Source organism: Chitinophaga sp. RAB17 (assembly GCF_052114225.1).
Taxonomy (GTDB): Bacteria; Bacteroidota; Bacteroidia; order Chitinophagales; family Chitinophagaceae; genus Chitinophaga.
Map to the genome: position 1 here is coordinate 230686 of NZ_JBFREI010000010.1, position 57671 is coordinate 288356.

Annotated in this window: 40 protein-coding genes (1 of these 40 running past the window's edge); 23 read left to right on the forward strand and 17 right to left on the reverse strand. The window is 45.2% G+C overall.

The features are described 5' to 3' along the window. The 3 genes in view from asnB to AB4Z08_RS27680 are tightly spaced (at most 21 nt apart) and all read left to right on the forward strand, a layout consistent with a single transcriptional unit that may run on beyond the window. On the forward strand, positions 1–940 hold the 3' portion of the coding sequence (gene asnB, locus AB4Z08_RS27670) for an asparagine synthase (glutamine-hydrolyzing) (protein ID WP_441577029.1). It extends 962 nt beyond the left edge of the window; only the last 940 of its 1902 coding nucleotides appear in the window; its start codon lies off the left edge, out of view; it ends in the stop codon at positions 938–940. 1 nt (position 941) lies between these two features. Further along, positions 942–2069: a glycosyltransferase family 4 protein gene (locus AB4Z08_RS27675; protein WP_441577030.1), complete on the forward strand. Its 1128-nt coding sequence runs from the start codon at positions 942–944 to the stop codon at positions 2067–2069. Between the two features lie 21 nt (positions 2070–2090). Further along, on the forward strand, positions 2091–2861 hold the full coding sequence (locus AB4Z08_RS27680) for a class I SAM-dependent methyltransferase (RefSeq protein ID WP_441577031.1): 771 nt from the start codon (positions 2091–2093) through the stop codon (positions 2859–2861). 41 nt (positions 2862–2902) lie between these two features. Here the strand turns inward: AB4Z08_RS27680 and AB4Z08_RS27685 are convergent, their stop codons facing one another. Further along, positions 2903–3763 (reverse strand): beta-1,6-N-acetylglucosaminyltransferase, encoded by an 861-nt coding sequence (locus AB4Z08_RS27685; protein WP_441577032.1) that lies wholly within the window; start codon positions 3761–3763, stop codon positions 2903–2905. A gap of 10 nt (positions 3764–3773) precedes the next feature. After that, on the reverse strand, positions 3774–5114 hold the full coding sequence (locus AB4Z08_RS27690; RefSeq protein ID WP_441577033.1) for a lipopolysaccharide biosynthesis protein: 1341 nt from the start codon (positions 5112–5114) through the stop codon (positions 3774–3776). A 475-nt stretch (positions 5115–5589) separates the two neighbouring features. Here AB4Z08_RS27690 and AB4Z08_RS27695 point away from each other — a divergent pair, with 475 nt between their 5' ends. Continuing rightward, the gene (locus AB4Z08_RS27695; protein ID WP_441577034.1) at positions 5590–9945 is read left to right on the forward strand and encodes a PKD domain-containing protein; all 4356 of its coding nucleotides are present in this window, start codon (positions 5590–5592) and stop codon (positions 9943–9945) included. Here the strand turns inward: AB4Z08_RS27695 and AB4Z08_RS27700 are convergent. Continuing rightward, positions 9942–10556 (reverse strand): acyltransferase, encoded by a 615-nt coding sequence (locus AB4Z08_RS27700; RefSeq protein ID WP_441577035.1) that lies wholly within the window; start codon positions 10554–10556, stop codon positions 9942–9944. The genes AB4Z08_RS27695 and AB4Z08_RS27700 overlap by 4 nt on opposite strands. A gap of 2 nt (positions 10557–10558) precedes the next feature. After that, positions 10559–11761 (reverse strand): glycosyltransferase, encoded by a 1203-nt coding sequence (locus AB4Z08_RS27705; protein WP_441577036.1) that lies wholly within the window; start codon positions 11759–11761, stop codon positions 10559–10561. A 177-nt stretch (positions 11762–11938) separates the two neighbouring features. On the opposite strand from AB4Z08_RS27705, the gene AB4Z08_RS27710 reads away from it, so the two are divergent. The 7 genes from AB4Z08_RS27710 (at position 11939) to AB4Z08_RS27740 (ending at position 21467) form a co-directional block, all read left to right on the forward strand. After that, a complete protein-coding gene (locus tag AB4Z08_RS27710; RefSeq protein WP_441577037.1) occupies positions 11939–13459 on the forward strand; it encodes a GNAT family N-acetyltransferase in 1521 nt (506 codons plus the stop codon). A 138-nt stretch (positions 13460–13597) separates the two neighbouring features. After that, complete coding sequence (locus tag AB4Z08_RS27715; protein ID WP_441577038.1) at positions 13598–14395, forward strand: FkbM family methyltransferase; 798 nt, start codon at positions 13598–13600, stop codon at positions 14393–14395. A gap of 352 nt (positions 14396–14747) precedes the next feature. Then, complete coding sequence (locus tag AB4Z08_RS27720) at positions 14748–15047, forward strand: thiamine-binding protein (RefSeq protein ID WP_441577039.1); 300 nt, start codon at positions 14748–14750, stop codon at positions 15045–15047. A 44-nt stretch (positions 15048–15091) separates the two neighbouring features. Beyond that, positions 15092–15592: a PH domain-containing protein gene (locus AB4Z08_RS27725; protein ID WP_441577040.1), complete on the forward strand. Its 501-nt coding sequence runs from the start codon at positions 15092–15094 to the stop codon at positions 15590–15592. A 177-nt stretch (positions 15593–15769) separates the two neighbouring features. Further along, on the forward strand, positions 15770–16513 hold the full coding sequence (locus AB4Z08_RS27730; RefSeq protein ID WP_441577041.1) for a hypothetical protein: 744 nt from the start codon (positions 15770–15772) through the stop codon (positions 16511–16513). Positions 16514–16911: 398 nt separating this feature from the next. Beyond that, complete coding sequence (locus AB4Z08_RS27735) at positions 16912–20049, forward strand: SusC/RagA family TonB-linked outer membrane protein (RefSeq protein WP_441577042.1); 3138 nt, start codon at positions 16912–16914, stop codon at positions 20047–20049. Positions 20050–20060: 11 nt separating this feature from the next. After that, positions 20061–21467: a SusD/RagB family nutrient-binding outer membrane lipoprotein gene (locus AB4Z08_RS27740; protein WP_441577043.1), complete on the forward strand. Its 1407-nt coding sequence runs from the start codon at positions 20061–20063 to the stop codon at positions 21465–21467. Positions 21468–21582: 115 nt separating this feature from the next. Here AB4Z08_RS27740 and AB4Z08_RS27745 read toward each other — a convergent pair whose 3' ends face one another. Then, positions 21583–22815: a nucleoside recognition domain-containing protein gene (locus tag AB4Z08_RS27745; protein ID WP_441577044.1), complete on the reverse strand. Its 1233-nt coding sequence runs from the start codon at positions 22813–22815 to the stop codon at positions 21583–21585. Between the two features lie 67 nt (positions 22816–22882). On the opposite strand from AB4Z08_RS27745, the gene ychF reads away from it, so the two are divergent. From ychF to AB4Z08_RS27765, 4 genes are all read left to right on the forward strand, one after another. Next, the gene (ychF, locus tag AB4Z08_RS27750; RefSeq protein ID WP_441577045.1) at positions 22883–23986 is read left to right on the forward strand and encodes a redox-regulated ATPase YchF; all 1104 of its coding nucleotides are present in this window, start codon (positions 22883–22885) and stop codon (positions 23984–23986) included. A 179-nt stretch (positions 23987–24165) separates the two neighbouring features. Further along, positions 24166–27486 (forward strand): HEAT repeat domain-containing protein, encoded by a 3321-nt coding sequence (locus AB4Z08_RS27755; RefSeq protein WP_441577046.1) that lies wholly within the window; start codon positions 24166–24168, stop codon positions 27484–27486. A gap of 15 nt (positions 27487–27501) precedes the next feature. After that, on the forward strand, positions 27502–29154 hold the full coding sequence (locus tag AB4Z08_RS27760; RefSeq protein WP_441577047.1) for an SWIM zinc finger family protein: 1653 nt from the start codon (positions 27502–27504) through the stop codon (positions 29152–29154). A gap of 476 nt (positions 29155–29630) precedes the next feature. Next, complete coding sequence (locus AB4Z08_RS27765; protein ID WP_441577048.1) at positions 29631–31247, forward strand: reverse transcriptase family protein; 1617 nt, start codon at positions 29631–29633, stop codon at positions 31245–31247. Between the two features lie 222 nt (positions 31248–31469). Here AB4Z08_RS27765 and AB4Z08_RS27770 read toward each other — a convergent pair whose 3' ends face one another. Both AB4Z08_RS27770 and metX read right to left on the reverse strand, forming a co-directional pair. Further along, on the reverse strand, positions 31470–34352 hold the full coding sequence (locus AB4Z08_RS27770) for a TonB-dependent receptor (RefSeq protein ID WP_441577049.1): 2883 nt from the start codon (positions 34350–34352) through the stop codon (positions 31470–31472). Positions 34353–34509: 157 nt separating this feature from the next. After that, positions 34510–35547, reverse strand: a complete 1038-nt coding sequence (gene metX / locus AB4Z08_RS27775; RefSeq protein WP_441577050.1) for a homoserine O-acetyltransferase MetX — start codon at positions 35545–35547, stop codon at positions 34510–34512. Between the two features lie 131 nt (positions 35548–35678). Between metX and AB4Z08_RS27780 the strand changes: the two genes are divergently transcribed. The 4 genes from AB4Z08_RS27780 (at position 35679) to AB4Z08_RS27795 (ending at position 40499) form a co-directional block, all read left to right on the forward strand. Beyond that, positions 35679–36098, forward strand: coding sequence for an OsmC family protein (locus AB4Z08_RS27780; RefSeq protein WP_441577051.1), 420 nt, complete (start codon positions 35679–35681; stop codon positions 36096–36098). Between the two features lie 21 nt (positions 36099–36119). After that, positions 36120–37307 (forward strand): O-succinylhomoserine sulfhydrylase, encoded by a 1188-nt coding sequence (locus AB4Z08_RS27785; RefSeq protein WP_441577052.1) that lies wholly within the window; start codon positions 36120–36122, stop codon positions 37305–37307. 219 nt (positions 37308–37526) lie between these two features. Next, positions 37527–37892: a hypothetical protein gene (locus AB4Z08_RS27790; RefSeq protein WP_441577053.1), complete on the forward strand. Its 366-nt coding sequence runs from the start codon at positions 37527–37529 to the stop codon at positions 37890–37892. Positions 37893–37973: 81 nt separating this feature from the next. Then, positions 37974–40499: a DUF5686 and carboxypeptidase regulatory-like domain-containing protein gene (locus AB4Z08_RS27795; protein WP_441577054.1), complete on the forward strand. Its 2526-nt coding sequence runs from the start codon at positions 37974–37976 to the stop codon at positions 40497–40499. An 82-nt stretch (positions 40500–40581) separates the two neighbouring features. Here the strand turns inward: AB4Z08_RS27795 and AB4Z08_RS27800 are convergent, their stop codons facing one another. Further along, positions 40582–40707, reverse strand: coding sequence for a hypothetical protein (locus tag AB4Z08_RS27800; RefSeq protein ID WP_291923810.1), 126 nt, complete (start codon positions 40705–40707; stop codon positions 40582–40584). A gap of 259 nt (positions 40708–40966) precedes the next feature. Here AB4Z08_RS27800 and AB4Z08_RS27805 point away from each other — a divergent pair, with 259 nt between their 5' ends. Both AB4Z08_RS27805 and trhO read left to right on the forward strand, forming a co-directional pair. Then, a complete protein-coding gene (locus AB4Z08_RS27805; RefSeq protein WP_441577055.1) occupies positions 40967–41173 on the forward strand; it encodes a hypothetical protein in 207 nt (68 codons plus the stop codon). A gap of 113 nt (positions 41174–41286) precedes the next feature. Next, entirely contained in the window at positions 41287–42306 is a 1020-nt protein-coding gene (gene trhO, locus AB4Z08_RS27810) for an oxygen-dependent tRNA uridine(34) hydroxylase TrhO (protein ID WP_441577056.1), read from the forward strand. Between the two features lie 231 nt (positions 42307–42537). Here the strand turns inward: trhO and AB4Z08_RS27815 are convergent, their stop codons facing one another. From AB4Z08_RS27815 to AB4Z08_RS27845, 7 genes are all read right to left on the reverse strand, one after another. Continuing rightward, positions 42538–45636, reverse strand: a complete 3099-nt coding sequence (locus AB4Z08_RS27815; RefSeq protein ID WP_441577057.1) for an efflux RND transporter permease subunit — start codon at positions 45634–45636, stop codon at positions 42538–42540. A 12-nt stretch (positions 45637–45648) separates the two neighbouring features. Beyond that, positions 45649–46962 carry a carbohydrate porin gene (locus AB4Z08_RS27820; protein ID WP_441577058.1) on the reverse strand — a complete coding sequence of 438 codons (1314 nt, stop codon included), beginning with the start codon at positions 46960–46962 and terminating at the stop codon, positions 45649–45651. 7 nt (positions 46963–46969) lie between these two features. Continuing rightward, complete coding sequence (locus AB4Z08_RS27825; protein WP_441577059.1) at positions 46970–48061, reverse strand: efflux RND transporter periplasmic adaptor subunit; 1092 nt, start codon at positions 48059–48061, stop codon at positions 46970–46972. Positions 48062–48065: 4 nt separating this feature from the next. Next, the gene (locus AB4Z08_RS27830; protein WP_441577060.1) at positions 48066–49343 is read right to left on the reverse strand and encodes a TolC family protein; all 1278 of its coding nucleotides are present in this window, start codon (positions 49341–49343) and stop codon (positions 48066–48068) included. 79 nt (positions 49344–49422) lie between these two features. After that, complete coding sequence (locus AB4Z08_RS27835) at positions 49423–50793, reverse strand: HAMP domain-containing sensor histidine kinase (protein ID WP_441577061.1); 1371 nt, start codon at positions 50791–50793, stop codon at positions 49423–49425. Between the two features lie 19 nt (positions 50794–50812). Next, positions 50813–51499 (reverse strand): response regulator, encoded by a 687-nt coding sequence (locus AB4Z08_RS27840; RefSeq protein ID WP_133811153.1) that lies wholly within the window; start codon positions 51497–51499, stop codon positions 50813–50815. A 121-nt stretch (positions 51500–51620) separates the two neighbouring features. Then, complete coding sequence (locus AB4Z08_RS27845; protein ID WP_441577062.1) at positions 51621–53582, reverse strand: ABC-F family ATP-binding cassette domain-containing protein; 1962 nt, start codon at positions 53580–53582, stop codon at positions 51621–51623. A 130-nt stretch (positions 53583–53712) separates the two neighbouring features. Here AB4Z08_RS27845 and AB4Z08_RS27850 point away from each other — a divergent pair, with 130 nt between their 5' ends. After that, positions 53713–54297 carry a DUF3347 domain-containing protein gene (locus AB4Z08_RS27850; RefSeq protein WP_441577063.1) on the forward strand — a complete coding sequence of 195 codons (585 nt, stop codon included), beginning with the start codon at positions 53713–53715 and terminating at the stop codon, positions 54295–54297. 66 nt (positions 54298–54363) lie between these two features. Beyond that, the gene (locus AB4Z08_RS27855) at positions 54364–56727 is read left to right on the forward strand and encodes a TonB-dependent receptor (protein ID WP_441577064.1); all 2364 of its coding nucleotides are present in this window, start codon (positions 54364–54366) and stop codon (positions 56725–56727) included. An 84-nt stretch (positions 56728–56811) separates the two neighbouring features. On the opposite strand, the gene AB4Z08_RS27860 is transcribed toward AB4Z08_RS27855, so the two are convergent. Then, positions 56812–57213 carry a hypothetical protein gene (locus tag AB4Z08_RS27860; RefSeq protein WP_441577065.1) on the reverse strand — a complete coding sequence of 134 codons (402 nt, stop codon included), beginning with the start codon at positions 57211–57213 and terminating at the stop codon, positions 56812–56814. A gap of 124 nt (positions 57214–57337) precedes the next feature. Beyond that, a complete protein-coding gene (locus AB4Z08_RS27865; RefSeq protein ID WP_441577066.1) occupies positions 57338–57619 on the reverse strand; it encodes a hypothetical protein in 282 nt (93 codons plus the stop codon). Positions 57620–57671 lie beyond the last annotated feature (52 nt).

Consider the following 57671-nt stretch of genomic DNA (forward strand, 5'->3'; position numbering starts at 1 on the left):
GATTGTAGGGCCAGCCGAAGCGAAAGATGTGTTGGAACAGTTACCGGAAATATATGATGAACCATTTGCGGATAATTCTACTGTGCCAACTACGCTGGTGAGTAAATTTGCTGCAAAGGAAGTGAAAGTGGTGCTGTCTGCTGATGGTGGCGATGAGGTGTTTGCCGGGTACAATAAATTTAATCAGTCACTCCGTTATACCGGTAGTTTTCCCAAACCCCTGCAACGCACGATCAGTGCAGCCATGTCTGTGGTTTCTCCGGAAGTGATACCTTATTTTAATAAGCAGTACAATTTCGCATCCAGGTATGAAAAAATGAAACTGATATGGGCGAGTGGTAAGCCACAGCAGGCGCTTAAATATATCAGCCAGTACCTGACAGAGAATGAAGTAAATTACTATACCAATTTTCCAGCCGGGGGCTACCGGACAAATTTTGATATGAATGGGGAGCTGGACAACATGAATGATCCGCTGAACCGGCTGCTGGCAGTGGATTATAAAACTTTCCTGGTGGATAATAACCTGGTGAAGGTAGACAGGGCTACGATGTCTGTGAGCATTGAAGGAAGAGAACCAATGCTGGATCACCGACTGGTAGAATTCCTGGCGAAGGTACCCGCTTCATTGAAAGTGAAAGACGGTATCAATAAGTATATCCTTAAAACAATTGTACACAAATATATTCCAAAACCGCTGATGGAGCGCCCTAAACGCCCATTCATAGCGCCATTGCAGGAATGGTTCCGGGATGAACTGAAAGAACAGATGCAGTATTACCTGTCTGGTGCAAGGTTGGCAAAATCAGGTCTTTTTAATGTTCCGCATGTAGAGCAATTGCTGGGAATTTATTTATCCGGAGGAAAAGTCAGCCACCAGAAATTGTGGAACATATTGGTATTCCAGTTATGGTACAGCCGCTGGATAGAAAAATTATAGCATGGACAAAATAAATGGTAAAATACGAGTACTTGAAACTATCCGCCAGGGAAAAATTGGCGGGGGAGAGAGTCATGTGTTGGACCTGGTAGCATCACTGGATAAAGAAACATTTGAGCCTGTTGTACTATCGTTTACAGATGGGCCAATGATAACAGCTTTGCAGCATTTGAATGTTCCTGCATTTGTTATTGACAGTGAAAAGGCGTTTGATATCAGTGTATGGAAAAAAGTAAAGAAATTTATAGCCGAACAGCAAATTGATATTGTGCATGTGCACGGTACCAGGGCAAACACCAATGTATTATGGGCAGCGCGCAACCTGGGCCTGCCGGTAGTATATACTATTCATGGATGGTCGTTTCACGACGGTCTGCATCCGCTATCCAAACGTTTGCGTATCGCTGCAGAAAAGTTTATTACCCGAAAAACACAAATGAATATTTGTGTTTCTGAATCCAATCGGCAAACAGGCATAAAGGCTTTTAAAGGATTTAGCAGTATTGTGGTAAGGAATGGCGTGAATCTGCAAAAGTTCAATCCTGATGCTGTTTACCCTGACCTGCGTGCGGCATATAATATTCCGGCAGATAAACTGCTGATTTGTTATATCGCCCGTATGACCTATCAGAAAGACCCGGTAAGCATGGTAAAGGCATTTGCCACAGCACTTGAAAGTGTCCCTGATCTACAGTTATTAATGATAGGAGATGGAGAACTGAAGACTGCTGCCATGAATGCAGCAACGGAATTGAATGTAGATAAACAGGTAATATTTGATGGTTTCCGGCAGGATGTTCCGGCTGTATTACACGCTGCGGATATCTACTGTCTTCCTTCGTTATGGGAAGGTTTTCCTATTGGTGTGCTGGAAGCAATGGCAATGGGTAAAGCGGTTATAGCCAGCGATGTAGATGGTACAAAAGAGGCGGTGAAGGATGGTGAAAATGGATTACTGGTGCCAGCAGGCAATAACAGCGCACTGGCCGCTGCGATTGTTAAATTGGCCACGGACCATACGTTACGACTGCAGTTACAACAAAATGCGAAAGCTGCCATTGTGGAGCATTTCAATGTAACCGGAATGACAGAAAAGATTTCAGCTGTTTACCTGCAGCTTTGCAAATAATAATACTTTATCAATTTCAATATGACAAAGACCGCAATCACTTACGAATATAACCGCATAACCGATATCAAGCGGCTGAATTTTATTACAGACAGTTTGAAGAAAAACATTCCTGATGGAGGCCGAGTATTGGATGTGGGATGCGGTAATGGCGTTATCAGTCGTCATCTCGGGCAGTTTGGATATGAGGTATTGGGGATAGATATCAGCGAAAAAACTATTGCGGTAGCCAATCAGCGTAATACTTACTCCAATGTAAGGTTTGCTGCTATTAGTGCAGAGGAGCTGACTGCACAGGGTGAAACATACGATGCGGTAATATGCAGTGAAGTGCTGGAACATCTGGATCAGCCACATCTGCTATTGCATACCATTCATGCTTCCTTAAAAGATGATGGGTTATTGGTGGTGACGGTACCCAATGGTAATGGTCCCAGGGAATTGTGTGTGACCCGCCCAATGTTAAAGGCACGGAATAATCCAGCTTTGTGGACTTCTATCAATAAAGTGAAAAGCGTATTGGGATTTAAAGGTACTACCGCACAATCCCAGGCAGATAATCTTGATCATGTGCAGTTCTTTACACGCAGGGATTTGCAGCAACTGGCAGAGGTCAGCCACTTTAAAATAGTACAGTTTGCAAAAACCAATTTTGTGGAAGATGTATTTCCTTTTTCCCTGGTTACCAAAAGAGTTAAATTCCTTCAAACACTGGATTGCCAGGTTGCCGAACTGTTGCCTTATAGTTTTACAGGAGGCTTTAATACCTTGTGGCGGAAAAGTGTAAACTGACGGGTAGATATGCTGCATAAAAAAGGTTGATTCACCATGAATCAACCTTTTTTTATGCTTAGCCCCGTGATGGTGCTATCAATTTTATCCAGTAAGTCGGGCGTTTTTTCGAGGTCAAATTTCCTGGCCAGTAGTTGTCCCGACCGGGTAATTTTGTCAAAATCGCCGGAGGTAAATGTTTTCGGATGTGCTTTTCCTTCAGACCAGTCTATATAGCGGAGGTAATTATTTTCCACGCTGTTTTTGAAAGGACCATTCATAATAATGGTCTGGAATATGAATTCATCTCCTCCCCAGGTACGCTTATAAAATCTTTTTAGTTCAGGATGCGCGTTTACGTATGCCAGGCACCATGCCGCGCATTCCTGTGTAAGGCTCCACCACAGGGAACCTCCATATACTTCCAGGTCCAGGGGATGTCGCCTTGCAGGCAATATCTTATTTAGTAATCCGGCAATTTTGTATTTACCCGGCAAACGGAGATCTTCAAAATGGAAGGACGTTATTTTTGTTATTACGCGTTGAAGTTCTGCTTCCGGTAATATATCCATGAATTGCCGGCCGGGATTGCCGGCAAAAAAATCATGTATCTTATTTATATGTACCAGCGGATAATCCTGTGCGCTGATGAGGTGCAGAAAACCATACTGATGACCAGATGCTACTATAGCTGCTATGCCGTTCAGTGCGGCCTGGATAGTGCCATATCCTGCCCAGGTGACATCTACTCTTTTTTCAATAAAAAACACCTGTGGTAAATTCATCGCTATCTGCCACTCATTGATATCAGACTTGGCATCCAGGTGAATGTAAAAATCTATTTCCGGATGTTGCAGTCTGTCCAGTAAGCGACGTAACTGTTGCGGATTTTTATGACTCAGTATAATAAAGGCTTGCTTCATGTGCGGATATTTATTTGTACTGCAAACGGAACATTTTTATTTTTAGCAATAGGCCTTTGCATTCTTGCCAGCCATTTTTCCAGATACTTTTTATACTGATATCAGAAAGAGAACGACGAAGAAAATAGTATCCAAAAATAACAGCAAATAACAGGTTGAGAGAAGAGGCAATAGCCACTGCACGTATATCCGCAAACATCAGCACCAACGCAATATCGAGCACAATATTTAATACCAGCTTCAGCAGGTTCTTGTAAAAGTTAATCAGCGGTTTATTGATCATATCCAACGTTACCCCAATGAAACGATCAATAGGATAAAGGATAGCAGATAACAGGAATATTCTGACTATATCGGTGGCAGGCAGGTACGCTTTTGCTGCCAGTATTATGATCAATGGTTTGGTGAACAGGAGTAGTCCTGCTACAAATGGAATGATCATAATAGTGACTGTGCCGGTATATTTACAAAACGCATAGGATACTCCCTTCCAGTCATTTCTGTTGGCAGCTCCCGAAATAGTAGGCTGGGAAGTGGCGACAAAACTCCGCAGGATAATTTCAATTACTTCCATGAACTTTTGAGGAATGCTATAGATTGCAACTGCAGTGGGACTGAGCATTGTTCTGAGAACAAGGTTATCAGAGTAGTTCAGCAGGGAAGAGGAAACCATACTGCCTACTATTAACCTGCCATAGTGGTATAAATCCTTCACTTGCTGCCTGGTTCTGGCGGCCATGCTATTTATCGCAGTCCATTTGAATGCCAGACAGTAGATACTCGTTGCCAGCAGAGATAATGAATAGGCGTACAACACATTATGCAGATTTACCTCTTTTAAAAAGAACAACACCCCCAGCAACACAAGAAAAGAACCGTTCTGTAAAAAGCGGATCTGTACAATCTTATCAAATCTGTGTGCAGCCTGTAATACCCAGGTGGCAAAGTTAAATGGAAGGGAAAGTAAAGTCATGATACCCAACCATCCCAGGAAGAAATGCCAGGTAGGACTGAATAATGGAAAGGCGACCACATATACAATAAACGAAAGCAGGATAAAGGAAAGGGTAAGTAGCAGGGAAATGTACCAGGCAGCTCCTGTCACCTGTCTGCTGACCGCTTCGTCAACTCCTGAGCTGAACTTGATGATGCCTGACTGCAACATAGCTGTACGTATCTGATCCAGAATATTATAGGTGGCAAGAAATAATACCCACTCTCCGAAAGCACTTAAAGAAAGCATTCTTACCAGCAGTGCAAAAGAGAGTACATTGAAGAAAGCCATTATCACATTCCCAAGAAGAGAATGAAAATGCCTGTTACGAAAAACCGATAAAAACTTAAAAGCCATGAAACAATAATTACAATCGTATTATGTGAAAATCATGGTCTTTAATAGGATGAGGTTTAAAAAATGGGGCAATTATTCAGATACTGAAAGTGCAAAGGTAGTTTTTTTCGACGAAAAAAAAGAAGAGATTGGCCGCCATAAATTGAAAATAAACAAATAAGTATAAATGTAAAATAGTTATACTTTATTTATTGTGCACATATATGTTAATTTTTTTAATTATGTGATTAAAAAAAAAGCTTTCTTTGTAATATCGGAAGCTTTCTATTGAGAAACTTTTTAAGGAGAAACTATGAGGATAGATTTTTAAAAACTTTGCAAGCCATATAATTTTATGATTAACCTTTTGCTATCGCTAAGGCAACCTTTGTGCCGCAGCATTTATAGGCTAGGCGCTATTTTATTTCTGTCGTTTTTAGGATCCCCCCGGAGCTTTGGTCAGGTACAAACTGCCAGATCTTTCAATGATCCCACAATGACCAACATAAAAGGTTTCTATGAATATCTTCCCGCCGGGTATACACCTGGCAGCGGCAAAAAGTATCCCCTTATCATTTTCTTTCATGGAGTAGGAGAACTGGCCAGTTCTGGTGCACCCCTTTCAGCAGTATTAAATAATGGTCTCCCTAAAGTAATTGCACAGGGCAAATTCCCGACCACCTTCACTGTCAACAACAAGGATTTTTCGTTTATAGTGATTTCCCCCCAGTTCAATACCTGGCCGGGGTCTGCGGATGCAATTAAGTTTAAAAATTACCTGCTTACAAAATATGATATTGACGCTGACCGGATTTATATTACTGGGTTAAGTATGGGAGGAGGAGAAGCGTGGGGAGCCTTATCCGAAAATAAAGCAGAAGCAAAAGCATTTGCCGCCTCGGCGGTTGTTTGCGGTTATTATCCTCCTACCACCACACTGGCTGCAAATATCGCGGGCAACAATACACCAATCTGGGCCTTCCATAATCAGGTAGATCCCAACGTACCACCGGACTATTCCATTAACTGGGTGAAGGACATCAACGCCAGTACACCAACACCAAATCCGCTTGCAAGGGTCACCATTTTCAATGCTTCCGGCCATGACGCATGGACGAAGGCCTATGATCCTGCCTATAAAGAAAATAATAAAAATATGTACGAATGGATGTTACAATACTCCAAAAGTGGAGTGGTAACACCACCTGTTACGGGAGGCCGGCGTATTGTAGTGCCAATGACCAACACCGCCAACGGACGTGCAGAAATGTACTATCCGAACGCTATGGCTACATTGGGTGTTCAGCCAGGTGATACATTATGTATTCCGGCAGGAGAGTATGAGTATCTTCATTTGGGTAATATTACCGGTACCGCTGCAAAGCCCGTTGTAATCACGAACTGCGGAGGACAGGTAAAACTGGGTGTCAAAAACCAGGGAACTGCCGCTGTTTTTAATGCACCCACCTGTCGGTTTGTGGAGATCAGCGGTAGCGGAGATAAAAATTATGAATATGGCTTTGACCTGAATGGTACTAATATTACCGGCTTACAGATATTTGGTCTGACCCTTGGTGTAGGTAGCTCCGATTTTGATGTACATAACATATTTATTCATGACGGAGGCATCATGTTGCAGGCTAAAACCCTGCAAACCTGCGCGCAACCGCAATACCTGGAAGGAAGTTATGTGATGAAGAATGTGAAAATTCACCACATCAAGTGCCTGAACTCACTATGGGAAGGCTTCTACATAGGTAATACCCATTATTTCTGGACAGAAGGTACCTGTACAGATATGCGTTCACACTGGATAGAAAACATCCAGGTATATGACAATTATCTCGAAAACATTGGTAGCGATGCGATGCAGATCTCCATGGCAAAAAACGGGGATAACCGTGTTTTTAATAACAGGATTGTAAACTATGGCATGTCACAGAATTCCGCGCAAGGCTACGGCATTCTCGTTGGCTCCGGTTCGAGCCTCAAAGTTTACAACAACAATATTTCGGTTGGTTACATGCCAGGAGTAACGATCTTCGGATCTGGTGTAAGTGAGATCTATAATAATGTGATCTCAGATATCCATTATGAAGGCATTAATGTGTCTGATAAAATCCCGGCTAATACTACGCCGGATATTTTTCCTCCTCCGGCTGCCGTTATTTATAACAATACCATTATTAATACAGACAACGGGTCGAATGCGATCAAGATCTTTGCGTATCAGACGCCCATCGGACACCAGGTGTATAACAACCTGATGGTGCAGAAAGGAACTGCTTATGACTATCCCGTAAGGGGGATGTATATAAAAGGAGACCTGCCTATTAAATTGTTGTATTCAAATAACCTCTGTTATCCCAACCAGGCTGCCGCCAATTTTGTAGATAGTGCCAGCAAAAATTATCACCTGCTGCCAACATCTTCAGCGGTAGATGCAGGCCGGGATATGAGTGACTTTAATTTGAATACGGACTATGATAGCACCTCCCGCCCGCAGCAGGTAAAATATGATGTGGGTGCTTTTGAACTGAAAGCAGGAACCAGCTCACCGCCACTGGCAAATGCCGGAAGCAATATTACTATTACCCTGCCGGTCAATAGTGTAGCCCTCGACGGCTCAGGCTCCAAAGCAGCAAGTGGCAGTACAATCACGGGCTATGCATGGAAAAAAATAAGTGGCCCGGCTGCGGACATCATTACTAATGGTAATACAGCTAAACCAAGTATTACGGCTCTTACGCAGGGAACCTTTGTATATGAACTTACAGTTACAGATAGTAAAGGACTAACAGGAACCGCCCGGGTGAGTGTCATCGTTAAGCCGGCTGCCAATAAACCACCGGTAGCCAATGCGGGCAATAACATCCAGATTCAGTTGCCTGTAAATAGTACCTCATTGGATGGAAGTGGTTCAACCGATGCAGACGGACAAATTACTACCTGGTCCTGGAAGAAGACTGCTGGTCCGGCCGGCGGCGATCTTACAGCAGCCGGGTCGGTTAAAACAAATGCCGGTAATCTGCAGGAAGGTACTTATACCTTTCAGCTTACAGTAACAGATAACGCAGGCGCCACCAGCGTTGCCAGTGTAAACGTAGTAGTACTGGCTGCAATCATCAATAAACCACCGGTAGCCAATGCCGGCAATAATATTCAGATTCAGTTACCAGTGAATACCGCTTCATTGGATGGAAGTGGGTCTACTGATGCAGATGGACAAATTACTACCTGGGCATGGAAGAAGACCGCTGGCCCGGCCGGCGGCGATCTTACAACAGCCGGAGCGGCTAAAACGAATGCGGGTAATCTGCAGGAAGGTACTTATACTTTTCAGCTGTCAGTAACAGACAATTCGGGCGCCAGCAGCAGTGCCAGCGTAAATGTAGTGGTACTGGCGGCAGCTCAGCAAAACAAACCACCGGTAGCCAATGCCGGCAATAATATTCAGATTCAGTTACCAGTGAATAGTGCTTCGTTGGATGGAAGTGGGTCTACTGATGCAGATGGACAAATTACTACCTGGGCGTGGAAGAAGACTGCTGGCCCAGCCGGCGGTGATCTTACAGCAGCCGGGGCAGCTAAAACGAATGCAGATAATCTGCAGGAAGGTACGTATACTTTTCAGCTGACAGTAACGGACGATTCAGGCGCCAGCAGCAGTGCCAGTGTAAACGTAGTAGTACTGGCGGCAGTTCAGCAAAACAAACCACCGGTAGCCAATGCCGGCAATAATATTCAGATTCAGTTACCAGTGAATAGCACCTCGTTGGATGGAAGCAGTTCTACCGATGCAGATGGACAAATTACTACCTGGTTGTGGAAGAAGACTGCTGGCCCAGCCGGCGGCGATCTTTCTGCATCCGGGTCCTCAAAAACGAATGTGAGTAATCTGCAGGAAGGTACCTATACTTTTCAGCTGACAGTAACAGATAATTCAGGTGCAAGCAGTAGTGCCAGTGTAAACGTAATCGTATTGGCAGCGGTTGAACCAAACAAACCGCCGGTAGCCAACGCCGGTAATAATATCCAGGTTCAGCTACCCGTTAACACTGCCTCACTGGATGGAAGCGCTTCCAGCGATCCGGACGGACAAATTACGACGTGGTTGTGGCAGAAAACTGCTGGTCCTGCCGGTGGAAATCTTGCTGCAGCAGGCCAGGTTAAGACCAGCATCAGTAATCTGGTAGCAGGTACTTACACTTACCAGCTGACAGTAACGGATGACAAGCAAGCCACAGCTACAGCTACTGTAAATGTAGTAGTATTGCCTGCGGTAGTTGAGAACAAACCGCCGGTAGCGTTAACTGCCGGTGACAGAATTGTACAACTTCCAATAGAAGCAGTTTTTGCAGACGGTACTGCTTCCTATGATACAGATGGAAGCATTAAGACATATACATGGTCGCAGGTATCCGGGCCGGCAACGGCGGAAATTATAAACCCTGACCGCGCGCAAACCCTGATCAAAAGCCTGAAGGTAGGGGATTATAAATTCCAGCTCCTTGTAACGGATAATCTGGGCGCTACTGCTTCGACTCTCTTTCATGTTACAGTAATCGCATCAAGTCAGGATCTTCATGTAGAGGACTCTGCCCGTATTTTTCCTAATCCGGCTGTGAGCTATATCCGCCTGCATGTGGTGCGGAAAGGTACTGCTCCTTTGCAGGTGCGTATTTTTGATGTGAAAGGAAGACTACATCAGAATATCAGGTATACCATCGGTGAATCATTCCAGACGGACATCAACATCACTAACATGCCTACCGGGTATTATCTGATGGAGGTGAAAGGAGAAGGTGATAGTTTCCGTTGGACCGGGCATTTTGTCAAGGTCACCAATTAGATTTTTTCCCAGGTACCGGTTGCAGGTTGGTATTGGCGGATAGGGCGGGCAGGATTGCCGGCTACTACCGTATAAGGGGGAACGTTTTTGGTAACTACACTACCACCTGCTACAACGGAATGGCGTCCAATAGTTACACCTGCAGTGATAACGCTGTTGGCGCCAATCCAGCAATCATCTTCCACTACTATTTCGGCTACAGAGCAGGGCTGTAGCGCGATAGGTACATTGGGATCGGTATAACCGTGGTTAAGTCCCGATAATACAATGTTTTGTGCCAGTATAACATTATCGCCTATACGTACAGGACCAATGACAACATTTCCAATTCCTATTCTGGTATGGTCGCCGATGATGACTGCTCCCATTCCGTTATTGACGGTTGCAAAATCCTCAATGGTTGAATAACGGCCAAGTATAAACGTATTAAAAGGAAGTACATCTATCCTGGTGCGTCTTCTTATCAGAGAGCCCTTTCCCTTTTTATGCTTGAATGGGTTGACAAACCATTGAACCCATTTACGGGGGCGCGCCTGATTTTTAGGCATCAGCAGGTATAAAGCCAGTTTTTTCAGGCCGGGACGTTGTTTTATGTTGTCTATGATAGTCATAATTAATGGCCGCTGGTGTTTAATATGGCCTGGTAAATTGCCGTCACGGAATTTTCCCAGGTATGAGTACCTGCAAATTGTATGCGTTCTGCTGCCAAAGAACCGGAACGCTCAGATAAAGCTTTTTCTATCAGTGGAATATAATGATCTGGTGTGGCAGCGAGGTATACATAATCTTTGAATAATTCCATCGTTTTGGTGGCAGTCGCTACAACAGGTTTTCCCATTGCCAGATATTCATCAATTTTTAAAGGGTAGTTGCCAACAGTGACAGTATTCAGGACTTGTGGATTGATGCACACGTCAAAGGACTGCACATAAGCTGGAAGTACGGAGATATCCTTTTTCCCGGTGAAATGAACATTCGGAAGCTGGTGCAGATCCGATTGGAGGAAGTCTTCATCTTCCGGCCCCACGAGTACCACTTGCCACCCGGGGCGCTCCCTGGCTATTTTAAGCAGGATGCTGATGTCCAGTCGCAGTGATTTAAGCGCACCTACATAACCTATTACAGGTCCCTTTCCAACAGGAATATCAGTTGGAACCGGATGTTTTATATCGGCATCAAAAAGTTGTAAATCACACCCCTGGCCAACATAGTAACTGGAAGGATTATACTTTTGCAGCATTTCCGCCAGGTACAGTGAATTTGCCACTGCCACATCGGCTTTGGCAATATGACGGGGTTCCAGTTGCAATCCATGTTTTTGCCAGTAAGGTACCCCCAGCAGATAGTCTCTGCTGTAATAAACATACTTTTCCGGTTGAAGTAACTCCTTCAGGTAGTATCCCCGGAATATATCATTGTCATTAAACAGGATGATGTCTTTGAAATTCATTGCTGTCACCGCTTCTCTGATGCTATCAGCGAACTTCCGGTTATTACGCCTGTTAAACCAGGAGAACAGGGGGGTAAAGGGTAGCCAGTTAATGGATTCCAGCACAACGGAAGGGTAGAAGTTCCATAGATTGTCGCCAATCGGCACAATGGAAGGTACTTTTTTATCTTTAGTGTCAAGGTGATACTGCACATGCGGATCTCCTTTCCCGTTTAAAATAGTACGTCTGTCTAATGGAGCGTTTATATATAACACCCGGTTATGCCGCGCAAACTCCTGCGCAATGTTTTTACAGTTGCTGCCAATAGCGGTATACCATTGTTGAAGCCCTATAATAACTATATCTCTGTTTTGGATTAAAGGCACAGTAGTAAGGTCTAAGTGTATCGGTTTGAGTAAAGGTAATATTTGGTAATAGGTTTACCTGGGGTATGGTTAAATTATTGCAGTCGTTAAATTAATCCGCAATTTAAATAAAAAAATCAATATTATTGAACAAGTCACTAAGGGACTGAGTTTTAATTAAAAACAGAAAATCATTCTATGTCGGAAACAATTGAAATCAGGACACTCACGGTAGAGGACTACCTGGACCTGAAAGAATCTATGGTGTCTGCCTATGCAGATATGGCCGGCAGCTATTGGAGAGAGCCCACCATACAAAGGCTGATCACACTTTTCCCTGAAGGTCAGATTGCGGTAACGGTGAATGACAAAGTGGTAGGGTGCGCTCTGGCCATTATTGTAGACTACGAGAAGTTCGGGGATAGTCATACTTATGAGCAGATCACTGGTTATTATACTTTTAATACCCATAATCCAAAGGGAGATATATTGTACGGCATTGAAGTATTTGTGCATCCTGACTACCGGGGTAAGCGACTTGCCCGGCGTTTGTATGATGCACGTAAAAATCTCTGTGAACAACTGAATTTACAGGGGATTGTAGCTGGTGGCCGTATTCCCAATTATGAAAAGTATGCCGAACGTTTGTCACCCAGGGAGTATATAGAAAAAGTGCAGGACCGGGAGATCTATGATCCTACGTTAACTTTTCAGTTCTCCAATGATTTTACCGTAAAGAAAATACTTAAAAATTATTTGCCGAATGATGAGGCGTCTATGGGGTTTGCCACCTTGCTGCAGTGGTTTAATATTTACTATGAGAAAGACCTGGATACCATCCGCTATAATAAATCTACAGTACGTATTGGGTTGGTGCAGTGGCAGATGCGGGATTATGGCAGCCTGGAAGGGTTTCTGCAACAGGTTGAATATTTCATTGATGCGGTGAGTGACTATGGGTCAGACTTCGTGGTATTCCCCGAATTGTTCAACTCTCCGCTGATGAAGGAATTTAACCAGATGGATCCTGCGGGAGCGATCAGGGGGGTAGCAAAGTACACCGATAAGTTGCGGGAAATTTTCCAGCAGCATGCAGTTGCCTACAATGTGAATATCATTTCCGGGAGCATGCCCATCGTAATTGACGAAGTCCTGTATAATATCTCTTATCTGTGCCGTCGGGACGGAACTTATGAGCAATATATCAAAATCCACCCAACACCCGGAGAAGTGTCGGCCTGGGGGATTAAAGGTGGAAGTGAGATAAAAGTGTTTGACACAGATTGTGGTAAGATAGGAATACAGATCTGCTATGACGTGGAGTTCCCGGAGCCTTCACGTATCCTGGCCGAACAGGGGATGCAGATCCTTTTTGTTCCTTTTATGACAGATACGCAGCATGCATATAACCGCGTACGCTTTTGTGCACAGGCAAGGGCCGTTGAAAATGAATGTTATGTAGCCATTGCTGGTTGTATTGGTAACCTGCCCAAAGTAAATAACATGGATTTACAATACGCACAATCTTCGGTATTTACACCCTCAGATTTTGCGTTTCCGGTAACAGGCATCAAAGCAGAATCTACTCCTAATACAGAAATGGTGGTCATCGCCGATGTGGATCTTGTGCTTTTAAAAGAATTGCATGCGTTTGGAAGTGTGCAGACAAAAAAAGATATGCGTAAAGATCTTTACGAAGTAAAATGGAAGAAAAAGTGATTACCAGGTAGTTACTGGTCATACATTTTCGGGAATAGTTTTTCAGGAACATAAAAGTTAGTAAACAAGGAAAGTTGCAATACAGAAGGGATTGCAGCTTCCCTTTTTTATTTGTAGATTTAAGTAAACTCCCCGGTTATGAAAGATGCAGCCTATTATCCCTCCTGGAGAAATCTTTCCAAATACAAACAGTACCTGGCCTACTTTAGTGAGTATATCCGGCATAACGACTGGAAATCCCTCCAGGCTTCCCTTAAGCTGGTATTATTAAACAAACCTACGCAGAAGGGCTGGCAGGCCACATCTGCATTAGGGCTTTTCAGGATAAGGGCAGGTACAACCGATTTTCAGTTCATTAACTATGCTTATGAGAAACGAGTCCGTAACTACCTGAAACAACAACTGGATCAGGGCAAACTGGATGGGTTTATTGATATCGGCGCCTGCATAGGTGAGTATGATATCTGGCTGGGTGGTCTGGGAGTGTCCTGTGTTGCTTTTGAACCAGTTAATTTTAAAGCGGTGGAAGAGAATATAAAGCTGAATAATGTAGGCAGCAAAGTAAAGCTCTTTGCCTGTGGCCTTGGTAGTCACCAGGAAAAGGTAAACTTCAATATTATGAGCACTGTTACAGGCTCGAGTTATATAGACCGCGATAACAAAGAAGGTGGAAATATTCCCATCGAGAAACTGGATGATCTGCTACCGGAACTTGGATTTGCCCCCGGCAGCCAACTGGTTGTAAAACTGGATGTGGAAGGAATGGAAACGGAAGTGCTGGAAGGAGCCAGGCAATTCATCCAACAAACACCTCAGCTTCGTATTATTTTTGAACGTTATGAAGGGGACAATACTGTAAACGATAAATTAAGCTCATTAGCTGATTTTACTTTTGAAAGACTCGATGAGTTTAATTACCTCGCCATCAAAAAATAAATACCGGTAACTGTTTTTGTTAAGGGCAATACGTTTTAATGGACGTGTTGCCTTCGCATTTTGTGAAGGAAAACCACCCAAATAACCGGAAAATGGATGGTATATTATTTATATACATAACGAAAGCAAACGACTTGTCATTGATCCGTTTCAGTGCTATTTTCCCTCATATAAATTATTGATTAACAGATATCAATAGGAATTACTTAAATTGATTCTTTAAGAATGGAACGACTATTCTATACCGGTTCCGTAAAAAATTATTATTTTGGAAGCGTTTTTATTTAAACTAATCTGGTAGATATATCTTATTAAATAGCTAATAATCAATAAATAATAAATAATTAAGAAGATGAGTAACAAGATCAATTTAGCACTACAAATCATTCCTTCCGTGCCTTCAGAGCAGGTGTATGCGGTTGTAGATGAAGCCATTGCCGTGATCCAGGCATCCGGTGTAAAATACAGGGTATGCCCTTTCGAAACAGTGATGGAAGGAACCTACGAAGAGCTGATGGAAGTGGTTCGTAAAACCCAGGAAGTATGTTTTAAAGCAGGTGCGTCTCAGTTATTAGTGTATATAAAAATGCAGATAAGAAAAGACAGTGATGTAACCATGGAAGAAAAAACAGGGAAGTATGACAGCATATAGCTAAATTTTTTTATCTTACCGGTCGAACAAAAGGAGAGGAACTTATGCGATACGCCGCCCCATTGGATGATAATTCAAAACTGGTCACTAACCTTGTCATCATTCTTACATTGGTTTTTTTATGCAGACAGATCACTGATATTTCTCACGACTCTGTTACTACAACAATATTGCTGTTTATTCTGATACCGGTTATCGTGGTCGCCTGGAGCCTGAGTCCCCAATATTATACTATCACGGCAACGGCTATACTTATCAAACGACCGCTTTATAGTATCACCATTGAGATGGAAGATGTGGTAAGACTGAGAAGTATAACTGAAGAAGACCTGGGTAACAGTTCCCGTTTACYGGCTTTTGGAGGCGTATTCGGATACCTGGGTACCTACCGCTCCAGCGAAATAGGAAAGTACCAACGTTGGTGTACCAACCGGGAAAACCTGGTGCTGATAGAATCAGATAAACAAAAATGGTTGATCAGCCCTTCAGAAGCAGAGGATTTTGTAAAGAAGGTCAATAAGATCATTAACATAGCAGCGATCTGACAACATAAGCACCTGCATAAAGCTATAAAAGCGAAGATCCGGACAGTCACAGACTGTACCGGATCTTCGCTTTTATAGCTTTCACTTTCTCGATTTTTCCGGTAGCTAATCTTCCATCTATCCCGAAAACACGTTCCCCGAATTATCTTATATTTATAGTAATCAAAATAATCTCCTATGGCAAAACAAATGTCTATCATTCCTTTTACGGGAAAACTCGGCCCTCTCATTGGGTATAAGCGCAATGGCAACTACTTCCTGCGCTCCATGCCTGAAAGCGTACGGCAAACCACTGCTACCCGTCGCGCATCCAGACGCTTTGGCATCGCCAGCAGGAAAGGTGCTTTTATCCGCCATGCTTTTTACGGCAACCTGGATATCCACTGTGACGGCGGCCACATCAATCGGCTGAACAAGCTACTCATTGCTGCCGGTGATCATCATGCGGCCCTAACTGGCTTCCGCTTCAATCAGCATACCGGAATAGATCGCTTTTTTGCGGTGGCTCCCCGGCTTCTCCCTAACGGGATATTAAATATTCCCGTACAAACCATCGATGGGTATAAAGGCATTGCTGCCCTCGAAGTAAAAGTGATCGCCACGCGTATTGATTTTATATCACGCCAGGTGACGGGTAGCGAAACGGTTACGCTCATGATAGCCCCCGATACCACTTTCCAGGAAACAAATGTTTCGCTGGATGTACCCGGGGAGGGTTCACTGGTAGTGATTTTCCAGGTAAGAGCGATGTACAAAGATGGCCCATCGCGCAGCAGACAATATATGGCCGCCGATATTATTGCGGTGGCAGCGCCACAGGTACCCAAATCTGCGAATAAACGTAGGTACCCAAAGCAGACAAGATTGCTTCCCAACCTTACCTATACTCACGCATATCCAGCTATCATTCAACTGGAATAAAGCTAATTTGCCCCCGGAGATATTTTGATGAATAAACCCCTTATACCTGCTTCCTTTTGAATAGTACATCTCTTTCCGCAGCTACCCCCTGGTAGGGAAGCAGCATTGCTATGGCCATTTCCGACCTCCATCCGTCTTCTGATGCAATTTCATCCCGGTTATACACCCGGAACTCATCCCCGCATCAAGTCCACCTCTACTTCAGTGCTTCTATAGGTACTTAGCGGGTGCTAAGCATAGCCTGGACGGAGCCTACGTAATGAAAAGGTAATGCTGACTATAATGACGGGTGTTCTTTATGCACTATAAACTTTATGCTTAAAATTCATACTATCTCCCAACTTTTCAACTTGATCCCGTATATTTAAGTAACAACTTCTTAACCAAAATCTATCGCCATGAAGTCATTGTACGCTATGACGCTGGCGGGCGCTTTCCTTTTCTTACCCTTTTTGCTGCTCGCTCAGAATCACATTATTACAGGTAAAGTAACTACCTCCGGCACAACCGAGGGGATACCCGGTGTCACTGTCCAGGTAAAGGGCCGTGCTTCGGGAACCGCTACAGGGGTAGATGGAACTTACCGGCTCACAGTACCCGATGCCAACAGCATCCTCATTTTTACTTCAGTAGGCTACCTGTCGCAGGAGCAACCATTGAACGGACGCACCACAATCGATATCCAGTTACAACCCGATACCCGTAATCTGGAACAGGTAGTGGTAACTGCTATGGGTATTAAAAAGGAAAAACGCGCATTGGGATATGCGGTCCAGGATGTAAGTGGGGCCGACCTGATGCAGTCTAAGCAATCGAATGTAGTGAATGCACTGCAGGGTAAAGCGGCGGGTGTACAGATTTCCAGCGGAGGTGGCGCACCGGGACAAGGGTCCCGTATCCTGATCCGGGGAATCAATTCCCTGGATCCCAGCAGGAATAGTCAGCCCTTATTTATAATAGATGGTATCACCATGGATAATGAAACCGATGTTGTTGGTAATAATGAAACCCGGGGCATGAGCAACGGAGCCGCAGATCTGAATCCCGACGACATAGAAAGTATTTCTATCCTGAAAGGAGGTGCAGCAACCGCCCTGTATGGCTTACGTGCAGGTAACGGTGCGGTAATCATCACGACAAAGTCCGGTAAGGCGGGGCGGATGAGAGTCAGCTTTAGCACTACTGCCGGCTTTGAAAGGATAGGTAAAACCCCCGATGTACAAAATACCTATAGTCAGGGTAACAATGGCATATACGATAACCAGAGCTTCTGGCCCTCCTGGGGACCAACGGTGGCGGATGCACGTAAACTCGACTCCACCCATCCGGAAGTGTTGTACGATAAATACAAGCAAGCCTATAATACCGGCAGCCAGTTCCGTAATACCCTGGGAATCTCCGGTGGCACTGAAAAAGTCGTATATGCAGCATCGTTATCCCAGTTTAACCAGAACGGGATTCTCCCTTTCAGTAACTATAAAAACTACTCGGCCAGGGTGAGTGGTAGTGCGCAGGTAAGCGAAAAATTCAAAATGGGCGTTTCCCTCAACTATATTAACTCCGGCGGTAACCGTGCTAATTTTGACCGTTACGGAGAGCAACTGGTGTACTGGTCACCACGCTGGAACATACGCGACTATATAAAAGAAGATGGTACCCAGCAAACTTACGGAACTACAGACAATCCCATGTACACCGTGTATAGCAATCGTTTTGTAGATAACGTAAACAGGCTGATAGGAAATGTCAACTTTACCTATAGTCCATTCAAATGGCTGGACATCCTTTATAATGCAGGAACTGATACTTACAACAGTGGCATGACGCATGCTGCTCCAGGGCCCAAAGGGGTAGTGGGAGAAGTACCCAGCACCGACAACAGTTTTGGATTCGTAGATGAATATACCATCAACAAAAGAGCGCTTTCTTCTACGCTGATTTTCAATTTTAAAAATAAGATCAGCTCCAAACTGAGTTCCGACCTCAAAATCGGGCAGGATATCTATTCGAGAAAATTTAAACAGGTATCTGTCGAAGCAGATACCCTCGACATACCAGACCTGTTGATTCTGCAGAATGCGAAAAAGGTGCTGACCTCACAAAATCTCCAGAATTATTACCTGATGGGTATTTTCGGTGATTGGACCCTTAACTGGGATCGATGGCTATACCTCAACCTGACTGGCCGAACAGATATCAGCTCCAGTTTACCTAAAGCCAACCGTGCGTTCTTTTATCCATCCGTCAGCCTGTCTTATCTGTTTACAGAACATCTGAAAATTCCCGAAAGGATTTTATCGTACGGAAAACTCCGGGTTTCCTGGGCCAGGATTGGGAAAGACGCGGTGCCTTATAATACCGGTTCCGGTTATATTCCACTCGTAGATGGTCCCATCGGAGGCTCCGCTATTGGCTGGACCCGCGACGACCGGCTGGGAGATCCTAACCTGAAACCTGAGTTCACCAATACTTTTGAAACAGGAGCGGAGCTGCGTTTTCTCAATAACCGTTTAGGCGTAGACGTGACCTGGTATACTTCCAAAAGTACAGATCTCCTCATCCCATTAAAGTTGTCGAATGCAACAGGCTACGAAGACTATTACACCAATATAGGATCCATTCGTAACCGCGGAGTGGAAGTATCATTAAATGCTACCCCGGTCAAAACAAAAAACTTCAACTGGGACATACGGATCAATTTCTCTTCCAATCATAACGAAGTACTTAGTCTTGGCCAGGGCCTTGATGAAGTCGATGTTGCGGAGCATTTCGGATACGCCGGTTCTACCGCTACCATGAAATATATTAAAGGCTACCCGGTAGGTGCCATCTTCGGTAGGAGTTATCAGCGGTATTACGGCAGCGACAAGGAAGACCCGCTGATGATCGATTACAGCAAACCAATGATCATTGGGCAAACAGGCAGCAGTGCAGGCTTCCCTTTGATCAACAGCACACAGAAATACCTGGGCAATTCCCAGCCTAAATGGATCGGTAGCATTACCAACACCTTTAATTATGGTCCGTTCAGTTTATCTGTATTGATTGACACCCGGCAGGGCGTCAAAAAATATAATCAGCTGGCTAACTTCCTGGCAGCCTTCGGTGAATCTGCGGTTACGGCCAACCGTTTTGACCAGACAGTATTTCCCGGTGTACTGGCAGATGGCTCTCCCAACACACAGAAAGTATACCTACAGCAGGCAAAGGGACCTGATGGACGTAACTATGGTGCCGGATACTATCGCAATGTATATCGTGGGGTAACAGAGAATTTTGTGGAAGATGCTTCCTGGATCAGATTGCGCACCCTGAGTTTTACCTATCAGATTCCAGCGTCTCTGTTGAGTGCCACCCACCTGATTTCCGGCGCCAGCATTACGCTTACAGGTAACAATATATGGCTGCATACCAACTACACTGGCTTTGATCCGGAATCCAGTTCAAATAGCTCCGGTAGTAATGTGGATGCTTTTGCAGGGTTCACGTACCCGACTACACGTAGTTTCCTGGCCACCCTTCAAGTTACTTTCTAAAACTGCTGATCATGAAAAAACTACTCACTATATTAATATATGCATCATTGCTGGGCATACTGCTCCAGGGCTGTAGCAAATCGCTGGATATCAATAATAACCCGAATCAGGCTACTGTGCCACCGTTGAATGGTTTGTTGGTATCCGCCACTTACCACACCGCCACCAATGTATACCGGGTGAGCAATATCACCTCTTACCTGGTGCAATACCTGGCATCACCCAACGCCGATGGTGCTACAGATACGTACCAGTCTACTGACTACAGCACTACCTGGAAAAATCTATATGATAACATGACCGACATTCATGATATGATAGACCAGGCAAGTAAACAGGGGGCTGCCCGCCATGTGGGCGCTGGTGAAGTGATGATGGCCATCAACCTGGAAATGCTGAACGACTTATGGGGCAGCGTACCTTATTCCAGCGCATTCAATGCACATATTATTCAGCCACCTTACACGGGGGATGACAGTGTGTATATCTACTGCTTATCCTTACTGGATGATGGTATCCTGCAGCTGAAAAAAACGGATACCAAATACGAACTGGATGCTTCCAAAGACCTGCTTTTTGGTGGTAATACCAGTGCCTGGATAAAAACCGCTTACGCCATTAAGGCACGTATACTCAATCATATCTCTAAAAAGGGTACCTATAATGCTGCTGGAGTATTAGCCGCACTGGCCAATGCGTATACCGCCAATGCAGATGATGCACAAATGCTGCAGTTTCAGTCGCTCAGCCTCTGGAATCAGGCCGCCGTTAACAACGCCAATAATAGCCTGGATGGTTGGCTCAGCGCTCATTTTGTAGATGCACTCAATGGGAAGACTTACGGCGTATTTGATCCCCGGTTGCCGCTGATTACCGATACCACCAGGTTTGGAGATTATCGCGGCACCATCAACGGTGCTGGCCGGGTAGGATCAGGTACCAATAAAGAAGAATGCTACCTTTCACTGAAAGGCTTTTATTCAGGGCCCGGCGCCCCTTTGCTGGTTGCCACCTATGCTGAGTGCCGGTTTATTACCGCCGAAGCAGCATTCAGGAGCGGTGATAAAAAGACCGCTTATGATGCTTATATACAGGGTATTACCGCGAACATGGATAAGGTGGGGGTGGATACCGCAAAGCGGAATGCTTACCTCCGGAATCCCGCAGTGGGCGTGGGTGAGGGGGCTATTACACTGGACCTTATTCTGAAAGAGAAATATGCCGCACAGTTCCTGCATCCGGACACCTGGAATGATGCCCGTCGCTATGATTATAAATACAAAAATTTCAATCTCCCTGAAAATGCCCAGCTGACAACATTTATCCGGCGGCTGGCTTATCCGGATACCGAGAAAAGCCGTAACGGCGCTAATATGCCTTCTGTAAAATTAACGGATCATATCTGGTGGGACCAGTAGGAGAATTACGAATTTCAAATTACGAATTACGGATTGCAGAGGAGAAGCTCATTCGCTTACATCTTCTCAGTAATCCGTAATTCGTAATTTGAAATTCGTAATTCTATTACCAGCATTAATGGAAGAAGTAGTAGCCCAGCAGTATCGCGCAGAGCATGCCGAAGAAATCAGCGATGAGACCTGCCGCCAGCGCGTACCTGGTCAATTTAATATTAACAGAACCAAAGTATACCGCGAGTACATAGAAAGTAGTTTCCGTAGTGCCTTGTATAATGCTGGCCAACTTGCCGACAAAGGAATCCACGCCATGTGTTTTCAGGATATCTACCATCAGCGCCCGTGCACCACCGCCACTCAGCGGTTTCATAAAGGCTACCGGTAACGCAGGTACGAAATCAGTGTTGATTCCCATCCAGGCAAATAACATCCCGATGCCGCTGGTAATAAAATCCAGACAGCCGGTTGTACGGAATACGCTGATCGCTACCAGCATACCCACCAGGTAAGGAATGATCCGCACAGATACCTGGAATCCTTCTTTAGCGCCTTCAATAAAGGCATCATATACATTTATCTTTTTTGCCATACCTGCCACCAGGAAGGTAATAATAATCGCAAAAATGATCGCGCCACCAAGAGCAGCGGTTTTAGGGCCTATCTCTGCCGGAGGCAGACTATTTACCCAGAACCATAGCAGGGCCATGATACCAGCAAATATGCCCAGGAAGATCAGTACCGGCAGCTTGAACAGGTTGATCCGCTGAAAAATGGAAACGGTGACCATGCCCATGATAAACGCCATAAAGGTGGAGATGACCGTGGGAATGAAGATATCTGCGGGGTTGGCGGCACCAGCTGCCAGCCGGATGGCGATCACCGAAGTAGGAATCAGCACCATACCCGCCGTATTCAGTACCAGGAACATAATCTGTGGATTACTGGCTTCTTCCGGTTTGGGATTGATCTCCTGCAATTCCTTCATGGCCTTGAGCCCCATAGGAGTGGCGGCATTGTCCAGTCCCAGCAGGGTGGCGGAAAAATTCATCATCATAGACCCCATTGCCGGGTGCCCTTTGGGTACATCCGGAAATAATTTCGAGAAAAAAGGATTGACCAGTCTGGAAAAGCGGTTGATCATACCGGCTACTTCGCCTATCCGCATGATTCCCAGCCATAGCGTCATGATTCCGGCCAGGCCCAGGGAGATCTCTGCACCGGTTTTAGCACTGGCAAACATGCCGTTCATAATGTCCCCGAAAACCGATGCGTCCTGTAAAACTACCGACTTGAAAACTGCTACAACAAATGCAATAAGAAAAAATCCCAGCCATACGTAGTTTAATGCCATTAGATTATTGGTTTATTCAATCAACAAATAAACTAAAATAAACCTATCTTTGCGCAAATTTTAAAAAATGGCTTTGCAAGTTGGAATTGTAGGATTGCCGAATGTAGGAAAATCGACTTTGTTTAATGCGGTGAGCAACAGCGCTAAGGCGCAGGCCAGCAACTACCGCTTCTGTACTATAGAACCCAATGTGGGACAGGTGGATGTGCCTGACGAACGTATGTATAAACTGGAAGAGCTGGTAAAACCGGAACGCGTAGTGCCTACAACTATCGAGTTTGTGGACATTGCCGGCCTGGTAAAAGGCGCCAGCAAAGGAGAGGGGTTGGGTAATAAGTTCCTCGCCAATATCCGTGAGGTAGACGCTATTGTACACGTGATCCGCTGCTTCGAAGATGAAAACATTCTTCGGGAAGAAGGGGAAATTAACCCGGTGAGCGACAAAGAAATCATTGATACCGAGCTGCAGCTGAAAGATCTGGATAGCGTGGAACGTAAAGTATCCCGCACAGAGAAAATGGCGAAGACCGGTGGCGATCCTAAAGCAAAAATAGAATTTGAAATACTGAAAAGATGCCAGGAACACCTGGAAAAAGGTCGTAATATCCGCGAACTGGCCCTCAGCAAGGAGGAACGTGTAGCGATTGCCGACCTGTTCCTCCTCACCGAAAAGCCCGTTTTATATGTGGCCAACGTAGATGAGGCTTCTCTTCACACAGGTAATAAATACTCACAGGCCCTGCAGGAAGCTGTGAAAGCAGAACATGCTACTGTGATCGTGATGAACAACACCATTGAAGCCCAGATCTCCGAAATGGACGAACCGGCTGATAAGGAACTGTTCCTCAGTGAATATGGTTTGACTGAACCAGGCCTGAACCGCCTGATCCGTTCTGCCTACAACCTGTTGGAGCTGATCACCTATTTCACTGCCGGCGTGCAGGAAGTACGTGCCTGGACCATCCACAAAGGCTGGAAAGCACCACAGGCTGCCAGCGTAATCCACACAGATTTCGAAAAAGGATTTATCAAGGCAGAAGTAATTGCGTACGAGGACTACGTAAAATACGGTTCTGAATCAGCTGCCCGCGATAACGGACGCCTGCGCATAGAAGGAAAAGAATACATTGTTGCCGATGGAGATGTGATGCACTTCCGTTTCAACGTTTAAGATACTTCATGAAAATATCCGTGAAGGTTACAACACTCGACGGGTCGGATTTATTCCGGCCCGTCACTATTTAACCCCCTAACGTCCACGCATATATAATTTTTATCCACGCTTTCCAATTTGTCCTTCCAATTTGTAATTCTTTTATTAGCTTAGCCGACTATTATTAATGTTAGCTCATGCGAATTGTCAGGAACGTAAAACTCTTTTTCCGGGAAGGAAACTCGGATAAGACCTATGAAATTGACCTTTGTGAAGTTGGCCCGGAACAGTATCTTGTTAACTTTAGATACGGAAAACGGTTTGGAACCCTGAAGGATGGTACCAAAACGGTAAGCCCTGTAGCACTTACCGCCGCCACTACTATATTCGATGCCCTTGAAAAGGAAAAACGAAGCAAAGGCTATCTGGGAGAACAGGAAGCTGTTCAGGATTTATCATTTGTACCGGTAGATACTACCCTGGTTACAGATGTAAAACACCGCGCTGTTTTAAGACGCCTGCAGGACGCCATAGAAGGCATTTCCAGTTATAAAACCAACTGGAAAACTTCACGCGTCATCTGGAAAGCAGGAGAATGGAAAATAAAAGAAGCTGTACCCTACCTGATAAAACTGGTAGAGAAAGGAGATGCATTGCAACGCTATTCCGCACTGTGGGCATTGGCCAAATGTGCCGATCCCGCTGCCATCCCGGTACTTCGTTCCTATGCGGATAATGGCTCCTGGCCGCTGAATATCCGGATGCTCGCGGCCAACGGCCTGCTCCTGGTATTGCCACCGGAAGAACGTAGCGCACATGTACTTTCCTATTTACAACGCCTCCCTGAAATATTCCAGGCCACTATCGGCTCCAATGATGTAGCCGCCCTTTTCAATTTGTTACAGGAAAGAGTCCTCACACAACAGCAACTGAACTATCCGTTGCTGGAAGATCTGTACCTGGTAGCTTACGAAAACAGAACGGTCGCCCAGGTCATGGTAGCACTGTTACACCAGTTGCCATTAAGACCATCCTATTTCCAGCATATCCGCCACATTTTTAAACAGGCCGAATTGCGGGATGATCAGGGAATGGTGGCGTTGCTGGCTGCCAGATTTGAACGGGAAGCCTCTATGTTCGTAAATCCCGGTGCCAGAACCGACTACGATGGAGAAACAGTGGTGCCTAAAGTGTTTATACCGGAACTGGAAGAGTCCTTCCAGGCCGACAAAGAACTCAAGCGCCCCACCAGCAAACTCGCGTACTCCGACAGAACACGTGCATATCTGCATCGCCGCGTGTTGCGCCAGCTGCAGCAATTCGGGGCAGCTGATGATATGCAGTATGTTCGCCTCTCAACGGCGCTGCTGCTGCAATACGAAGAGGAAAGAGATGCGACAAAGGAATACCAGTCCCGCGATTACGGATATGTGAATGGCCGGTATGTTACCATCTATAAACAATTCCCGGCTAACTCCCGTGCGGTATATCTTAATTATATACTGCGTGGTAATGCACCCAACATGCTTTTGTTGCCCGGCAACAAAGAATGGATGTTCAAAGAAGAGGATGCTGCGGAAAAGAATAAACAGGTATTGGGTGCCAATCCGGATGCAGTCAAAAATCAGGACAAGAATAACCTGTTGAAGAAGTTATTCGGCTGGCTGGGTGGAGCAGAAAAAAATATTACCACGGCAGCGGTGCCACCAGAATATCAGGCGGAGAAAGCGTCGGTACGTCCTGTGAGCGATGTTCCGTACCTGCACTTATGGCAACAACTTCCGCAGGCTTTCATCCAGTTGCTGATTTCTGCACGGATGGAAGTAGTACATATTTTTGCCATGGAGCAACTGAAATCGCATCCCGACTATCGCAGTCTGAAAGATAAAATGGATGAAAAGGTGATTGCCGGATTATTGGCCAATCCCTTCAGCATTCCTTCTATGTTTGGTCTGGAACTGGCAAAGGAAAGGTATAACCCTGCGAAACCAGAACTGGGCTTATTTTATGTATTAATAAAAAGCCCGCTGGAGCTGGCACGTATACAGGGGCTGCAATGGATCAGCGAAAATCAGGCGATTTGTTTCGGGGATGCTGACTTCCTCATGCAGCTGATCTTTTCACCCTATAAAGAAGTACGCAACTTTGTGCGTAAGCAGCTCAACGAAAGTTATCTGCCATTGGACAAAGCCCGCATACTCAGCACTAAGGCTATCCAGGGTCTACTGGAGCTGAAAACAGCTACAGATGCAGGGAACGACAACCTGAATGATGCTTGCAGTATCATTGAATACTTCTGCCGCGAAGCACTAACGGAAACGGGTATACCGATAATAGAAGACCTGCTGAAAAGCCCGGTAGCTGCCTGTCACGCCTTTGCTGCCAGGTTACTGCTGCTCAAACAGGGACATTTCAATTATACGGAGATATCAGATGAGCTCTTACAAAACCTGCTGAATAATACTTTCCAACCCGTAAGAGCAGCTGGCGTGGATATACTGAGCGCCATGGGGTCGAACGAATTGCTGGCAAGACCTGAACTGATACTCCATATTGTATTAAATACGTACACGGACGTACGAAATGCGATTCGTCCGTTGATCAGCCAGTTGGTGCAGCAGGATAATCGCCTGGCGATATACCTGGTAAATGAGCTGGTGCCACGACTGATGCGTAAGGAAACCGCGGAAGGCATGCATGCTGATATTGCGGCGATCCTCAGTAATGAACTGGTCAATTATTTACAGGATGTAGATACCGCCACTGCTTTGCGCCTGTTATATTCCAATTACAGATCCGCCCAGGAGTTTGGGCTCGTAGTGTTGGACAAGTATATCCCTGCACAGGCATTGTCGCTGAAACAGGTGATTGCTATCGGCAATCACGAATTGCTGGGTGTAAGAGAATGGAGCTGGAATTTCTTCCATAAAAATATTGAACGCATCCGTTATGAACGTGATGCCGCTATTGGTTTACTGGATGCAAAATGGGAAGACACCCGGCAAAATGCCATGGAGTTTTTCCGCACACAGTTTGGGGAAAATGACTGGTCGCCGGAAACACTGGTTGCCGTAGCAGACAGCGTAAGACCGGATATACAGGCTTTTGGCAGGGAATTGCTGATGCGTTTCTTCCGGGAAGCAGATGGCAGCACTTACCTCATGAAACTGAGTCAGCATCCCAGTGAGTCCATGCAGTTGTTTGCCACCAATTACCTGGAACGTTATGCGGCAGGGAACCTGGATTACCTGCAACAGCTGGAACCCTATTTCCGGATAGTACTCAGCCGCGTAAATAAAGCCCGTGTCGCCAAAGAAAGAATCTTCGGATTCCTGGAAAAGGAAGCCGGGAAATCCGCGGAGGCCGCCACCTATATCGGACATATCATTGCTCATATTTCTGCTACGGTGGCCATTGGAGACAAAGCACGCTGTATTGACATCATGCGCAACATACAGCAGCAATATGCCGTTGAACTGCCTATTCAGATATTGCCAACAGCGATCAGAGTATCTTAAAAAGTAATCCATTTTATGTTATTTAACTACAGATATAGCGGCAACTCCCAGGTGTACAGCAATGCCACTTCTGCAGGCATTTCATTTGCACCGGATACCCGCCGTGACCCGACTTTCTTTGTGGGCAAGCTGCATAAAAAAATAGCTTTCCGTGAAGCCATATCTGCCCTGCACGATGTAGTGGTGTCTGATCTGCGCTTTAAACCCAAAGACAAAACCGCCTACAAAGAATGGGCTGCCCAGCAGGAATCAATCTGGCTGGCAGAGTTCATGAACCAGTACGATGCAAAAGCAGCCGACCAGCGCATAGACGCGCTGAGAGGAGAACTGCAGGGTATTGCACAGGAAAAGGATAAGGTCATGGGGCCGTTTTACAAAGCACGTAAACAATATTTCGACTTTTTATATCAGAAAGACCGCGATGCCTGGTTTGTACTGGATCCCGTTATTAGTGTGCATCCGGATGAGCTGTTCTTTGAATGTTTCAGTCAGGATGAATCTACTTATGGCAAACTGAGCGCCAGCTACAACGTATTCAAGGAAGTGAACGAATTTGAATGCGGCACTACCAATATTGATTACTCTGCTGCTTTATATAATGAGTTCCAGAAGATCAGGGACTATAAGGAAACAGATTTCAAAATCGATCCGGGAGGCTTCCAGGTACAAACTTCCCAGGAAGAGCTGTACCATGAAGTAAAGATAGATTTGCCGGATAGCTGGGTAAGAGGATTTCTGCAGGTAAGTTCAGCGATGACATTACCCGCTGCCAGCTTTGACCTGCATCCAATGGATGTATACAATTTCTGCTCCTGGCTGCGCAGGTTTAAAGAGAAAAAAGGACCCCGTTCCATTCGTTTTATACTGGAACCCGGCAAGCCGGTACGTGCTGTATTTGAACCATGGAATCATGAAATCGTATGTGCGAGATCGTTATACACCGGTCCACAGCGCAGAGAAATCAGGATATGGGGGAGAAGGAGAATGCTGATCCTGGAAAGACTGATTCCGATTGCCCGCAAATTCACAGTGCATCTTACCGGGAACGGATTACCATCTTTTTATGTAGCAGACCTGGGCGATATGCAGTTTACACTGGGCCTCAGCGGATGGACAGCCAACGACTGGTCACGTGCCGGTCAGTTTGACCTCATGGCGCCCAGAGCAGCAGTAGATGATACCGCCAAACTGAAAGTGTTTGCGGACCTGAAGACAAGATGGATGGCAAAACCGGAAACGATTGTTGCGGCTACAGGATTAGATAAAGCAACCGTATTGGGCGCATTGGGGATTTACACGCAGGCAGGTAAAGTCATCTTTGATCTGCATACCGGCTTTTACCGTTTGCGGGAACTCAGCCGGGAACCATTGCCGCTGGATGAACTGCGTTTTTCCAATCCGCAGGAAGCAGATGCCAACAGGTTTATAAAAGAAGGAAAGGTAACGGTTGCCGCGACAGACATTCCTGGTGTTGGTTTACAACTGAAAGGAAATGTACAGGCACCACATCGTGTATACCATCCCGTTATAACCATTGATGCTGATGAAAGATTAAGTGAAGGGCATTGTGATTGTAATTTTTATGCTTCGAATAAATTATACAAAGGGCCCTGCGAACACATGCTGGCACTGCGTATAGCGCATTCGGAAAGTAAAGCGGTAAAATAATTTTCGGGGGAGATATTTTATTTTCCGAAATTATTTTCTACCTTGCTGACTCGTTAATAACAAAGATCTTTGTAAAGAGGAATTGATTGCACTTGCGCCCGAAAAGGGACGAATGATGTTTCGTCATTCAGGTATTTTGACTATACATGCTTCACTAAATGCAATCTTTACTTTGGGAGGGGCCTACCATACGCATATTTCCGGTAGAAGCCCCAGGGGCTGAAATATACGTATGGTAGGCCCCTCCCTGGAGTTGATTGATTTAGTCAATGGTTCGCACGAAGGCGATTTCCTCTTTACAGAATTTTGTTTCTTTCCCACTCAGCAAGGCTGCACAGCCGATCAGATTTCACCCGCATCATCTCAGCATTTTATTGTTTTTTTTTAGCTATTTGGTTATTATATGTCATCAGCATTGCGTTGAGTCATCATAAAATAACCGAATAAGAAAATGAATAAATACCAAAATATTTATCATGTCTTTAACCCGTCAACAGCTGTACGATCAAATACGTGCATCCTCTAAAGAGGAATATATACTGGAAGAAATGACGCGCCTGGGATTCTGGCCCAGAAGTGTTGGACAACCTGCTCCGGCAGTAGCGCTCATCCGCAAGGAAGGAGAATTACACCGGCAGCTGAATGAACTCCTGGCCGAAAAGCAAAAATACCGCAACAGAAGGTTGTTGCTGGAAGACATGCGTAAAGAACGCATGGCCAAAGCGAAATTAAAAAGGGTAGAAACCAAAAAACGCCGGGAAGAAGCAAGGGTAAAACGCGCGGCAGAATGGGCGACGGAAAAAAATCTGCACATCGTTTATCTTGGGGAAGAAGTATCCGCAGGGTTAAATAAAGTAATTCCTGATACCACACAACTGGAGAAATTTGGTTTGCCGGTATGGTCCGATGCAGTGGCATTAGCCAACGCCATGGGCATTACCATAGGTAAACTGCGTTACCTGTCTTTCAATCGTAAAGTAGGTCACCATACCCATTATCAGCGTTTCCAGATCCCTAAAAAATCAGGTGGTACCCGCGTGATTTCTGCCCCTATGCCACAGCTGAAAGCAGCTCAACACTGGATACTGGAGAATATTCTCTATAAAATAAAAACCAACGAATCTGCTCATGGCTTTGTGCCGGGTAAGTCTATCGTTACCAATGCTGCCCCGCACATCGGACAGGATATCGTTATCAATGTGGATCTGAAAGATTTCTTTCCTTCTATCGAATATAAAAGAGTGAAAGGCTTATTCTGCAAGCTGGGCTATGCAGAACAGGTGGCCACCATCCTGGGACTGATATGCACAGAACCGGAAGTAGATGAAGTACTGTTGGACGGCCGCAAATATTATGTGGCTAAAACAGCGCGGCATCTTCCACAGGGTGCACCTACCAGTCCGGCCATCACTAACCTGATTTGTTATAAATTGGACCGGCGTTTTGCAGGACTGGCGGCAAAATACGGTTACGCCTATACGCGATATGCGGATGACATGACTTTCTCCGCCAAAGGAGCTGCCGCTGATAAAGCAGGACAATTATTACGCGCCGTAAAAATGTTTGTAAAGGAAGAAGGATTTACCCTTCATCCTGACAAGCTAAAAGTGATGCGCCGCGGAGATAAACGGGAAGTAACAGGTATCGTAGTGAATGAAAAGCTAAGCCTGGACCGTACTACCTTACGCAAGTTCCGCGCACTGTTACACCAGGTAGGACACACCGGCTTATCCGGTAAAAGCTGGGGGAAAGGAAAAAATATTATCAGCAGCATGGAAGGCTACGCCAACTTTGTTTATATGGTGAAGCCGGACCTGGGAGCAAAGCTGAAAGCCACGCTGGCAGCCTTGTTGCAAAGGGAAGATATTAAAGCAGAAGCCCGTAGCATCTGGACCGGTGAGCAGTTGCCACCAAAGGAAAATGGTGTATCTGCAATAACCGGCGCTCCGGTAAATACTGATACAATAACATCAGCATCCGCCACTTCGCATAGCATAGACGGAACTGCTGGTCAAACACCTCAGGCCGCCCCCGGAAATCCGGCAGGCGATAAGCCTACCGCTTCGGACAAACCCTGGTGGGACGTTCTGTAAAGCACGTACCTGACATAGAAAAGGCCTTGCGTATTTGTCTTCCTGAAAATTATTTAACAGGAAGACAGCCACGCAAGGCCTTTAATATTTTTCAGGCGATGTGCCGACGACAGCACCCGATAGTGTAGTATCAGTTACAACGGCTGACGCATGCTCATTTAGTAATAACAGCTCATTGTATAGTTACCGGTGGTGTCGCTATGGACAACACCGGTTGAATAATTACAGGTTATACCCCAGTGAAATATAGTACTGTGAACCAATGGTTGGGTTACCCCATGATTGAATATATTTCTTATTCAATAAATTCACTGCACCCAGTTTCACGGTTGTTTTTGCCTTAGGGAAAAATTTGCTGACCATCGCGTCAAGCGTACCAAATGCAGGTATCTCGCTCAGCGCAGCCACATTTACTGCAGGGCCTACAAAAGAAGACTGCCATATGAATGACTGTTGCCATTTCCATAGAACGTTGAAAGCAAAATTTGAATTGGCGATGTTACGATTGCCGAAATTCAGACTGTAGCGCACTTTAGGAGTGTTATACATAGCGAGGAAAGAACCGAGGTCTTTGGCGTTAGTCAGTTCATTATAGGATACGTTACCTCCGAAGGTGAAATTGAGTGGCAGACTGTAATCCAGGCCAAGCGCCCATCCCCATGAATGCACTGTTTCCTGCGCACTTACCGGAACAGAGAATACGTTCCTGGTAGTAGCACTGGTAGGTTGAATGAGTACCTGGACCCCATTCATGTTTTTGAAATCATTTTTATAGACATAAGCATCGATCAGCAGTTTCTTTGCCACCAGTGCCTTGTATCCGATTTCGTATGCCTGTATTTTTTCCGGTAAAAACTCATTAAAAGTGTATTGTTTAGGAGCACCAGCCTGCACAGATTGTAAGGAATACACCGGACCTTTGTCGAGACCATAACGTTCCCGCAGGAAAGGCAAGCCACCGATCAGATGTGCCTGTGGTGTTACCAGGTCTATGTATTGATCCTGGTTATGTGGAATGCGGAAACCTGTCTGATAGGAAACACGAATGTTTTGTGTTTCGAGGAAAGTATACACTGCTGATACACGCGGACTGAACTGACCTTTAAAGTTCATGTTCTTATCGTAACGTACGGAACCTGTTAGTTTGAGGTGGTCGTTGATCAGTTTTTTCATGATCTGTACATATCCACCATATTCGTTGATGCGGAACTCTTTGCCGTTATCATCCAGCGCAAATAATGTCTTTTCAGAATTCAGTGCGTAGCGGCGATAGTTACCACCAACCAGGATTTCGGCGAAGTGTACAAGGTTGTGGAAGTTGTACATGAACTCAGCCTGATAAAGATTGGTTTTATCAGTGAATTTAGCACCTACACCACTGGCATCTCCTGGGATCGCCTTGTTTTTTACTTTATCTGCAGCGGCATCAAATTCTGGCGTGCCTGGAAGTAGACGGCCTTTGTCTGCAATGCCTCTGGCGGTCGCGTTGTAGGTATCCCGTTTACCATTTACAGCAGCCTGGGCTGCTGCCAGTGCAGCTGTGGGGGTAGCTCCACCCTGTAAAGCGGCACCATAGGCCTGTGCAAAGTTGGTGATGGAGTTGGTAGCGTATGTGCCGAAATATTCGCCATACCATTGCTGGCTGCTCTTCCAGGCTTCATTGATACCGGAAGCCAGTGTACCGCCGGCATAGCTGTCACCGGATCTTTCCTGGGTAGTGTATAATCTTACATAGAAGTCCGGACTTTTCAGCTCCACTTTATACTGGCCCATATTGAAATTCTTCAGGGAGTAGCGATCGGCTCCGGTGTACACGGTGGTACCGGCACCATAACTACCTTGTATGAGGGCTTCCAGGTTTTCCGTGATCTTATAGTGAAGGGCACCATTCAGTTTCAGGTTTTTGGTAGTATAGTCCACCACATCGGCTTCATTGTAGCCGGTACGGGTAATACTACTGCTACCTGCACCCGGAATGGCAGCGTTCAGGATTTGTTGAGGTGTTACTGTACCACCTAACATGCCTGAAACCTGCGCCAGCTGTGTGGCGAGGGGGGATCCGGGAGTGGCTGCCTGCGCTGCCAGGGTGTTATACATATTTACGGTATTTTCATCTCCATAAATATTTACCCCATTGTATCCTTCATTATTGGCGCGGGTACCGTCCTGCAGCGTATGTCCGTTAGCGAGACTCTGATCACGGTGATCATATGCCTGCCAGTCCTTCGCCTGCAGATAACCGATATTTAATTTAAACGCCACTTTGTTATTAAAAGCATGTGCATAGCGTACAGATACGTCATAAAAACCGGTGGTGGCATCGGTTCTGCCGTTATCATTCAGGAAGCCGGTTTTTACCTGTGCACTTACGCCCTGGTATTGAAAGGGATTTTTACTGGTCATCAGCACAATACCATTGAGCGCATTGGGTCCATAGAGGGCAGATGCAGCGCCGGGTATGAGTTCTACGTTGTCCAGGTCCAGTTCAGGAATACCCACCATATTACCTACGGCGAAGTTAAGACCGGGGGCCTGGTTGTCCATACCATCATTCAGCTGTAGTACACGTGTATTACCATTGCTGTTAAACCCGCGGGTGTTCACAGATTTGAATGTTAAACTCTGCGTACTCATTTCTACGCCTTTCAGGTTGCCGATAGCATCATAAAAGGAAGGAGCGGGAGAGGCTTTCAAAGCACGTGCATCCAGTTTCTCAATGGATACTGGTGATTGCAGAATACTTTCCTGCACACGGCTGGCAGCTACCACTACTTCCTGGCCGAGGGTTTCTGTGGTGCTGAGTTCTACTTCCACTTTCTCTGCGGCAGAACTGATTTCTCTTTCTTCCGTTTTATAGCCCACATAGGAAAATACGAGGGTCAGCGGAAAGGAATGGGTAGTTTTAAGGGTAAAGGTTCCTCCGCTACCGGTAATAGTGCCGGACGTAGCACCTTTAATACTTACTGTAGCACCGGGTAGCGCGTTGCCACCTTTTTGATGTACCACCCCATTAATAGTCGTAGGTGTTTGCGCTGAAATTACCTGGGTAAGGGATAATAAAAGCAACAGGGAGCCCCATAAGGCTTTGATAAAAATGCTTTTCATACTCAGTGGAGTTTTAATGGGTTTAGATTTGGTCAATTTAAATATACCGAAAAAAAATTGGTTTTAATGGATTGGTAAAAAGGGATTAAAATAAAAATGCAGCGGAGTTTTCCGCTGCATTTTTATTAAACGTATATCGCTGAAATACAATTACTGTTTACTTCATCCATTCCTGCAGGATGCCGCCGATTTTTTCAAATTCTATGAGGAAGCCATCATGGCCATACGAAGAATCGATTTCATGATAAGTTGCATTTGGCAGGTAGGCTGCCATAAACTGTTGTTCCTCCGGTGGGCACAAAATATCACTGCTGATGCCTATCAGGAGCGTTGGTTGTTGAATATGGGAAAGGGTAGCGGTAATATTTTCATGGCGTCCACGCGCTATATTATGGCTGTCCATAGCTTTGGTGAGCAGCCAGTAAGTTTGCGCATTAAACCGTTTTACCAGTTTATCGCCCTGGTAGTTGATATAGGAAGAAGCCCGGAAATGATCTGTCTTTTCCTTGTCCTCATCAGATTGTGCCCGTACAAAGGTATGGTAGTTACGATAGGTAAGCATTCCAATGGCCCTTGCTGCTTTAAGACCTTTAGCCCCGGCACTATGACAATCGTTTTGCCAGGTGTCATCGGCTTCAATGGCCAGCCGTTGCGCGGTATGAATAGCAATGCCCCAGGCGCTTTCGGCAGCCCCGGTGCACAACAGAAACAGGCGGTCAGTAACTCCTGGTTCAATGAGTGCCCATTCGAGGGCCTGATATCCGCCCATGGAGCCACCAATCAGCAAATGGATACGTGGAATCTGCAGGTGTTGTCTTAATAATACATGTGCCTGTACCATATCCCGGATGGTGATGGCGGGAAAGCTCTTATACCAGGGCTTCCCGGTTTCAGGATTGATGGTATGCGGGCCGCTGCTGCCATAACAGGAGCCTATAATATTCGCACATACGATAAAATGCCTCGCCGGATCTATCGCTTTGTCTGGTCCTATTAAACCTGTCCACCAGTCAGCTACATCGCTGTTTGCCGTTAAGGCATGACATACCCATACCACATTACTGCCATCCTCATTCATAGTACCATAGGTATGGTACGCGATGTGTAATCCTGGTAATACCTGACCGGACTCTAACCGGAATGCTGCTTTACTGTGAAATACCTTTGCCGACAATGCTTCTTTGAATTTGCGCAAAACTACAATATTGGTATTAAAAATTACGAATTAGGAATTACGAATTACAGATTGCTGGTGACGGATGGCCGTAATTTGTAATTCGTAATGGTAATTGATTTATTTATCTTTGTTGAAGAAACACAATAATCATGAAGATAGCATTACAAAGAGTAGACGACGGATTTAATATGGAGGCGGTAGATGAAGGCGGCCATAAAGTACTGATGGACTCATCTCTGGAGAATGGCGGTAAGAATAACGGGGTAAGACCTATGCAGATGGTCATCATGGGCCTGGGCGGTTGTTCGGCCATTGATGTGATGATGATCCTGAAGAAACAACGCCAGGAGGTAATTGATTTCCGCATTGAAATTGAAGCGGAAAGAGAACAAGGCAAAGAACCTTCTCTCTGGGAATCAGCCCATCTTATTTTCCACCTCAAAGGTAATATCGATGCCGATAAAGCTGCTCGTGCAGTAGAATTGTCTATGAACAAATACTGTTCTGTGGCGGAAACCCTGCGTCAGGGTAAAACAAAACTGACCTGGGAAGTGAAATTGAACGCATAAACTGCTGTAATTACCATATCCATGAGCAAAGACAGAAATCAATACCAACCGGATACCAATGCTGTAAGAATTCAAATACCCAGAACTGATCAGATGGAACACGCTTCACCGATGTTCCTGACTTCCAGTTTTTGCTTTGATAATGCAGAAGAAATGCGCGCTACCTTCGCGGATGAAACCGACTTTAATATCTACAGTCGTTTCAGCAATCCGAACGTAGACGAGTTTGTACAGAAGATGTGTGCCCTTGAAGGAGGAGAAGCTGGTTATGCTACTGCTTCCGGGATGAGCGCTATTTTCGCCAGCTTCATGGCCCTGCTCAAAGCAGGCGACCACCTGCTGTCTGCCCGCTCTATCTTCGGATCTACCCATACCGTTATCACGAAGTTCCTGCCTAAATGGGGAATTGAAACTTCCTATTTCGACATGACTGATCCTGCCGGCATTGAAGCGATGATCAAACCTAATACCCGGATGATCTTCGTGGAAACACCCTCCAATCCCGGACTGGAAATCATAGACCTGGAACTGCTGGCAGGTATTGCCAATAAGCATAATATCATTCTGAACGTAGATAACTGCTTTGCTACCCCCGTGTTACAAAGGCCCATCGCTGCCGGTGCGCACCTGGTTACGCATTCCGCTACCAAATGGATAGACGGACAGGGACGTGTACTCGGAGGCGTGGTAGTAGGTAAAAAAGAACTGATAAAAGAGATCCATACTTTCTGCAGAAGTACTGGTCCGGCGATGTCCCCGTTTAATGCATGGGTGCTGAGCAAAAGCCTGGAAACGCTGTATGTAAGAATGGAACGTCATACGGAAAGTGCGCTCAAACTGGCGCAGGCACTGGAAAGCAATCCACACCTGTTGTCCGTAAAATATCCTTTCCTGCCCAGCCATCCTCAATACGCCATTGCTAAAAAGCAAATGAGCGGGGGCGGTGGTATCGTTTGCTTCGAATTGAAAGGAGGCCTGCAACAGGGCGTGAAATTCCTGGATTCGCTGCAACTGTTGTCACTCACCGCTAACCTGGGAGACAGCCGCAGCATTGCCTCTCATCCGGCCAGCACCACCCATGCAAAACTCAGCGAGGAAGAAAGAGCTATCGCAGGGATTACACCCGGTCTGATACGGATTTCTGTAGGTCTGGAAAATATTAAAGATATTCTGGAAGATATAGAACAGGCGCTGGAGAAAAGTAAATAAAAATCATTGCACACAGCTGACTAAAAGTAAAGGATGCTCTCTTCCATGGAGCTTACTTTAGTCAGCTGTTGTTATAAGACAGGTACTGTAGTGAATCAGTCTTTTTCTGTAAATCAATAAAATGGTGTTTTCATCCACCATCTTTCAAAGTTTAAAAAACGATTCCCTTATTGCGATTAGCCCCCGCATTTTTTGAACTTTTCTACTTATATTAGAATAATGAAATCCTTTGTACATTTTCTCTTCATCCTCATCGCGGCTTACGTAGCCGGTATGGTATTACCCTGGTGGAGTGTAGCCCTCGTGGCTTTTCTTGTCACCCTGCTGATGCCCTTATCTCCCGCCAAATCTTTTTTCAGTGCCTTCCTCAGCATATTTGTGTTGTGGATGATCCTGGCATTTTATACAGATGTAAGGAACGATCATATCCTGGCGAACCGGATGAGTGAAATGATTCTGAAGGTACGCAGTGCACCCCTTATGGGAGTAGTAAGCGCCTTCCTGGGAGCGCTGGTAGCAGGGTTTGGTGCAACTACAGCTGCGTTCCTGAGAGCGACCAAAAAGCCTGCAAACAAACCTGCCTGATTACTTATCATGGCTGTTAAAATTCTGATAAAACAGTTTACCAGATAGGCTGGTAAGCCGTTCGCAGTTACATTTGGGACTATGATGAAATACCTGTCTGCCCTGTTTTGTATTTTTATTATTTCCGGTTATTGTCAGGCGAATGTGATCAAAGGCCGCGTAATGGACGGAAAAGATCAGCCACTTCCTTTTGCTACTGTATTTATTAAGGGAACCACCATCGGCACCACCACGAATGCTGCCGGACAGTATCAGCTGGATCTGCCAGCAGGACAGTACACCGTCGTTTGTCAATACATCGGATATAAACGGACAGAACTCCCCATTAACGTTAACGCCCCTACGCAATCGCTTGACTTCCGGCTGCAACCGCTTAATATGCAGATCAAAGAAGTAGTAGTGAAAGCGAATGGAGAAGATCCTGCCTACGCCATTATACGGCAAGCCATTAAAAAACGACATGTCTATCAGCAACAGGTAAAAGAATATACCTGTATGTCCTACATCAAAGGCACCATCGGGATGATGAATGTTCCCGGAAGGATTTTGGGACAGAAGATAGATAAGGAAGACATGGGGGTAGACAGTACCGGCAAAGGCATGGTATTTCTCTCTGAATCAGTCACTAAAATATCCGCCCGGCAGCCCGATAAAATAAAACTGGAAGTCCTCTCTTCCCGCCAAAGTGGCGGCGGTATGGGTTTGAGCTTTCCTGCGATTATTAGTTTCTATAATAATAACGTAGCCGCTGTCAGTAGTCAGATGGGGCCTCGCGGATATATTTCTCCCATTGCCGAAAATGCGCTCGCCTACTACAAGTACCAGCTCGAAGGGGAGTTTATCGAAGATGGTAAAACGATTAACAAAATAAAGGTAATACCACGTCGCAAACAGGAACCTTTGTTTTCAGGATATATTTTTATTACGGATGGAGACTGGCGCATTCACAGTACGGACTTAATTCTTACAAGTGAGTACCAGCTGGAACTGATAGATACACTCGTGATACGTCAAACGCATGTACCCGTAACGGCAAACGTGTGGCGGGTAAAGGACCAGGTGCTGCGCATTGCTTTCAATAAATTTGGTTTCCGGATGGGTGGCACATTTGTAAATGTATATTCGGATTATAATGTGCATCCCAATTTTCCGCCGAAGTTTTTTGACAATGTGTTCATGAAATATGATACTGCTTTTGATAAACAAAAACATGCCTATTGGGACAGCATCCGCCCGGTACCACTGGAACCAGATGAGGTAAAAGATTACCACGTAAAGGACAGCACCGCCCAGGCCGCCCGGGATTCCTCTTTTTCCCGCTATCACCTGGACTCATTGAAACAGCAACAAAAGCGTGTCAAACCCATGAGCATATTGTGGAATGGGGTAAAGCATAAGTATTATTTTCGCCGCGACAGTAGTATTCAGTTTCATGCACTCAACGTAAGGGGACTGGCGAAATCGCTGAAATATAATACCGTAGAAGGTCTTGCACTCGCTGTAGAACCTGAGCTGATCATTAATACCGGAGAAGAAACCAGTTTACGCATCGCTCCTTATTTGAGATACGGTTTGAGCAACACTCACCTGAACGCCTATACGGAAATTGATTTTATAAACAACAGCCGGATCCGCAAACGCTTTGGACAAAATACCTGGACGCTGGCAGGAGGGAAGCGTATTTCCCAGTTTAATAAGGATAATCCAATTGACAATATCACCAATGAGTTTTATACCCTGTTCCTGAAAGAGAACTATATGAAGCTCTACGAAAACTGGTTCGCAAATCTGAAGTACAGCCGTACATTTCAGACAAATGACCGGTTAGCTGTTGGTCTGARTTATGAAAGCAGGATGCCGGTGGAGAATACCACCGACTTTGTGTTCTTCAAAAATGATAAGAAAGCATTTACGCCCAATCACCCCTATGAACTGGCAAATGTACCTTTTGAAAAGCACCAGGCCTTAGTGGTAGATATGAGCTTTACGTTTCAGCCGGGGCAACGGTTTATGGAGCTCCCGGATCGGAAAGTCCCTTTTGGCTCCAGGTATCCGACCTTTAGAATTGAATATAGTAAAGGAATTCCGGACATTGCCAACAGCATCGTTGATTTTGATAAATGGAATTTTTCCGTGCAGGATAATATGAACTTTAAACTTCTTGGTGAATTCCGCTATCATATCGGCGTGGGTGGTTTCCTGAACGACCGTAATGTGCAGATACCCGATTACCAGCATTTTAACGGCAACCAGACTTTTTACAACATCAAGTACCTGAATAGCTTTCAGCTGGCGCCGTACTATCAGTATAGTACCACTGCCGCTTTTTACACGACCGCCAATGTGGAGCATCATTTCAATGGATTACTCACCAATAAAATTCCGTTGTTTAACAAGCTTAAATGGAACCTGGTAGCGGGTGCCAATGCTTTTTATGTAAATGGAGATAATAACTATGTGGAAGTATTCGGTGGTATTGAAAATATTATGAAGATGATCAGGGTCGATGTGGTAGCCGGTTATCAGAGTAAAGAAGATACCCGTATAGGTGTTCGGGTAGGATTTGGAGGGATTCTGGGTAACGTCGTTAAGTTTAAAGTCGACTGACAATGATGCCGGGGATTTCGTTACCACCTGTAATAGCTTGCCAGGTAACAAAATCCCCGTATCTCAACACACACTGACCTGGTTAGAATTTCACTGATTTCTTTCTGCTACTTTTCAACTCCTTCTTCTCATCAAAGAAATAAGCGAGTAATCTGTAAATCCAGATACCAACTACTGCATAAATAAAGTAAGTAATGTAAATACTCATAAAATAACATTTTCGGGTTAAACAATATTGCTTCTCTATATCAATTTTCAAAAAGGGTGCCAATCGGGGTTGTAACTTAAAAGCAAAGTTATATACAATAATTATCAAATAGTTATAAAATCAAAAATATTTTTTTGGTGCTAAATGAACTTTTGGTTGACCGTTTACGTTAGTAAGATAATCATATTTGGACAAGCGCAGTGCACATTTTACTCACACGTACGTGCCAAATGTATCGTCATCTTTTGAATTATCAGCTATGAGAAAAATAGCCCTCTACGCGCTGTTGGCAGGAATTATCCTCGCCGCAGCTGCTTACATTACGGAAATGAACGACCTGCCGGGAGCAGTGGAACTGAGAACCCCCGGTTTTGTAGGTTACATCTTCATTATCAGTGCTATAGCCTGGTTTTCTCTACAAGTCCTTTATAACTGGAGTAAAGAGGCAGACCCTTACCACTACTGATATTCCTGGATTTTTGCTACCTTTGCGCCCTGATCAGCTGCTCTTTTATAATTAAAGAGGGCTTGATTGAATTTTGTTCACTAGAGCAAGTGTCCTTAAAATTCAGGTGAATTATGGCATTACACAACAGAGTATCCGCCGCCGAGTTGAAACAACGGCTGGCAATGGAAACATTTAAACGCGTGACTGTTTCTTTCTACCAGTACGCAAAAATCCCCGACCCGCAATTATTCCGCGATCAATTGTACGCATCTCTCTTTCAGCTGGATACATTTGGACGCATCTATGTAGCACATGAAGGAATTAATGCCCAGGTGAGTGTCCCGGCGCATCATTTTGAGGCATTTAAGCAACAGTTGTATGCTATCGATTTCCTCAACGGCATCCGGCTCAATATCGCGGTAGATGATGACGGTAAATCCTTTTTTGTCCTTAAAATCAAAGTCCGGGATAAAATTGTAGCAGATGGCATCGAAGACCCCTCGTTCGATATGGCCAACCGTGGCCGGTATGTGGATGCTAAAACGTTCAATGAGCTTACAGCCGATCCGGACACTGTGATCGTGGATATGCGGAATCATTATGAGTATGAGGTGGGACATTTTGAAGGCGCCATAGAAGTACCATCAGATACCTTCCGCGATCAGCTGCCTATGGCAGTAGATATGCTGGCAGATCAGAAAGAAAAGAACATCATTATGTACTGCACCGGTGGTATCCGCTGTGAAAAGGCATCTGCCTACATGTTGCACAATGGGTTTAAAAATGTATTTCACCTGGAAGGTGGTATCATTGAATACACCAACAAGGCAAAAGAACAAGGGTTACCGGTTAAATTCAAAGGCAAAAACTTTGTATTCGACGACAGGCTGGGAGAGCGTATCAGCGATGATATTATCAGCCATTGCCATCAATGCGGTGAACCTTGCGATACACATACCAACTGTTTAAATGATGGTTGCCATCTTCTGTTTATTCAATGCGAAGCCTGCGCGAAAAAGTATGATGGCTGTTGTAGTGAATCCTGTCAGACGGTACATGCACTGCCGGCAGAACAACAGGCGGAAATGCGTAAAGGTGTAGAGAAAGGATTGATGTTTAATAAATCAAGACGCAGACGAATGCAGGAATAAAAAAAATCCGCCCCGCGTTGTATCTTCTCGGCAGGGCGGAGTAGTTGACCATAAAATTGAATCGGCCGGAGTGATCTGGCCTTTCCTTTTTTATGACCATTCTATCAACCTATATGCGAACTAAAGTGGTTAGCTATTACCTTTTAGCTGTTAGTAAATGCAGCAAAGATGAACATAACATAGTCTTCGCTGCATTTACTAACAGCTAACAGCTAATGGCTAAAAGCTCTTCTACAGTATATCTTTCTTGCCTTTATATGCTCCGTAGAAAATGATGGGGAATACCAGCAATGTGAGTACAGTTGCGGTAATCAATCCACCAATTACTACGATCGCCAGCGGCTTTTGTGTTTCGGAACCAATACCATGTGAAATCGCGGCAGGTATCAGACCAATAGCAGCCATCAGGGCGGTCATCACTACCGGCCGGATACGACTCTGCACCCCAAGCCTGATCGATTCATTCAGCGAAAGCCGCGCCTCCAGGTTTTTATGGAATACGGAGATGAGGATCACCCCATTCTGTATACAGATACCAAAGAGCGCAATAAAGCCCACACCCGCAGAGATACCAAAGTTCATATTGGTAACATGCAGCGCCAGGATACCACCAATCAGCGCAAATGGCACATTCATTAATACGAGACCAGCATCTTTTACGCTGCCCAGCATTATAAATAATACCATAAAAATGGCGATGATACTGATCGGTACTACCTGTCCCAAACGTTGGGTGGCACGTACCTGGTTTTCGAATTCACCCGTCCAGCCTATGCTGTAGCCCTTTGGCAGTTTCACTGCTTTATTGATTCTGGCCTGTGCTTCTGCAATGGTGCTACCCAGGTCACGGTCACGCACGGAGAATTTCACCCCAATAAAACGCTTGTTGCTGTCGCGGTAAATGAATGCAGGACCTGTGATGGTTTTAATATCAGCAATCTCCTTCAGCGGTATTTTATTGTTGTTGATAGTAGGTACCATGAGGTTGGCTAGGTCGTCTTCCGTTTTCCGGTAGTTTTCATCGTAACGGATCCTGATATCAAATTTCTTCTCGCCTTCATACAGCTGGGTGGCTGTTTTACCACCAATCGCCATTTCAATCACCGCCTGTGCATCGCCGGTGGCCACACCATATTGCGCCATCTTGTTATCGTCCAGGTTGATACTCATTTCCGGCTGACCGATATTCCGGATTACGCCAAGATCTTTAATCCCCTGCACGGTTTTCAACTGTGCTACTACCTGCTGGGATAAGGCTTCCAGCTTTACCAGGTCGTCACCAAATATCTTCACACCATTGGCGGCCTTGAAACCTGCTACGGCTTCAGATACGTTATCACTGATAGGCTGGGAGAAGTTCAGGATAATACCGGGATACTTTTTCAGGCGCTGCTCCATCTGTGAGATGAGTTCGTCCTGCGTAATTTTGCGTTTCCATTCCTCTTTTGGCGCCAGATCAACCTGGTACTGCACAAAGTAGAAGCCGTTAGGATCGGTACCATCATTAGATCTACCAACCTGCGACAACACTCTTTTTACTTCAGGGAATCCACCAAGGTCTTCCCGGATAGCATGTGCCATTTTAGTGCTTTCTGTCATCGACATGCTCATGGGCAGCTCTGTAGTCACCCACAGAGAGCCTTCATTCAGCTGGGGCAGGAACTCTGTTCCCAGGAATTTGGCAGAAATAAAAGTCAGTACCATGAAAGCCAACGCCAGGGTAATACTTAAACGTTTGTTCCGGTAAGTCCAGCCAAAGCCTTTCATCACAATGCGGTCGAAGAAAATAACCAGCACATTATGCTTCTCTTTTACATTTCTGTTGAGCAAAATAGAACACAGCACCGGCACCAGTGTTAAGGTGAACAGGAGTGCGCCCAGTAATGCAAAGCCCAATGTCCAGGCCAGCGGAGAGAACATTTTACCTTCTACTTTCTGGAAAGAGAAAATAGGAATGAGGGAGATGATAATAATGAGTTTGGAGAAGAAGATGGCCTTCGCCAGTTCTCCACCGGTTTGCTTGATCCATCCCAGCTTGGCCATCTTATTAAAGCGCGCCATGCCATACTTTTGCGCCTTATGATCAAGCATCACGAAGATCCCTTCTACCATCACTACGGCCCCGTCTATGATGATACCGAAGTCAATCGCCCCCATCGATAACAGGTTGGCACTCATGCCTTTCAAGCGTAAACACATGAAAGCAAATAACAGCGCCAGCGGGATAATGATAGATACAATCACTGTAGTACGCCAGTCGGCCATGAACAGGAATACGATCACGGTAACGAAGATGATACCTTCCGCGAGGTTGTGCATCACCGTATGGGTACAGAACTCCATCAGGTTATCCCGATCGTAGAATGTCTCCATTTTAATATCATCCGGTAAAATGGTTTCATTGAGTTCCTTCAGTTTCTCTTTCAGTTTGATCAGTACTTCTGAAGGATTTTCACCTTTCCGCATCACCACAATACCTTCTACCAGGTCATCATTCTTATCAATACCTACCTGTCCTACACGTGGGGCAGAGGCTTCGTGCACGTTGGCCAGATCTTTTACCAGCAGGGGCACGCCATTGATATTTTGTACAATGATGTTATTGATATCGGGGATGCTGTTCAGCAAACCAATACCGCGGACTACATATGCCTGTCCATTTTTTTCAATCACATCACCACCTACGTTCACGTTACTTTTGGTAACGGCCTGGTATAATTCCAGCGGTGTGATGTCGTATTTGGCGAGTCTTACGGGATCGGCAGAAATTTCATAGATCTTCTCCTGCCCACCAAAAGCTACCACATCTGCTACACCCGGTACGCTACGGATCTGCCGGTCTATCACCCAGTTTTGCCAGGTCAGCAGGTCGCGCGAATCCCGCTTACTGCTTTTCAGGTAGTAACGGAAAATTTCGCCTGTAGGACCGTAAGGAGGCTGCACCTCGGGTTCGGCACCTTCAGGAAGCCCCAGGCCGCCCAACATATTGTTCACCTGCTGTCGTGCAAAGAAGTCTTCCACGTCATCATCAAACATTATTTTTACCACAGACAAACCAAACATGGTAACAGAGCGTACACTGGTTTTCTTTTGCACCGCGTTCATTGCTACTTCTATGGGCAGTGTTACAAAACGTTCTACTTCCTGTGCACTGCGACCGTTCCATTTGGTAACAATCACGATCTGTGTATTGGTTACATCCGGAAATGCTTCAATAGGCGTATGCAAAAAGGAAAATACGCCTGCAGCAATCAGCGTAGCCACGCTGATGAATACAAACAGTTTATTCCTCAGCGAAAAAGCTACAATATTTCTAATGAATTTATTCATAACTCCTGTTCTTTAGAATGCCACTCTGGTCCTGATTCCCACGATATTAACCGGTCCGCGGTCGCTGTTGTAAGCAGGATGCAGCACAAACTGGTAATCGGGGCTCAGGGCAATATGTAGCCTGGTAATGTTACATTGATAGAAAACTTCAGCAATCATTTCGGGTGTATAGTTCAACTGACCGTCGCCAACCATAAAGCCGGAGCCGCCGGCAGCGAGGTAGTTGCGGTGATCTTTGGATAACCCATTTACCACCAGCGCTATGCCTGCGTTGTCCTGTGCACGGTGCCAGCACTGCCCGTTTTGCAACCATCCGGCACTAATGGAACGATCTATTTCCGTGTAGGCCCAGGTTTCATTATGACCGTCATTCCAGGATGCTTTCAGAAAAGCACCGCCATCTTTCGTGATCTCCTGGTCTATATTAATAGCGAAACCATATTTGGTACGACCGTCTTTTCTGACACCGGTAATGTCCGGTGTATCTACCGCCGCTTTCACCGCCTCATTATAATTACCCATAGGAGCCTGGTTAATGAAAGCCATTACACGCACATTCCCTTCATGTTTATTCAGTGTATGCGTGTGCGTTACTTCCACTACTTCTCCATTGGATTTTCCGTAGTGATAATTAAGGGTAGGACCGTTGGCAGTGGTAGGTTCCAGCGAAGTGGCTGCCTGTACCTGCCAGTTATCCCTGCGGTATTGTACGGTCAGCGCCATGGTATAGCCACGTACATCGGCCGGATAATCCCACGCGGCATTACTCATCAGTGACCAGTTCATGAACTGGGTGCGGGGATCATGACTGTATACGTTCTGATCGAAGAAGTCGGCCAGACAGTATTTACCGCCTATGAAGCGCAGGTAATGTGTAGGCGTGGTGCCGGCTACATTGTTGATATCATCCTCATCTTCCTCTACATGGGATGTTAACGGTAACGTATAAACGCCGTATGCACGTGCCAGGTATATAGTTGGTTTGGGATTACCCACGCGGAAAGTTTCTCCGTTAGGAAAACCCGCAATGCCGGTGGCATGGCTGAGACCTTCACCACCGGCGAGTTCCGGGTTGATATATAATTCAAGATTTTTCAGCGGACGAATACCTGCGTAAATGGTACTGGTAATAGAGGTAGCACCTTTTTCATGGGTAAGAAAGCTGTTAGGCCCGGAATACTTCGCCTGGAAGTCCGGATGCCATTGCGTTACCAACGTTTGCTGGAAATGGAAAGAGTAGGGGATAATGCTATCCGTCTTCTTGTCCTGCGCCAGTAAGCGGGTACTGCTCAATGCCAGTATACCTATGGAAAATAATTGCTTCATTACCGGGTTAGTCTTTAAGTGCATCGTAAATGAGCAATTGATTTTTGGAGATTACTTTCTCTTCCGCACTGAGGCCGGATGAGAGGTAAGTAATATCTCCGGAAGTTTTAGCTACTTCTACCTGACGCACCGCAATGTTGAATTTGTCTTTAAATACCAGCACATAATTTTTACTGTTATCGAAGATGATGGCCGCAGAAGGAACCGCTATTTTCTGGTCGTTATCCTGGTATTTTACATATACCGTTGCAAACATTTCCGGCTTTAGCAGCATGTTTTTATTATCTATGCTGATTCTTACCTGCATGGTTTTGGTAGCCGGATCCAGGAAGTTATAGATCTTATCAATCTTGCCATGGAAGGGCTCATCAGGGTAGCTGACGGTGACTACGTCTGCCTGGTAACCTTCTTTAATGCGGGCAATATCCGTTTCAAAAACATTGGCCATTACCCATACATCATCCAGTTCAGAAATGGTGAAAATATTGGCGCTGTTATCCGAACGGATCTCCATATTGTTGTTGATATTTTTTTCAATGATATAGCCGGAGATAGGCGCTGTTACCAGGTAGGTAGCGCCTTTACCTTTTTTGTAAATTTTGAACAGGTCATTGAGCCGGTTGATTTCTGCATCTGATTTTTGTACTTCACCTTTGGCATTCACCACATCCTTTTCGGTACTCAACCGGCTGTCGTACAGGTCCTGCGCTACTTTCAGGTTTTTGTCTGCCACATTATGATCAGATTTTGCCTGCGCCAGTTGCTTTTCATAGTCAGCAATTTCCGCACTGTGTATCACGGCCAGTACCTGACCTTTCTGTACATAATCGCCCAGCTGTACTTTAATATCTTCTACATAACCACTTACCAGTGGATATACTTTTAATACCTTACCACCGTTCGGCGTTACTTTTCCGGAAAGACGAAGCTCATTCAGTACCGGTTGTATATGCGCGGTATCGATGCGTATATTTTTCAGCATGGTATCGCTGAGCACAAAAGTGGTCTTCTCTGAATCCTCTGCCTGGCTGTGTTTGCAGCCACTCCATAAAATGGTGGCCAGCAGCGAAAAGCCAATAATGATGATAGGCTGTTTCATGCACTTAATTTTTAAATAGTTCTTGTCCTGTTGCATAGTTGAGTTCTTCGTAGGCATTTACCCGGTTGGATAAAAACTTGTTAATATTTTTTGCGTTGTCGCTGTAGCTGTTGAAATAATCAATAAACTGCAGCAGGGAGATATTGCCTTTGCTGAAGTTTTTAGCCACTTCCTCGATGAGGGTATCAAACTCACCCTGGAACTGATGCAGGTCAAATCCTTTGTAACGCTTTTCCAGCGCTATGATACGCTGATAGGCATTCAGTACTTCTGTTTGTGCGATAGATTGTTGTTGCAGCAGTTGTTGTTGTTCGCTGCCAATCTGTAATTGTGCTGCACGGATATTCCCCTGGTTGCGGTTCCATGTGGGAAGGTCAATACCCAGGGTAAGACCCACGAAATTTGGTGTATAGCTGCCTTGCTTATCATAGGTAGCACCTACGTGGAGATCTGGTACCGCCAGCGATTTTTGGAGGCGATAGTTCAGCTGGGCGGTCTGGTATTGCATATCTGCTATCCTGACATCAGGCCTGTTTAATGATACACTGTCGAGCAGCTGGGGGAGTTGTATTTTGTCCAGGTTGTATGAAGCCAGATCTGCAGGTTGCAGCCTGGCCTCATAAAAATCCCTGGTATGTAACAATTGTTGCAGGTTTTTCTGAGATTCCAATTCCTGTTGTTTCAGGTCGGCAAAGTCATTCTCAATGCCCACCTGCAGTGCCTGTAGCCTTACCAGGTCTGCATGTGCCACTACACCTTTTTTATCGGCAGTGACATAGGCATCCACAATTTTCTGCAGATTTTCCAGCTGCTCTTTTAACACCGTTTCGGTTTGTTGCTGGTAGTACATATTGTAAAAGTTCTCCCGGAGCTGTAAACGAAGGGTGCGTAGCAATTCATCAAAGTTTGCCTCACTCATTTTCGCTGCGGCAGCAGCCAGTTGTATGCTTTTATTTCTTTTACCGGCGAGTTGTATTAACTGGTCCAGGTTGTATTGGGTTTCACCGCCGGCGCCAACATTAAACGGTTTAAATTTATCGGTACTACCAAAACCAAGTACGGTACTGAAAGAAGGATTGCTCCACATTTTAGCCTGTCGTACCAATGCTTTGGAAGCATCTATCTGGTAACGTTGTGCCAGCAATGAGTAGTTTTTTACCAGGAAGGAGTCCTCTACAGATTGTAGGGTAACGGTCTGAGGAGACGTTTGTGCCTGTGAAGGTTGAATAAAGCCCAGGCAGGAAACACACGCTGTCAGGAACAGCATCCTTATAGTTCGCATAATGCCAAATTTCATGACACAAAGCTCACAAAGGCGAATTAAAGGGGCCTTTAAGGAAGATTAAAAAAGGCTTAAAGAATTATAAATGGGGGAGCATCACGGTAAAAGTAGTGCCTTCTGCCTGCGTAGAAGTAACGGTGATATGCCCGTTGTGAATTTGCACGATCTTCTTGCAGATCGACAAACCAAGGCCATGGCCGCGGATTTGAAGCGCGTTGTGTCCACGGTAAAAGGGCTCAAATATTTTATTGATTTCGTCAGCAGGAATACCGATTCCCGTATCTTTTATCTGCACTGTAATGTACTGTGTAAAAAAATCGATAGACACCAACGCGGTATTATTCCCTGAAAATTTGCACGCATTATCAATCAGATTCAGGAAAAGCACCTTCAGCAGGTTCTCATTTCCATAGCAGGTCACCAGGGAATCATTATCGGGCACTTTCACAAAATGGATCTCCACTTTACTGGCCGCTTTTTGTTTGAGCCGGATGAGGGTAGTCATCTCCATCAGCAATTCATCAATACGCACATTGCTCAATACGAACTCCTGCTGCCGCATTTCTGACTGGGCCAGTTGTAGCAGGCCATTGGACAGATCAGAGAGATTCTCGGCGTCTTCCAGCACAGAAGTCAGCAAGGCAAGGTATTCTTCCCGGGATCTGTCTTTCGACAAGGCTACCTGTAACTGGCTGATAATAGCAGCCAATGGGGTACGCAGCTCATGAGAGGCATTGCTCACAAAGCTTTTCTGGAGATGGAAAGACTCACTAAGACGCTGCAGCATCGTGTTGAAGTTGGCGCCCAGCTTGGCTATTTCATCTTTACCTTTTACGGCCACCTGTGTATCCTGCATATTATTGGCATTGATACTATCTACCTGCTGCACCAGCTGGTCGATAGGTTGTACCATTTTTCGCGCAAAGAAATAACCCACACCAACCAGTACAATGACAGCAGTGAGCAGCTCCAGTAGCAGGATCTGGCTGAGGTTTTGCAGGTTCTGGAAGCCATATTTATCAAAGGAAGAAACAATTACAATCACAGAAACATCTCCTTCTGTATAATATACACCCACTACTTCGCCGCTTCCTTTRTCGTAACTGTATAGCTTATTTTCTTTAATGTAGTTAAGCAAACTGGGATACGTGCGGATGGTTGTATCTTTCAGGTTGCTATACAGCAGGTCATAATTAGGATTATATACCAGGATCGTTTCTTTATAAAGATCCTGGAAGGTGGTACGATCCAGTTTACGCAGCAGATCAACCTTTACATTGCCATCTTCAATAATTACATTGGCAATGGAGCGGGCGCGGTATTCCAGTCGCTCCAGGTATTCCGCCTTTCGTGATTTAGCCGAAAAATAATAGGCCAGCACCGCAAATGCAATAAGCATCAACGTAGCCGAGATGGTATAATAGAGCGCTATTTTGTACTTGATCTTCAATCAGAAAAGGGAAGGAGGTTTATTCTTCAGAAAGATAATATCCCATACCGGTTTTGGTATGCAGTAGTTTCTGTTCAAAATCCTTATCTATTTTTTTGCGGAGGAAGTTCATATATACCTCAATCACGTTGGTACCGGTATCAAAATCGATATCCCATACCTTTTCAGCGATGGTGAGTTTGGAGATGACTTTGCCTTTATGCATGGCCAGGAATTCCAGTAACTGGTATTCTTTGGCGGTGAGGGCAATTTTTTTGCCGCCGCGGGTAACATCTTTTTTCTCGCGGTCTATTTCCAGGTCGGCAATGCTGATTTTGTATTGGGTGCCATGTGTGGCTTCTGAGCCGGCTCTTTTCAGGAATACCCGGATACGCGCCAGCAGTTCACGGAAGTCGAAGGGTTTTATGAGGTAGTCATCGGCGCCCAGTTCAAAGGCCTGCATTTTATCTTCCATACCACCAAGGGCGGTGAGCATGATTACCGGAACCCGGTTGTTTTTATGGCGGATCACTTCACAGAGTTCATAGCCATTATGATGGGGGAGGTTCAGGTCCAGGATCACCAGGTCGTAATTATTGCTGGTGGCTAATCCTTTGCCAATGCGGCCGTCATAGGCTACATCCACATCAAAGCCATTTTCTTCCAGCCCTTTCTTCACGGCATTGGCCACTTTTACTTCGTCTTCAACTACCAGTATTTTCTGCATACGATATGAAATTACGAATTACGAATTACAAATTACGAATTTGCGCGGAGATCTTCGCGTTTACTATCTTCCCGCAAATGCGTAATTCGTAATTCGTAATTCATAATTCTTTATTCTTTCCTCAGCTGGTCAGATTCGCTTCCAGCTGCATTATTTTTTCAAACAACTGTTCATATTGCTGATTTGCCCGGTCCAGGTATTTCTGTACATCCTGGTATTCGTTTTCTACCTGGGCAAATTTTGTTTTGTCATTGTAAATATCGGGTGTTCCTAAACTGGCTTCCAGGCTGGCTTTGCGTTCTTTCAAACTGGCCACCTGACCTTCCACCTGCGAAAACTGCTTTTGCTGTTTCTGCAATTCACGCTGTACTTCTTTGTTAATAGCACCTTTGCCTGCGTCTACGGTAGCAGCGGTATTTTGCTGACGGGTATCTTTTTTCGTTTCTGCGTTGGCGTTAGTCTTTGCAGGTGCCTGCTGCTGGGCTGCCATTCTCTTTTTCCACTCTTCATACTCATTGTAGGTGCCCTTGAATTCCTTGATCTCACCATCCACAATTTCCCAGATTTTATTGGCGGTCTGGCTTACAAAGTAACGATCATGCGATACGAGTACCAGGCTACCATCGTATTTGTTCAACGCATCAATCAGCATTTGAACAGAGTTCATGTCAAGGTGGTTGGTAGGCTCATCGAGCATCAGGAAATTCGCCTGACTGATAATGGTTTTAGCGAGTGCCACACGTGCTTTTTCTCCTCCGGACAGGATCTTGATCTTTTTGAATACATCATCACCGGTAAAGAGGAAGCAGCCTAATAACTGGCGTAATTCCAGTTCTGTACGACCGCTGCCAAAGTTTTTCAGTTCATCCAGGATTTCACTGCCCATATCCAGCGATTCCAGCTGGTGCTGCGCATAGAAACTGGTCACTACGTTGTGACCGGGTACTCTTTCACCTTCCATCGGTTCCATACCGAAGATGATCCGGAGCAGGGTGGATTTACCCTTACCGTTGGCACCGATCAGTGCAATTTTATCACCGCGGTTGATTTCTGCACTGGTGTTTTTAAGGATTTCTATGTTCCCGTAGCTTTTGCTGATATTATTCAGGGTACATAAAATCTTACCGGGTGTTTTATCTACCGTAAAGTTAATTTTGATTTTAGACGGACCATTATCGGTTTGCTCTACGCGCTCCAGTTTATCCAGCCTTTTGGCGATACTCTGTGCCTGTGCTGCTTTGGAAGCCTTGGCTTTAAAGCGCTCAATAAAGCGTTCCTGCTGACGGATATAGTCCTGCTGGTTTTCGTATGCACGCTGCTGCATTTCACGGCGGAGTTCTTTTTCCACTTCGTAATCAGCGTAAGAGCCAGCGTAGTGGTGCAGTTGCTGCTGGTATACTTCCACAATCCTGTTGACCATACGGTCCAGGAAGAACCGGTCATGCGATACAATGATCACGGCACCGTTATAACCAATCAGGTATTTTTCCAGCCATTCAATAGATGGAAGATCCAGGTGGTTCGTGGGCTCATCGAGCATCAGTACATCTGGTTGCTGCAGGATTAACCGGGCGAGAAGCACACGCATACGCCATCCACCGGAAAACTGGTTGTAGGGGCGGTCTAAGTCGGCCGTGGTAAAACCTAAGCCTTCCAGTACCTGGGCAGTTTTGTGCTTCATGTTGTAGCCATCCAGTGCTTCGAATTCATGGAGGGCATCGCTGAATTTATGCAGCAATTCTTCTGTCTGGCTATCTTCCAGCTCTTTGGTAATACGCTCAATATCTTTTTCCAGTTCCAGCGCTTTACCAAAAGCCATCATGCCTACGGTAAGAATAGATTCATCTGTTTCAAAGCTGAGCAGGTCCTGGTTAAAGAAACCAATCGTCAGATTTTTACTTTTATTAATACTTCCTTTGGAAATGGAATATTCCCCATTGATAATGCGTAACAGGGTAGACTTGCCGGTACCATTCAACCCGATAAGACCAACACGGTCGCCCGGTTCTATATGCCAGGAAGAATCTTCCAGTATAACCCTGGATCCAAACTCAAACGTAATGTCCTGTAAAGCGATCAACATAAAAAATAAAAAAATTGGATAAAAAACGTGCAAAGTTAAGGATAAATGTCCGTATTTGGTGGATTTTGTCTGACGTTAGGTATGACAAATGCCGCGGTATTTATTTAGTTTTGCTTTAAAGCACAAAATTATGAATTTTAAAGTATGCGTTTCCGTTGGATTAGTAGTACTGGCAACAGCCCTGTTTGCATGCCATCAGGAAGCACCTAAAGAGGAGCAGTCCACCGGTACTTTGGCGGCTTTACAGGCGCCTTACAGCCAGGTATTTTATGATTCTCTTGGCAATGCCCTGTCGTCTTACTATCAACTGTCTGACGCGCTGGTAAAGGCCGATAGCACCGCTGCCAACGTTATTGCCGCCACATTGAAGTTTCATATAGATAGTTTACCACTTACCCTTTTACAGATGGATAGCAGCCATCTGGGCAATATTACCGGCATCACCGGTAGCATAAGTGCGGAGTTGGCCGGTTTTGAAGGAGAAACAGGACTGGAAGGTAAACGTGCTTCTTTTCAAATGGTGTCAGACATGTTATTTGATCTTGTTAAGAATACCGGGCTGAAAGGGCATACCATCTATCATCAGTACTGCCCCATGGCATTTGACGACAAAGGCGCCTACTGGCTGAGTGACAAGCCTGGGATACAGAATCCTTACTTCGGACATAAAATGCTGACCTGTGGCGAAACCAGGGATACTTTAAGTTATAAATAAGTTGTTGAATCGTGAACAGTAAATCGTAAATTACTGGTATCTTTTTGCTGTTCATGATTTAACGGTATGTTCACACGATACGGTCCCTTTGTCTTATTCCTTTACTTGCTATGCTCCTTTAACGGGGTACTGGGACAGCAATATACCGTTAGTGGTTTCATAAAAGACAGTACCAACGGCGAATCCCTGCCGGGAGCCACCATACAGGTTTTACACTCTTCAAACGGCGTACAGACCAACAATTACGGATTCTATTCCCTTACGCTGCCAGCCGGAAATTATATACTGCTTTACTCTTTTCTTGGTTTTGAATCCAAAGCCATCGCCCTTTCACTGAACGAAAATATTAAGCAGAACCTGGAGTTGTATCCGCATTCCTACCAGGCGAAAGAGGTGGTGATTACCGATAAAAGAAAAGATGCCAATGTTAAAAGCACTGATATGGGCAGGGCAGAGCTTTCTTCTCTGCAGGTAAAGAAACTGCCGGCCCTGATGGGGGAGGTGGATGTACTCAAAGCACTACAACTGATGCCCGGTGTACAGGCCGCAGGCGAAGGTAATGCGGGGTTTTATGTGCGTGGCGGCGGTCCGGATCAAAACCTTATCCTGCTGGATGAAGCGCCTGTATATAATACAGGTCATCTTTTCGGTTTCTTTTCTGTATTTAATGCAGATGCTATCCGTAATACCACACTCATCAAAGGCGGTATGCCAGCGAACTATGGCGGCCGGCTGTCTTCCGTGGTGGATATTTCCATGAAAGAAGGTAATAATAAAAATTTCCAGGGAGAAGGGGGAATAGGACTGATCTCTTCCCGGCTCTCCTTCCAGGGGCCGCTGAAGAAAAACAAAGCCTCTTTTATTGTAAGCGGCAGGCGCACCTATATAGACCTGCTCACAAAACCATTTATCAATACTACTGCGTATAAAGGGTCGGGCTATTATTTCTATGACCTGAATATAAAAATGAATTATATCTTTTCAGATAAAGACCGTATTTACCTTAGTGGCTATATCGGCAAAGATGTTTTCAGTTTCAATAACAGTGATCGTTCCTTTGACGTGAAGATCCCCTGGGGCAATGCCACCGCTACTTTGAGATGGAACCATGTATTCAGTAAAAAACTATTTGCCAATACTTCCCTGATCTATAACGATTACAAATTTCAGTTCAGCGCGCTGCAGAATAATTTTGATATCCGGCTTTCTTCCGGTATCAGTGATGGTAACATAAAAACAGATTTCGATTACTATGCCAATGTGAATCATCATATCAGATTCGGTGGCAACTATATCCACCACACCTTTACCCCGTCTACGATTGCGGGGCAACAGGATAGTACTAAATTTTCTCCGGAAAATGCGTTTAAGAAATATGCCCATGAGGTAGCGCTGTATCTGATGGATGACTGGGAAATATCACCTCAGCTGCAACTGAATGCAGGTGTACGTTACAGCGGTTTCATACAGATAGGACCGTATACCCGTTATACCCGTGATGCTGCCGGCAACAAAACCGATAGTACAGTATATCGCCGGGGGCAGCCGGTAATCAGCTATGGAGGCCTGGAGCCACGGATCATTTTGCGTTGGTCCTGGAACGATCAAAGTTCTGTGAAAGCAGCGGTGACCCGTAATTACCAGTTCATTCACCTGGTATCCAATGCCGGTACCACACTGCCTACTGATGTGTGGGTGCCCAGTACCTACCTGGTAAAACCACAGGTGTCGTGGCAATACACCGCCGGGTACTTCCGTAATTTCAGCAACAATGCCTACGAGGCTTCTGCAGAAGTGTACTATAAGGATATGCACAACCAGATTGAATACCGTGAGGGGTATACGCCTTCGCTCGATGATCCCGAAAAGGATTTTGTGTTTGGGAAGGGGCAGGCTTATGGCCTGGAATTATTTGTCAATAAAAAGAAGGGGCGGTTTACCGGCTGGCTGGGTTATACGCTGGCCTGGACCTGGCGTCAGTTTCCGGACTTAAACGATGGCAAGCGCTATCCGGCGAAATATGATCGCCGGCATGATCTGGCGCTGGTAGGTACTTACGACCTCAATAAGCATTGGAGTTTCTCTGGTATATTCATTTACGGTACTGGTAACACTACCACGTTACCGGAAACTTTCTATTTTATGGAAACCACGCTGGTACAGGGTTATGGCAGTATCAATTCTTACAGGATGGCAGCTTATCACCGACTGGATCTGTCGGCTATTTATACGCCAACGCCTAAGAAGCCCAAGCGGCGTATTAAAAGCAGCTGGACCTTTTCTATTTATAACGTGTATAGCCGCAAGAATCCTTATTTTATTTATTTCGATCAGCAGGGAAGTGCGTTGAATGGAACGTTGCAGGTGAGTGCGAAGCAGGTGTCGTTGTTTCCGATTTTACCTTCGGTGACGTATAATTTTAGGTTTTAGGGAAGAAAAGATGGAAGCTTTATACAGAAAAGATGGTGCGGTACATATGGGTATTGGAGTGGAAATACACGATGGAAGGAGGGACTATCTCACCAGAGCGAATCTCATAAGGGTAAATAGGGTGCCCACAATGGCAATAAACTGAACTATTGTAAGCCAGCCATAGTGGCTTTTTAGGTCAGATTTAGCGTCTGCCAGATCTACTTTGCTGGCCATCCGAGTGTTCATGTGAATTTCCAGGTGTTCTACCTTTGTGGCAATTGCATGGATGTCCTGTTTAAGCTCACTTTTGATTGCCAGCATTTCGGATTTAAGCTCACTCTTTGTTGACTGCAATTCAGCTTTGGTCGCCAGAAGTTCGTCTTGTCTTGCCTGATGTCTTTCCGAAAATTCTCCAATTGCGGTTACAAATTCCAGCGCCTTGTTGTCTGGCAAATGCAGATCTTGTCTGACAAGATCATACAATTTTAAATTTCCTACATTCATTATGTAATGTTTTTGTTTTACAGGAGTAAAATTAAGTTATTCCTGTTTTTAATATCTGAGTTTAAATAGATATTTCTTTTGGCTATATTATTTTTTTATTTTAAGGATCAATTTGTAAAAAGAATTATCGTGTTTGACCCTTTATGAGAAATATTAAACATGAGGCGATGATGAGCGTGACGAGGCTAAAATAAAAAAAGGCTAAGTACCTGATGGCTCTTCTGTCGCGGGTGTATCGTTGCTGCTGTTGTTCCTCATAAATAACAGCCGCTATGCCCGGATTCTTCCTCATCATTTTCTCCTCCGCGCTTTCATAAATCGCAATAATCAATTCTTTCGCCTTATCTTCCGGTACATACAATTCTTTCGTCAGTGTGTCGTACAGTTTAAAGTAATTCCTGATCATTGTATAATACTTTTAATTTACAATTGTAAAAATACCATCTTTTTCAACTGTA

Bases quoted from the DNA above. Each gene is read 5' to 3' on its own strand.
- AB4Z08_RS27755 (WP_441577046.1), top strand. From the start codon at position 24,166: ATGCGAATTGTCAGGAACGTAAAACTCTTTTTCCGGGAAGGAAACTCG.
- AB4Z08_RS27845 (WP_441577062.1), bottom strand. From the start codon at position 53,582: ATGTTGATCGCTTTACAGGACATTACGTTTGAGTTTGGATCCAGGGTT.
- AB4Z08_RS27730 (WP_441577041.1), top strand. From the start codon at position 15,770: ATGGCAAAACAAATGTCTATCATTCCTTTTACGGGAAAACTCGGCCCT.
- AB4Z08_RS27745 (WP_441577044.1), bottom strand. From the start codon at position 22,815: ATGGCATTAAACTACGTATGGCTGGGATTTTTTCTTATTGCATTTGTT.
- AB4Z08_RS27820 (WP_441577058.1), bottom strand. From the start codon at position 46,962: ATGAAGCAATTATTTTCCATAGGTATACTGGCATTGAGCAGTACCCGC.
- AB4Z08_RS27860 (WP_441577065.1), bottom strand. From the start codon at position 57,213: ATGAATGTAGGAAATTTAAAATTGTATGATCTTGTCAGACAAGATCTG.
- AB4Z08_RS27760 (WP_441577047.1), top strand. From the start codon at position 27,502: ATGTTATTTAACTACAGATATAGCGGCAACTCCCAGGTGTACAGCAAT.
- AB4Z08_RS27830 (WP_441577060.1), bottom strand. From the start codon at position 49,343: ATGCGAACTATAAGGATGCTGTTCCTGACAGCGTGTGTTTCCTGCCTG.
- AB4Z08_RS27865 (WP_441577066.1), bottom strand. From the start codon at position 57,619: ATGATCAGGAATTACTTTAAACTGTACGACACACTGACGAAAGAATTG.
- AB4Z08_RS27715 (WP_441577038.1), top strand. From the start codon at position 13,598: ATGAAAGATGCAGCCTATTATCCCTCCTGGAGAAATCTTTCCAAATAC.
- AB4Z08_RS27690 (WP_441577033.1), bottom strand. From the start codon at position 5,114: ATGGCTTTTAAGTTTTTATCGGTTTTTCGTAACAGGCATTTTCATTCT.
- AB4Z08_RS27840 (WP_133811153.1), bottom strand. From the start codon at position 51,499: ATGCAGAAAATACTGGTAGTTGAAGACGAAGTAAAAGTGGCCAATGCC.
- AB4Z08_RS27680 (WP_441577031.1), top strand. From the start codon at position 2,091: ATGACAAAGACCGCAATCACTTACGAATATAACCGCATAACCGATATC.
- AB4Z08_RS27770 (WP_441577049.1), bottom strand. From the start codon at position 34,352: ATGAAAAGCATTTTTATCAAAGCCTTATGGGGCTCCCTGTTGCTTTTA.
- AB4Z08_RS27700 (WP_441577035.1), bottom strand. From the start codon at position 10,556: ATGACTATCATAGACAACATAAAACAACGTCCCGGCCTGAAAAAACTG.
- AB4Z08_RS27780 (WP_441577051.1), top strand. From the start codon at position 35,679: ATGAAGATAGCATTACAAAGAGTAGACGACGGATTTAATATGGAGGCG.
- AB4Z08_RS27825 (WP_441577059.1), bottom strand. From the start codon at position 48,061: ATGAAACAGCCTATCATCATTATTGGCTTTTCGCTGCTGGCCACCATT.
- AB4Z08_RS27815 (WP_441577057.1), bottom strand. From the start codon at position 45,636: ATGAATAAATTCATTAGAAATATTGTAGCTTTTTCGCTGAGGAATAAA.
- AB4Z08_RS27740 (WP_441577043.1), top strand. From the start codon at position 20,061: ATGAAAAAACTACTCACTATATTAATATATGCATCATTGCTGGGCATA.
- AB4Z08_RS27685 (WP_441577032.1), bottom strand. From the start codon at position 3,763: ATGAAGCAAGCCTTTATTATACTGAGTCATAAAAATCCGCAACAGTTA.
- ychF (WP_441577045.1), top strand. From the start codon at position 22,883: ATGGCTTTGCAAGTTGGAATTGTAGGATTGCCGAATGTAGGAAAATCG.
- AB4Z08_RS27735 (WP_441577042.1), top strand. From the start codon at position 16,912: ATGAAGTCATTGTACGCTATGACGCTGGCGGGCGCTTTCCTTTTCTTA.
- AB4Z08_RS27710 (WP_441577037.1), top strand. From the start codon at position 11,939: ATGTCGGAAACAATTGAAATCAGGACACTCACGGTAGAGGACTACCTG.
- AB4Z08_RS27785 (WP_441577052.1), top strand. From the start codon at position 36,120: ATGAGCAAAGACAGAAATCAATACCAACCGGATACCAATGCTGTAAGA.
- AB4Z08_RS27675 (WP_441577030.1), top strand. From the start codon at position 942: ATGGACAAAATAAATGGTAAAATACGAGTACTTGAAACTATCCGCCAG.
- trhO (WP_441577056.1), top strand. From the start codon at position 41,287: ATGGCATTACACAACAGAGTATCCGCCGCCGAGTTGAAACAACGGCTG.
- AB4Z08_RS27850 (WP_441577063.1), top strand. From the start codon at position 53,713: ATGAATTTTAAAGTATGCGTTTCCGTTGGATTAGTAGTACTGGCAACA.
- AB4Z08_RS27765 (WP_441577048.1), top strand. From the start codon at position 29,631: ATGTCTTTAACCCGTCAACAGCTGTACGATCAAATACGTGCATCCTCT.
- AB4Z08_RS27855 (WP_441577064.1), top strand. From the start codon at position 54,364: ATGTTCACACGATACGGTCCCTTTGTCTTATTCCTTTACTTGCTATGC.
- AB4Z08_RS27790 (WP_441577053.1), top strand. From the start codon at position 37,527: ATGAAATCCTTTGTACATTTTCTCTTCATCCTCATCGCGGCTTACGTA.
- AB4Z08_RS27720 (WP_441577039.1), top strand. From the start codon at position 14,748: ATGAGTAACAAGATCAATTTAGCACTACAAATCATTCCTTCCGTGCCT.
- AB4Z08_RS27805 (WP_441577055.1), top strand. From the start codon at position 40,967: ATGAGAAAAATAGCCCTCTACGCGCTGTTGGCAGGAATTATCCTCGCC.
- AB4Z08_RS27695 (WP_441577034.1), top strand. From the start codon at position 5,590: ATGACCAACATAAAAGGTTTCTATGAATATCTTCCCGCCGGGTATACA.
- AB4Z08_RS27800 (WP_291923810.1), bottom strand. From the start codon at position 40,707: ATGAGTATTTACATTACTTACTTTATTTATGCAGTAGTTGGTATCTGG.